We start from the raw sequence: 56,895 nt of genomic DNA on the forward strand, positions 1-56,895 counted from the left end.
CTCAGCGCAGTCTACGAGGCAGTGGGCCTTCACATGCTTCGAATCCTGGTGCGACGGAGGCACCTTGGGGGCAGGAGCCTCGGACGCCCTGAAGCGCTGGGGGTACCTAACTCAACGAGGGTGCCGGCGACGTACCACAACTGTGCAGCCTGACCGCCGCCAGGACTACACCACGTCGAGGTCCGGCAGTGTCGGCGCCCGCGACGGCCGCACTCGATCATCAGAGAGTCCAGGCGTCCAACCAGCACGTCGTACCGACCCATGCGAGGTCCGTTAGCATCAGCGTCTTCCTGGCCCATGGACCATCCGTGGACAGATCCGATGCCACTTGACTGAGTAGGCCCCCTGACCAGCAGGTTGCCTATGAGCCGACAGGCCCTCCGGAGCCGTGTGCTACTTGACGCCTGGCACACGCCCTCGGACGGCGCCGCCCACGCCACCGGCGGGCTGGGCCGTCTGTGGGCCGTCCGAGGGCGGCCAACGACGACAGATGACGACAGTCGACGACAGCCCTCCCCCTGCTCAGCGACGGTGTCTCGGGTGCCAGTGCAGGTGCCCATCAGTGAAGCAGAGTTGAGGAAGTCCAGAGGTTCGACGGAGGACGGGCGCCGGTCGAATGCGGCTTTCGTCTGGGCGCGGGTGGTGGGGAGCATGGCCCCCTGGGCCCTGGCCAAGGCCGGAACCCCGGGCTTCCGGGCATCGTGGGGTGCGGTTCGGCACCGGGGAGGACCCCCTCTTTTTTCGCTTGACCTCATAGTTGCGCCAGATCAAGCGTTTTTTTTGGGGGGGGGTACCTCCCCGGGCGCCGCGCCCCGCCGAGCACCGTGCACGGCGCCTGAGTGCGGTCAGCGGGCTGTGAGCAGTTGCTCCACAGCCGTGCGGATCGACTCCTCCCGCTTGCAGAAGGAGAACCGGACGAGCCACGCCGGGGCGTCAGCGCTCTGGTAGAAGGCCGACGTGGGGATGGCCACCACGCCCGCGCGCTCCGGCAGTTCACGGCAGAACGTGACACCGTCCGCGTAGCCCCACGGCCGTACGTCCGCCTGGAGGAAGTACCCGGCATCCGCGCCGTACGGGCGCAGGCCGGCCCGCGTCAGGCCGTCGCTCAACAGGTTCCGGTTGTGGCACAAGGTCTCGCGCAGGTCCGCGGCCCACTCCTCCACCGAGCCGAGGGCGCGCGCCAGCGCCTCCTGATACGGCGTCCCCGACGCGTAGGTGAGGAACTGCTTCGCGGCGGCGACCGCGGCGACGAGCGGAGCCGGGCCGCAGACCCAGCCGATCTTCCAGCCCGTGACGCTGAATGTCTTGCCCGCGGAGGAGATCGTCAGCGTCCGTTCCCGCATGCCGGGCAGCGCGGCGATCGGGAGGTGGTGAACGCCGTTGTAGACCAGGTGCTCGTAGACCTCATCGGTGACCACGGTCAGCGAGTGCTCACGGGCGATGTCGGCGATCACGGCCAGCTCGTCAGGCGTGAACACCTTCCCGGTCGGGTTGTGCGGAGTGTTCAGCACCAGCACCCGCGTCCGTGGCGACACGGCAAGGCGCAGCGCGCCGGCGTCCAGAGCGAAGCCGTCGCCGTCGCTCACCAGCGGCACGGCCACCAGCCGGGCGCCGGCCAGCCGGGCGTCCGCCGCGTACGCGTCGTAGCAGGGGTCGAAGGCCACGACCTCGTCGCCGGGGTCGCAGAGCGCCAGCAGGGCCGAGGCGAGCGCTTCCGTGGCGCCCGTCGTGATCAGTACCTCTCCCTGCGGGCTGTAGTCGAGGCCGTACCGCCGTAGCTGATGCTCGGCGACGGCCTCACGCAGCGCGGGGAAGCCGACAGCGGGCGGGTACTGGTTGTTGCCCGAGAGCACCGCTTCCGCCACGTCCTTGAGCAGGGCGTCGGGGCCGGCCAGCTCCGGCACGCCCTGGCCGAGGTTCACGGCCCCCGTACGGCGCGCCAGCTCCGTCATCTCCGTGAAGATCGACGTACCCATGTCCCGCACCCGCGCCGCAGGGCCCCAGCCCGCCGTACCCACGACGCCGCGCGCGTCAGCCGTCCCGCTCGTCCCCATGCGATCCTGCTTTCCGACGTCCGTCCAGGTCGGCCTTCACGATAGGCGCACGCGGCGGAGGACCGGGCCAGTCGTGACCAAGGCCAGGAAATCCCCCGCCGTACGCACGGTGTCCCCGGATACCCCCGAGTGGACGCCTCCGGTCGCGCCCGGCGGCGGCGTCCCGCATCGTCTTGGTGTGTCGCGCCGAGCCCCGTCTTCCCCGCGGGGCTCGGCGCACGACCGCCGCGTGCCCGGCCCCGGAGGCGCCCCGTGTCCGCCGACACCTCCCTGTCCATACGAACCCCGGAACCGCCCGAGAAGCCTCCGGCGTATCGCCGAGCGGCGATTCGCGCCCGCGCCTCGCTGCGCCGGGCCGGGCCGGCGCTCGCGCTGTACGCCACGGTGCGGATCGCCGGGATGGGGTGCGTGGCGCTCTGGGCCTGGCGGATCGGCAAGCATCCACGTACCCTGATCGGCCACTCCTGGGACGCCATCTGGTACACGGGCATCGCCCAGCACGGCTACGGCACCACCCGCACGGCCGTCGACTTCCCCGACCGCCTCTTCAGCGACCTGGCCTTCTTCCCGCTCTACCCGGCCCTGATCCGGGCCGTCACCAGCGTCGTGCCACTTACCGCGGTGACCGCCGGGCTGCTGATCGCCTGGGCGGCGGCCGGTCTGGCGGCCTGGGGGATCTTCGCGGTCGGCGACCGGCTGCACGGGCGGCGGGTGGCCACCGTGCTGGTGGTGCTGTGGGGGCTGCTGCCGCACGCGATCGTGCAATCCATGGCGTACACCGAGCCGCTGCTGACCGCTCTGGCCGCCTGGTCGCTGTACGCCGTACTGACCCACCGCTGGCTGTGCGCCGGAACGCTGGCCCTGCTCGCCGGGGTCTCCCGGCCCAATGGCATCGCGGTCGCCGCGGCCGTGTGCTGCTGCGCCGCCGTCGAGGTCTGGCGCCACCGGACCCGTGCGTCCTGGCGGGTCTGGGCGGCCGCCGCGCTCTCACCGGTCGGCTGGTGCGGCTTCCTGGGCTGGGTGGGCAGCCGGCGCGGCACCTGGCACGGCTATTTCGGCGTCCAGGACGACTGGGGCTCGCACTTCGACCTCGGCGTGGGCAGCCTCCACTTCATCCGCCACCTGATCACCGGCCGTGACGCGCTGGCGCACTACATGGTGCTCGCGGTCCTCGGCGCCATGCTGGTCTTCCTCGTCGCGTTCGCGCTGCGGCCGCCGCCGCTCGCGCTGGTCGTCTACACCCTCGCCCTGGTCGTCCTCGCGCTCGGCGGCACCAACTACTTCGCCTCCAAGCCGCGCTTTCTGCTGCCCGCCTTTCCGCTGCTGCTCCCGGCGGCCCTGACCATGGCAAGAGCCCGGCCACGCATCGCCGTCCTGGTGGGCGGTGCGCTGGCCGGGCTCTCCTGTCTTTACGGGACGTATCTGCTGGCCGTGGCCCGCGTCCCCATCTGAGCGGGGGCCGGGCCCTGCGGCTCAGGCCTCGTCGTCGCCCGGCTTCTCGTCGTCGCCGGACTCTATGTCGGCCTCCAGACCGAGCTGTTCGACAAGCCACTTGTCGAACTCGATGGAGGCCCGCACCCAGCTGACCGTGCTGGACACGAAGTGCTCCAGGCTGACGCCGGTGCCGATCAGCATCTGCGCCTCGCCGATCAACCGGACCGTGCCGTCGTCATTGGTGTGGGTGTAGACCTTGGGCCACAGCGTACGGCGGTTCCAGTCGTCAATCGCCTCGAGCAGCCGCGGCTTCTCATCGATGACGTGCGGACGGTCGTAGAACGTGCGGACGGAGAAGACCTGCTGCTCCTCCTCACCGCGGAACATGAAGTAGGTGCGGAACTGCTCCCACGGCGCGGCGAGGTCTCCCTCCTCGTCGACGACGTACTTCAGCTCCATCTGCTCCAGCAGCTGCTTGACCAGGTCCTGGTCGGGCAGCACGGGGCCACTCGGACCCGCCGGTTCGGGCTCGGGCTGGCCCCCGAAATTCGGAATCGAGGACGGGTCGATGCTCACCGTGGATTTCCCTTCGTATGGATACTGCCATCCTCCCTCACACCCGCCCCCGCCGTGCAACCCAGGCCGGACTTTGCCCGGTCCGACCACCGGCCGGGATGCCGCTACCGGGCCGGTCCCACCATCAGCTCGCCATCGATCCGGTCGACCCGGATCGTGTCGCCCTCCCGGACCTCACCGGAGAGGATCTCCTTGGCCAGCCGGTCGCCGATCGCGGTCTGCACCAGCCGGCGCAGCGGCCGCGCCCCGTACGCCGGGTCGTTGCCCTCCTCGGCGAGCCAGGCCAGCGCTGCCGGGGTGACGTCGAGGGTGAGCCGCCGCTCGGCGAGGCGCCGGGCCAGCCGGCCGATCTGGAGCTCGGCGATGCGGGCCAGTTCGTCCTGGCTGAGCGCGGAGAAGACCACGAGATCGTCCAGCCGGTTCAGGAACTCCGGCTTGAAGGAGGTCCGCACGGTCTCCAGCACGCTCTGCGTCTTCTCCTCGTCGCCGAGCAGCGGGTCCATCAGGTACTGGCTGCCCAGATTGGAGGTGAGGACGAGGATGGTGTTGCGGAAGTCCACCGTCCGGCCCTGGCCGTCGGTGAGCCGGCCATCGTCGAGAACCTGCAGCAGGATGTCGAAGACCTCGGGATGGGCCTTCTCCACCTCGTCCAGCAGCACCACGCTGTACGGGCGGCGGCGCACGGCCTCGGTGAGCTGACCGCCCTCCTCGTAGCCGACGTAGCCGGGCGGGGCGCCGACCAGCCGGGCCACGCTGTGCTTCTCGCCGTACTCGCTCATGTCGATGCGGACCATGGCCCGCTCGTCGTCGAAGAGGAAGTCGGCGAGCGCCTTGGCCAGCTCGGTCTTGCCGACGCCGGTCGGGCCCAGGAAGAGGAACGATCCGGTGGGCCGGTCCGGGTCGGCGATTCCGGCCCGGGTCCTGCGCACGGCGTCCGAGACGGCCCGTACGGCCTCGGTCTGGCCGATCAGCCGCTTGCCCAGCTCGTCCTCCATGCGCAGCAGCTTCTGGGTCTCGCCCTCCAGCAGGCGGCCGGCGGGGATGCCGGTCCAGGAGGCGACCACATCGGCCACATCGTCCGGGCCGACCTCCTCCTTGACCATCGTGTCGCGGTCCCCCTGCACCTCGGCCTCGGCCTCGGACGCCGCCGTGAGCTCGCGCTCGACGGCCGGGATCTCCCCGTACAGCAGCTTGGAGGCGGTGTCGAAGTCCCCGTCGCGCTGGGCGCGCTCGGCCTGGCCGCGCAGCTCGTCGAGCTTCTCCTTGAGCTCACCGACGCGGTTGAGGCCCTGCTTCTCCTTCTCCCAGCGGGCGGTCAGGCCCCGCAGCTCCTCCTCCGTGTCGGCGAGGTGGCGGCGGAGCTTCTCCAGGCGCTGCTTGCTGGCCTCGTCCGTCTCCCTGGCGAGCGCCATCTCCTCCATCCTCATCCGGTCGACGGAGCGCTGGAGCTCGTCGATCTCGACCGGGGAGGAGTCGATCTCCATACGGAGCCGGGAGGCCGCCTCGTCGACGAGGTCGATGGCCTTGTCGGGGAGGAAGCGGGAGGTGATGTACCGGTCGGAGAGGGTCGCGGCGGCGACCAGCGCGCCGTCCGCGATCTGCACCTTGTGGTGGGCCTCGTAGCGGCCCTTGAGTCCGCGCAGAATGGCGACGGTGTCCTCGACAGTCGGCTCGGAGACCAGGACCTGCTGGAAGCGGCGCTCCAGCGCGGCGTCCTTCTCGATCCGCTCGCGGTACTCGTCCAGGGTGGTGGCGCCGACCATGCGCAGCTCACCGCGGGCGAGCATCGGCTTGAGCATATTGCCCGCGTCCATCGAGGAGTCGCCGCCGGCGCCCGCGCCGACCACGGTGTGCAGCTCGTCGATGAAGGTGATGATCTGGCCCTCGCTGGACTTGATCTCGGCCAGGACGGTCTTCAGCCGCTCCTCGAACTCGCCGCGGTACTTCGCGCCCGCGACCATCGCGGCGAGGTCGAGGGCGACCAGGCGCTTGTCGCGCAGGCTCTCGGGCACATCGCCCTTCACGATCCGCTGGGCGAGCCCCTCCACGACGGCGGTCTTGCCGACGCCCGGGTCGCCGATCAGCACCGGGTTGTTCTTGGTACGGCGCGAGAGCACCTGCACCACGCGCCGGATCTCCTGGTCCCGGCCGATGACCGGGTCGAGCTTGCCGTCGCGCGCGGCGGCGGTGAAGTCGGTGCCGAACTTCTCGAGAGCCTTGTACGTGCCCTCCGGATCGGGCGTCGTCACCCGCTGTCCACCCCTGACGTCTTCGAACGCGGCGAGCAGCTTCTTGGCGCTCGCCCCTTGCCGGTCGAGCAGCTCCCCGGCCTGGCCGCCCTTGGCGGCGATGCCGATGAGGAGGTGCTCGGTGGAGACATAGTCGTCCCCGAGCTCCTTGGCGCGCTGGGCGGCGTCCGCGACGACCGCCAGCAGCTCGCGACTGGCCTGTGGCGGGGCCACGGTGGAGCCCTGCACGCTGGGCAGGGCGGCGAGCAGCCGCTCGGCCCCGTTCCGCACGAAGGCCGCGTCGGTCTCGACGGCGGCCAGCAGGTCCATCACGTTTTCGTTGTCCTGGCCCTGCAACAGGGCGAGCAGCACATGCGCGGGCGTCATGTCCGCGTGTCCGGCGGACACCGCCCGCTCATTGGCGGCGCTCAGCGCCGCCCGGCTCTTGTTGGTCAGCTCGGCATCCACGTCGCTGTGCCCCTCCTCGCTCCGACTCCACTCTCGATCCTGCCCTACCCAACCTCCGTAAACTTGAGTCTAGTTCACTCAACCTCTGCGACGCCACTCTTCTGGCTTAGGTTCTGGACCATGGCCATCGATCCCCGCAACCCGGACCCCGGCTACCTCGACTTCTGGCGCGAGCGCCATCTGTGCACCCTGACCACCCCGCGCCCGGACGGCACCCCGCATGTCGTCCCGGTCGGCGTCACCTACGACCCCGAGGCGGGGCTCGCCCGCGTCATCGCCAACCGGCACAGCCGCAAGGTCGCCCATGTCCGGGCGGCGGGCGACGGCGGCGCACCCGTCGCCGTCTGCCAGCTGGCGGGAAAGCGGTGGGCGACCCTGGAGGGGCTCGCGGTGGTCCGTACGGAGCCGGAGCTCATCGCGGACGCGGTACGCCGCTATGCCGAGCGCTATCAGCGCACCCCGCGCCCCAACCCGGACCGGGTCCTCATTGAGATCACCCTCACCAGAGCGATGGGCCGGGGTTGAGGAGGTGAGGCCCCCGGGGTCACTCGTCCTCGTGGCGGTGGTGGTGGTGCGCCCAGGGGTGGCGCACCGCGAGCCACACATCGCGCGCCTTGCGCCCGGCCTCGGTCCGGCTCTCCGCCACCGCCGTACGGGCCTCCTCCTCGCTCTCCACCATGGGCCCCGAGCCGCGCAGCGGCTTACCGGCCGTCTCGTGCAGGAAGAAGGTGGAGACCAGGCCGATCGCACCGGCCACCATCAGGTAGAACCCGGGCACCAGGGTGTTGTGGGTGCTGGCCACCAGCCACGAGGCCAGCAGTGGTGTCGTACCGCCGAACAGCGACACGGAGATGTTGTACGAGATCGACAGCGCGCCGTAGCGCAGCCTCGTCGGGAACAGCGCCGGCAGCGTGGCGGCGCTGGTGCCCGCGAAGATGACCAGCAGCAGACCGAGGATCAGGCAGCCGATGGCGGGCATCAGAATGCCGCCTGCCCGGATGAGCAGGATCGCCGGCACCGCCAGCACGATCATCCCCACGCTTCCGGCCATGAACAGCGGTCTGCGCCCCCACCGGTCGGAGGAGCGGCCGACCACGGTGATGGTCAGCGCCACGACGATCATGGTGCCGAGGACCAGCACCTGGGCGACAGTCGCCTTCTGACCGAGCGTGGAGGTCATGTACGTCGGCAGATAGGACGTGACCATGTAGTTGGTGACGTTGTAGAGCAGGACCAGGCCCATGCAGATGAGCACCGCCTGCCAGTGCTTGGTGAAGATCTCCTTCAGCCGCCCCTTACCGGACTGGCGCGCCTCTTCGACCGGCTCGGTGTCGCCACGGGCAGCCGCCTCCTCCGCCGCTTCCGCCGCCCGCGCGGCCTCCTGCTGGAACGCCGGGGTCTCCTCCAGCCGCAGCCGCATATACAGGCCGATCAGCCCGAGCGGCCCCGCGACCAGGAACGGCACCCGCCAGCCCCAGTCCACCATCCCGTCCTCGCCGAGCGTGGCGGTCAGCACCGTGACAAGACCGGAGCCCAGCGCGTAACCGACGAAGGTGCCGAAGTCCAGCCAGCTGCCGAGGAATCCGCGGCGGTGGTCGGGGGCGAACTCGGCGATGTACGTGGTCGCCCCGGCGTACTCACCGCCGGTCGAGAAGCCCTGGACCACCCGGCAGGCCAGCAACAGCAGCGGGGCGGCGAAGCCGATGGAGTCGTAGCCGGGCAGAATGCCCACCGCGAAGGTGCCGATCGCCATCATGATCATGGTGGTGGACAGCACCCGACGCCGCCCGATCCGGTCGCCCAGCGGCCCGAAGACCAGCCCGCCGAGGGGACGCACCAAAAACGCGACCGCGAAGGTGGCGAAGGTGGAGACCACCTGGGTGGCGGGGTTGTCGGACGGGAAGAAGACCTTGCCGAGGGTGACCGCGACATACGCGTAGACGCCGAAGTCGAACCACTCCATCATGTTGCCGACCGCCGTCGCCGCCACCGCGCGGCGCATCCGCGGCCGGTCGACGACGGTGACGTCCTCGAGGGACAGCGGCTCCTTGCGGCGGCGCAACAGCGTCCGGAACAGCCGCTCGGTGTGCTCGCTCCTGCCGCCCCGCCCGCCGCCCCGCCTCAGGCGGCCGTGGCGGCGCGGTTCACGCGGTGGTGTAGAACCGGTACTCATCTCGTCCCTGCCGCGGCCCTCTCCACTCAGGCTTCGGCCTGGTTCGCCCTCTCGTACGTCTCGGCCATGCCGAAGTCCGGCCCCGTCAGATGCGGGGTGCCGAGGCCGGGAACTCATCCGGCTTCTCGATCGTCCTGACGTCCACCATGGCGGTACTCCTGCCGTACTTCCATGGTGCGCCTCGGGCGCGTCATCGGCGCGCCCGAGCCAAGGAGCCCGTTGGTCTCCTCTGCAAGGGCGCTCCGGATGTCGCGGATCATCGCGCCGGGGCGCCGATACACATCGCTCGCGGGGAACAGCAGAATCCGGCGCCGGCATGCGTAAGGCCCGGCGACCTGTGGAAGGTCGCCGGGCCAACCGATCGGTCGCGGGGAGGCTACTCCGCGCGCTTGGGGCGCCAGACGACCAGGGCGCTGGTCTGGTGGACGTCCTGGTAGGGGACCAGATCGCGGCGGTAGGAGGCGTGGACCTGGGCCTCGCGCTGCTGCATGGCCGCCGCGGCGCCCTCGACCGCGGACTGGAGTTCGGCAACACGGCTCTGCAGGGCCGCGACCTGGTTCTCCAGTTCGATGATGCGTTTGATCCCGGCGAGGTTGATGCCCTCGTCCTGGGACAGCTGCTGGACCTGGCGGAGCAGCTGGATGTCGCGGGCGGAGTAGCGCCGGCCGCGGCCGGCGGTGCGGTCGGGGGAGACCAGGCCGAGGCGGTCGTACTGACGAAGGGTCTGCGGGTGCAGGCCGGAGAGCTGAGCGGCGACCGAGATGACGTACACCGGCGACTCGTCGGTCAGCTCGTAGGGATTGCGGGGCCGGCCCGCGCCCCTGCCTCCGATTCCTCCTCGGCCGTCCATCTCATGCTCCCTTCGCGGCCTTGAACAGCTCCGCCCGCGGGTCCTCGCCCACGGTCGCCTCGCGATACGACTCCAGCGCGTCCCGCGCCGAGTCGCTGAGGTCCTTCGGCACCGTGACCTCGACGGTGACCAGCAGGTCCCCATGGGTGCCGTCCTTGCGCACCGCGCCCTTGCCGCGGGCGCGCATCGTCCGCCCGTTGGGCGTGCCGGCCGGCAGCTTCAGGGTGACCGGCGGCCCGCCCAGGGTCGGAACCTTGATCTCGCCGCCGAGCGCCGCCTCCGGGAGGGTGACGGGCACGGTGACGGTCAGGTTGTCGCCCTTGCGGCCGAAGACCGGATGCGCGTCCACATGGACGATGACGTAGAGGTCACCGGCCGGACCGCCGGTCTCGCCCGGGGCGCCCTTGCCGCGCAGCCGGATCCGCTGGCCGTCGCTGACGCCCGCGGGGATACGGACCTGCATGGTGCGGGCCGAGCGGGCCCGGCCGCTGCCCTTGCACACGTCGCACGGATTCTGCGCGATCAGCCCACGGCCCCGGCACTCCACGCACGGGTCGGTGAGCGAGAAGCCGCCCCCGCCGCCGCGGCTGACCTGCCCGGTGCCGACGCAGGTCGGGCACACACGCGGCGTGCCGTTCTTGTCGCCGGTGCCCGAGCACGGCTTGCACGGCGCCTGGCTGGACATCCGCAGCGGGACCGTGGCCCCCTCCACCGCCTCGGTGAAGCTGAGCGTCACCTCGGACTCGATGTCCTGGCCGCGGCGCGGCTGGGCGCGGGTGGCGCCGCCGCGGTTGAAGAGGCCGCCGAAGACGTCCCCGAGCCCGCCGCCGAAACCGCCCGCGCCGCCGGCGCCGGGCTGGGCGCCGCCGCCGAAGAGGTCGCCCAGATCGAAGTTGAAGCTGCCGGTGGAGCCCCCTCCGCCCGGCCCGGGGCGGAATCCCCCGTTGCCGAAGAGGGAGCGGGCCTCGTCGTACTCCTTGCGCCGCTTGGGGTCCCCGAGGATGTCGTTCGCCTCGGAGATCTCCTTGAAGCGCTCCTCCGCCTTGGCGTCCCCCTTGTTGGCGTCCGGATGGAACTCGCGGGCGAGCTTCCGGTACGCCTTCTTGATCTCGGCCTCAGTGGCGTCCTTGGGGACGCCGAGAACTTTGTAGTAGTCCTTCTCCACGAAGTCCTTGGTGCTCATCCTCGACGTCCCTCCTCTCCGGTTGTTCCCGCTGTCACCGTCGCGTCAGCCCTCTTCCGGGCCACCGCTCTCCTCGTCCTGCGCCGGGCCCTCGCCCTCGCCGCCCTTGGCGGGGGTGGCACCGGGCTGGGGCTCGGCGACCGCGACCCGCGCGGGGCGGATCGTCCGCTCGCCGATTCGATACCCCGGCTGCAGAATCTGCACGCACGTCGTCTCGGTGACATCCGGTGCGTACGCATGCATCAGCGCCTCGTGCACCAGCGGGTCGAAGGGCTCGCCCTCCTTACCGAACTGCTGCAGGCCCAGCTTCGCCACCAGCGTCTCCACCGACTCACCGACGGACTTGAAGCCGCCGACGAGCTCGCCGTGGTCACGGGCGCGGCCGATGTCGTCGAGCACGGGCAGCAGCTCGGACAGGAGGCTCGCCACGGCGATCTCCTTGACCGTGGCCCGGTCCCGCTCGACCCGGCGCCGGTAGTTCTGGTACTCCGCCTGGAGCCGCTGGAGGTCGGCCGTCCGCTCACCGAGCGCGGTACGGACCTGGTCCAGCTGTGCCTGAAGGGCTACCTGCTCGAAGTCCCCGGCCGGGGCTGCCGGGCCCGCCTTGTCGGCGGGCCCGACGCCCTTCGCCGCGTCATCAGGGGTCTGCGCGGCTTCGGAGGGGACGTCGGGCTGCTCCTCGAAGCCCGGGGTCTCCTCCGTCACGCGGCACCACCCTGGCCCTTGTCGGCCTTCTCGTCGTCGACGATCTCGGCGTCCACCACATCGTCGTCGGCCTTGGCCTGACCCTCGGCACCGGGCTCGCCGGCGGCGGCACCGGCCGCGCCCGCGCCGTCCGCCTGGGCGTTGGCGTACATGGCCTGGCCCAGCTTCTGGCTGACGGCCGAGACCTTCTCGGTCGCGGTGCGGATCTCGGCCGTGTCCTCGCCCTTGAGCTTCTCCTTCAGCTCGGTGAGCGCCTCCTCGACCTCGGTCTTGACGTCACCGGGGACCTTGTCCTCGTTGTCCTTGAGGAACTTGTCCGTCTGGTAGACGAGCTGCTCGGCCTGGTTGCGGGTCTCGGCGGCCTCGCGGCGCTTGTGGTCCTCCTCCGCGTACTGCTCGGCCTCGCGCATCATGCGGTCGATGTCGTCCTTCGGCAGCGCGGAGCCACCGGTGACGGTCATCTTCTGCTCCTTGCCGGTGCCCAGGTCCTTCGCGCCGACGTGCATGATGCCGTTGGCGTCGATGTCGAAGGTGACCTCGATCTGCGGCACGCCGCGCGGGGCCGGCGGCAGACCGGTCAGCTCGAACATCCCGAGCTTCTTGTTGTACGCGGCGATCTCGCGCTCGCCCTGGTAGACCTGGATCTGCACCGACGGCTGGTTGTCCTCGGCCGTGGTGAAGATCTCCGAGCGCTTGGTCGGAATGGTCGTGTTGCGCTCGATCAGCTTGGTCATGATGCCGCCCTTGGTCTCGATACCGAGGGACAGCGGGGTGACGTCCAGCAGCAGGACGTCCTTGACCTCACCCTTGAGGACACCGGCCTGGAGGGACGCGCCGATGGCGACGACCTCGTCCGGGTTGACGCCCTTGTTGGCCTCCTTGCCGCCGGTCAGCTCCTTGACGAGCTCGGCGACGGCGGGCATCCGGGTCGAGCCGCCGACCAGGACCACGTGGTCGATCTCGGACAGCGAGATGCCCGCGTCCTTGATGACGTTGTGGAACGGGGTCTTGCAGCGCTCCAGCAGGTCGGAGGTGAGCTGCTGGAACTGGGCGCGGGTGAGCTTCTCGTCCAGGTGCAGCGGGCCCTCGGCCGAGGCCGTGATGTAGGGCAGGTTGATGGTGGTCTCGGTCGAGCTGGAGAGCTCGATCTTCGCCTTCTCAGCGGCCTCGCGGAGGCGCTGCAGGGCCATCTTGTCCTTGGACAGGTCGACGCCGTGGCCGCTGTTGAACTGCTTGACCAGGTAGTCGACGACGCGCTGGTCCCAGTCGTCACCACCGAGGTGGTTGTCACCGTTGGTGGCCTTGACCTCCACCACGCCGTCGCCGATCTCCAGCAGGGAGACGTCGAAGGTGCCGCCGCCGAGGTCGAAGACCAGGATGGTCTGGTCGTCCTTCTCCAGCCCGTAGGCGAGCGCGGCGGCGGTAGGCTCGTTGACGATACGCAGGACGTTGAGGCCCGCGATCTCACCGGCTTCCTTGGTCGCCTGGCGCTCGGCGTCATTGAAGTACGCCGGGACGGTGATGACCGCGTCTGCGACCTTCTCACCGAGGTACGCCTCGGCGTCCCGCTTGAGCTTCTGCAGGATGAAGGCGCTCATCTGCTGCGGGTTGAAGCTCTTGCCGTCGAGGTCGATCTTCCAGCCGGTGCCCATGTGGCGCTTGACCGACCGGATGGTCCGGTCCACGTTGGTGACCGCCTGGCGCTTGGCGACCTCGCCGACCAGCACCTCGCCGTTCTTCGCGAAAGCGACGACGGACGGCGTGGTCCTGGCGCCCTCGGCGTTGGTGATGACGGTGGGCTCACCGCCCTCGAGAACACTGACGACGGAGTTCGTCGTACCCAGGTCGATGCCGACCGCACGTGCCATTTCGCAATCCTCCAGCTACAGCATTGAGTGGAACAGGCTCAAGCGTGCACGACCGACTTCTCGCTGTCAACAGACCTGAGTCAGCACGACTCAACTTTTATATGAGTCTTATGAACAAGGGGACGAGGCAGGGGCCTCTGAGCGACACAGATCACCGGCCGGTCGACTACATGGGTCAGCGCCCGGACGGGTAATCTCGGTCAAGACGAATTAAGTTACTGCTTAGTAATTCCCGCTCTCGCAGGTTCGAGGAGCCCGCTCATGCAACTCGCCGCGATCGTCGTGTCGCTGGTCCTCAGCGCGATCGGCGTTGCCCTGCTCGGCCGCGCCGTCGCGCAGTTCGTGCGCTTCTTCAAGCTCGGCGCGCCGGTACCGGCGGGCACCCGGACCGACAACCCCTGGCAGCGCAGCGTGACGCTGGTCCGGGAGTTCCTCGCGCACACCCGGATGAACAAGTGGGGTGTCGTCGGCATCGCCCACTGGTTCGTCGCGGTCGGCTTCCTGACCCTGCCGCCGACCATCATCAACGCCTATGGCCAGCTCTTCCAGGCGGACTGGACGCTGCCGCTCGTCGGCGACTTCCTCCCCTACGAGCTGTACATCGAGTTCATCGGCACGATGACCACGCTCGGCATCGTGACCCTGATGGTGATCCGGCTGCTGAACCTGCCCAGCCGGGCCGGCCGCAAGTCGCGGTTCGCCGGCTCCACGGCCTGGCAGGCGTACTTCGTCGAGTACGTCATCCTCATCATCGGCCTGGCCATCATGGCGCTGCGCGGCCTTGAGGGCGCCCTGCACCACGTCGACCACTACGAGCCGGCGTACTTCGCCTCGTACCCGCTGGTGCTGCTCTTCAAGAGCTTCAGCCTGGGCACGGCGCAGAACCTGACCTACCTGTTCGCGATGATCAAGCTCGGCACGACCATGATCTGGATGATCACGGTCAGCATGAACATCGACATGAGCATCGCCTGGCACCGCTTCCTCGCCTTCCCGAACATCTGGTTCAAGCGCAACGCGGACGGCGAGGTGGCGCTCGGCGCGCTGCAGCCGATGGTCTCCGAGGGCAAGCCGATCGACTTCGAGGACCCGGGCGAGGACGACCAGTTCGGCGTCTCGCAGATCGAGCACTTCTCCTGGAAGGGCCTGCTCGACTTCTCCACCTGCACCGAGTGCGGCCGCTGCCAGTCCCAGTGTCCCGCCTGGAACACCGGAAAGCCGCTCTCCCCCAAGTTGCTGATCATGGCGCTGCGCGACCACTCGCACGCCAAGGCCCCGTATCTGCTCGCGGGCGGCGGCAAGACGGCGGAGGGCGGGGAGAAGGCGAGCGAGGAGCAGCTGGCCGAGGTCCCCGCGAGCGCCCTCGCGGAGGCCGAACGGCCGCTCATCGGGACGCTCGAGGAGAACGGCGTCATCGACCCCGATGTGCTGTGGTCCTGCACCACCTGCGGTGCGTGCGTCGAGCAGTGCCCGGTCGACATCGAGCACGTCGACCACATCGTGGACATGCGCCGCTACCAGGTGATGATCGAGTCGTCCTTCCCGAGCGAGGCCGGGACGATGCTCAAGAACCTGGAGAAGAAGGGCAACCCCTGGGGGCTCGCCAAGAAGCAGCGCCTGGCGTGGACCAAGGAAGTCGACTTCGAGGTGCCGGTCGTCGGCAAGGACATCGAGGATCTGACCGAGGTCGACTATCTGTACTGGGTCGGCTGCGCGGGCGCCCTGGAGGACCGGGCGAAGAAGACCACCAAGGCCTTCGCGGAGCTTCTGCACATCGCCGGCGTCAAATTCGCGATCATGGGCGGCGACGAGGCGTGCACCGGTGACTCGGCCCGCCGCCTCGGCAATGAGTTCCTCTTCCAGCAGCTCGGCCAGCAGAACGTCGAGATGCTGAACATGGCCTTCGGCGAGGACGCTGACGAGGGTGTCGTCGTCGAGAAGTCCAAGAAGAAGATCGTCGCGACCTGCCCGCACTGCTTCAACACCATCGCGAACGAATACCCGCAGCTGGGCGGCGAGTTCGAGGTCATCCACCACACCCAGCTGCTGCAGCACCTCATCGACGAGGGCAAGCTGGTCCCGGTCACCCCGGTCGAGGGTCTGATCACCTACCACGACCCCTGCTACCTGGGCCGCCACAACAAGGTCTACACCCCGCCGCGCGAGATCATCGCCAAGGTGCCGGGGCTGCGCAACGAGGAGATGCACCGCCACAAGGAGCGCGGCTTCTGCTGTGGCGCGGGCGGCGCCCGGATGTGGATGGAAGAGCGGATCGGCAAGCGCATCAACAACGAGCGCGTGGACGAGGCGCTGTCGCTCAACCCCGACATCGTCTCGACGGCCTGCCCCTTCTGCCTCGTCATGCTGACGGACTCCGTCAACGGCAAGAAGAACGAGGGCAAGGCCAACGAGGCGCTCCAGGTCGTGGACGTGGCACAGCTGCTCCTCGACTCGGTCAGGACGCCCGCCGAGCCGGAGGGGGACGGCGAGAACGCCGAGGAGCCGGAGCCGACGCCGGTGAAGTAGCCGGGCGGCAGTGCTGCCGAAGCCCGCCCACGAGGTGCTCGTGGGCGGGCTTCGTCGTGCGGTACGGCTTTACTGCCGCGGCTTGCCGTTAACGCCGCGGCTTGCCGTTACTGCCGCGGCTTGCCGTTACTGCCGCAGCTTGCCGTTACTGCCGCGGCTTGCCGTTCTTCGGCGGGGGCAGCGCCTGCTCGGTCCAGATGACCTTGCCGTCCGAGGCATACCGGGTGCCCCAGCGGTCCGCGAACTGCGAGACCAGGAACAGCCCGCGGCCGCCCTCGTCCATCGTCGCCGCGTAGCGCAGATGCGGCGAGGTGCTGCTGGTGTCCGAGACCTCGCAGATCAAGGAGCGGTCGCACAGCAGCCGCACCCGGATCGGGCCGGTCGCGTAGCGGATCGCGTTGGTGATCAGCTCGCTGAGGATGAGCTCGGTCGTGAACGCCACCTCGCCCAGCTCCCACGCCATCAGCTGCCGGGCCACCGCGGCCCGCACCTCGGCGACATGCGAGGGGTCGGAGGGGACCTCCCAGTCGGCGATCCGGCCGGGCTCCAGCACCCGCGTACGGGCCACGATCAGCGCGATGTCATCGCTCGGGCGGTCGGGCAGCAGCGCGTCCAGCACGGCCGTACAGGTCTCGTCCGGCGTCCGCCCGGGCTGGGACAGCGCCTCGCCCAGCATCGCCAGACCCGTCTCGATGTCCCGGTCGCGCTTCTCGATCAACCCGTCCGTGTAGAGCACCAGATGGCTGCCCTCGGCCAGCTCCAGCTCGGCCGTCTCGAACGGCAGCCCGCCCAGGCCCAGCGGCGGCCCGGCCGGCAGATCGGGGAACTCCACGCTGCCGTCGGGGCTGACCACCGCGGGCGGCGGATGGCCGGCCCGGGCCATGGTGCAGCGGCGGGCCACCGGGTCGTAGATCGCGTACAGACAGGTGGCCCCGATGATCACCTCAACACCGCCGTCGGCGCCCTCCAGACCGCTGTGGCTCTCGTCCTGGTCGATCCGGGCGATCAGATCGTCGAGGTGCGAGAGGATCTCGTCGGGCGGCAGATCGAGCGTGGAGAAGTTGTGCACCGCCGTACGCAACCGCCCCATCGTCGCCGCCGCGTGCAACCCGTGCCCCACCACATCCCCCACCACCAGCGCCACCCGCGCCCCCGGCAGCGGAATGACATCGAACCAGTCGCCCCCCACCCCCGACTCGGCGGGCAGATAGCGGTACGCCACATCCAGCGCGTCCTGCTCGGGCAGCACCCGCGGCAGCAGGCTGCGCTGAAGCGTTACGGCCATGGTGTGCTCGCGCGTATAGCGGCGGGCGTTGTCGATGCTGACGGCGGCGCGGGTGACCAGCTCCTCGGCGAGGGAGATGTCGTCCTCCTCGAAGGGCTCGGGCTTCTCCGCGCGCATAAAACTCGCCACGCCCAGCACGACGCCCCGGGCCCGCAGCGGGACCGTGATCATCGAGTGGATGCCGTAGTCGACGATCCGCTGGGCAAGCTCGGGGTCCTGCTCCTGCCAGCCGCCGAAGTCGCTCAGCACCGGCTCGACCGTCACCGCGCCGGTGCGGAACCCCCGCGCCTGGGGCGAGCTCGGGCAGAACTGGATCAGCATGCCGAGGGGGTAGAGCGGGCCGTCGTCGCGGATGCCGCTCAGGGCCGTACGGCGCAGGGCGGTCCACCGGCCGTCGGGCCCGCCGTCCGCCGCCGGGCTCGCCGGGACGGTGCTCCCGCCGCCGGAGCCCGCCGCGCCCTCCGGCGGCTCCTCGCCGCGCAGCACCGAGTCCGCGAGGTCCACGGAGACGTAGTCGGCGAACCGGGCCACTGCGTACTCCGCCAGCTCCTGGGCGGTGCCCACCACATCCAGCGTGGTGCCGATGGACACCCCCGCGTCGTACAGCAGCTTCAGCCGGTTGCGCGCCAGGTCGACCTTGCCCGACAGCGCGCGCAGCTCGGTGGTGTCGCGCAGCGTGGCGACGCTGCCGGGCGGCCCGCCGTTGCGGTCCGTGGGGCGGTGGCTGACGGACAGCAGCCGCTCGCCCGCCGTGTGCACCTCGTCGGTCGCCGGGCGCCCGGAGGCCAGCAGCGCGGCCGTATGCGGATCGAAGCCGAGCTCGGAGACCAGGCGGCCCTCGGCGTCCGGGGGCAGGTCGAAGAGGCGGCGCGCCTCGTCGTTGGCGAGCACCAGCCGCCCGTCACCGCCGACGATCAGCACCCCCTCCCGTACGGCGTGCAGCACCGCGTCATGGTGCTCGTACATCCGGGTCATCTCGGCCGGGTCCAGGCCGTGGGTCTGACGCCGCAGCCGCCTGCTGACCAGCGCCGTACCGGCTGTGGCGAGCCCGAGCGCGGCCGCGGCCGCACCGAAGAGCAGCGGCAGCTGATGCTCGGCGGCGCCGCTCACCTTCTTGATCGTGATCCCGGCCGCGACCAGGCCGACGACCTTCCCCCCGCTGTCCTTGACGGGGACCACCGAGCGTACGGAGAGGCCAAGGGTGCCGGTGAACGTCTCCGTGACCGTACGGCCCTCCACGGCCGGCCGGATGCTGCCCATGAAGTGCTTCCCGATCCGGGCGGGGTTGGGGTGGGTGTAGCGGATCCCCTGCGGCGACATGGCCACGACGAAGTCGACACCGGACGCCTTGCGGGCCCGCTCGGCAAGCGGCTGCAGTACGGCGGTCGGATCGGGGCTGCGCAGCGCGCGCACCATGCCCGGGGCGCTCGCGAAGCTCTCGGCGACGGCCATCGAACGGTTACGGGCCTCTCGCTCGCTGTCGTACCGCGACTGCAGTACGAGCGCCACCACGGCGGCGACGACGAGCAGCAGCACGACCCCGACCTGCAGGACGAACACCTGGCCCGCGACCGTGCGCACACCGCGCCCGGGGCGCCGGCGGCGCTGGGCCTGCCGGCGCCTGGACCAGGCCCGCCGGTGCTCATGCGGATTCCGCGGATCCCGCTGGTCCCGCTGATCCCCCTGGTCATAGGGGTCAGCCTGATCCCACCGGTCCCGTTGGCCCTGCTGGTCTCGTTGGCCCTGCTGGTCTCGTTGGCCCTGGTCCCGCCGGTCCTGCGCATCTCCCGGATGCCGCCGATCCCGATGCTCGCGCCGACCGCGTGGGCGCCAGTCGGTCATCGTGCGGGCCAACGGAACCCGCGATCGACCGAACAATCCGGCCATGTCGTTATCTCTAGCACCCTCGTCCAGCGGCGGGCGAGCGGCATCCGCCGCCGGCCGGCCATTCCCGTCCGACATCGCGCCTACACCCCGTCCGCACCCTCCTCCACCGGTCTCGCCACCTCATCCGTCACCCGTGCACCGTGCGAAACGCACATGGCCGGCCCCCGCTCGCCCGCTTCGAACAACTACCGATCCTGGCCGTGAAGTATCCCTTCTCACACCAACGTTGCGAATCTCTACAGGATCATGCCCCAACCACCCATCCGTAAATGTCCTGGACAGACCTTGTGCTACAAAGGTCATCTTTACAGTCAACCGGACGGATCAGCCCCAGATCTTCCGGAAAGACCATCCCCGGGCGGTACGTAACGCAACGCATCACCCTGGTAACGAAGTACCCGGCCCCATGGCCTCACCCGCCCCCGATACGCTGAGGTGGCCCGATGACGCCCGCACCTCCCCCCACCGCACCACCCGGCCGCGTCCCGGGTCCACTCCAGCGCCGCACCGCCCGTACCGCGGCTCGTAACGTCACCCGCACCGCCACCGGTGCCGCCGCCCGTGCCGCGACCCGCACCGCCACCCGCACCGCCACCCGTTCCGCCGCCTGTGCCGCCGCCGTGGCGCTGCTGCTCACCGCCTGCGGCCCCGACGGCGACGGGCCGAAGGGATCCCACCACGGCGGCAAAACCGCCGCCGGAGCCGTCCGCACCCCCACCGCGACCGCGCCCGTCCCCCACGGCAAGGGCAGCCGGCTGCCCGACGACCTCAACGGCGACGGCTACCCCGACCTCCAACTCCCCGTCGCCTCCGGCAAGGTGGGCCTGCCCAGCCGGATCGCCTTCGTCCACGGCTCGGCCGACGGCCTCGATCCCGCCACCCGTACCGTGCTCGGCCACAAGGCCCTCGGTCTGCCCTCCGACGACGTCACCGTCGCGGGCGCGACCGAGGTGGCCACGGCCGACCTCGACGGCGACGGCTACGCCGATGTCACCACCACCGCGGGCGAACGGCTCGGCAAACGCGAGACCGCGCGCGTCCACGCCACCGTCCGGACCGTCCCCTACGTCTCCTGGGGCGGCCCCGGCGGCCCCCGGCAGACCCGGTCCGCCGCCCGCGTCCAGCTGACCGGCCCGGAGGACGGCGTGGACCCCCAGCGCCCGACCGTGGGCGACTTCAACGGCGACGGCCACCACGACCTGGCCCTGGTCCGCGCGGACCGCCACTCCCTGCTGCTGCTGTACGGACCGTTCAACCGGGCGGGCAAGGCCGCCAGGACCGTTCCGTACGACAGCCCGCTGCACGAGAAGCGCGGCGAGATCGGCGATCTCGTCGCCGACCGGATCGACGGCCACCGTGCCACCGATCTGGTGGTGCACACCCTGAACGACGACGAGCAGTCCAGCTCCACACTGCTGACCGCGACCCGCCATGGCCTCAGTAGTACGGGCCGCAGGCTGCGCGAGGGCAACGCGATCACCTTCGGCGACTTCGACGGGGACGGCCGGCGGGATGTCGCGGTCGGCGACAGCGGCACCCGCAACACCGAGCCTGGCGATGAGACGGAGAAGCCGGACATCGGCAAGACGGTGAGCGTCTACACCAAGGGCGCGGCGCACAGGACGGGTTCCTTCCCGTACCGCTTCAAGATCCCCAAAATGTCGGGCGCGCTGGCCGCCGCCGACACGGACGGCGACGGCACCGATGAGCTGGCCGTCTCGCTGGGCCGGGGCGGGGTCGAGCTCCTGACCCTGCGGTCGGGCCCCTCGCCCCGGTCGAAATCCTCCTCCACGTCCTCCTCCTCGTCCTCTGAGGGCCTGGACGGGATCGCCCGCCGCCACACCCTGACCCGCGCCGTCCCGGCCCGTGTGGACGGCAAGACGGTCCGTAAGGGCGGGCGCGCCGCCCGGCTGTACGGCGTCGCGGACTTCGACCACGACGGCAAGGACGAGGTGGTGCTCGCCTGGGGCCGCGGTCTGGCCTTCTCCCGGTACGGCGAACGGCCGGAGCGCTGGTGGATCACGGACGGTGCGGCGGACGAGACCGCCTTCACCAGCAAGCCCTTCGCGGCGGACGGCCACAGGCACGCCCAGGCGGCCGGCACGGCAGACGACAAGGCGACCGGCACGGCGGACGACTAGGGAGACCACCAGACATCCCACCAGGGGGAAAACCCGTCAGGGTCCCCCTAAGGGATGTCACAGCTCGGCCGCAAAGCCTGGCCTGTCACACAGCTCCCGCACCCCGCCCGCTACGACCGGGTACGTTCGAATGGTGGCTGGATTCAGGATCGGACGCGGACGGGACTCCCACTCCGCGCAACAGGGGCAGCAGCAGCGACCGCAGCAGCAGCCGTACGGGCAGCAGGCCCCGTACGGCCGGCAGCAGCCGCCGCAGTGGCAGCAGCCCGCCTCACAGGGAGAGCCGGAGTACTTCGGCGGCCAGGACCCGCACTACGGCCCCGGGCCCGGACAGGGCACCGGCCCTGGAGGCCAGGGCCAGGGGCAGAGACCGTACGGCCAGGGCCCCGGCGCGTACGCCGACAACGACGCGGGCCATACGCAGGCGTTCAGCATCGGCGAGGCGCCCGACGCGTACGACCCGTACGGCCAGGGCCAGGACCCCGGCCCGTACGACGACGGCTACGGCAACGCCTACCGCGGCGGCTCCTCCACCGCCCCGCCCGCCGGCCCCCGGCTGCACTGGAAGCAGCTGCTGAGCGGCATCGTGCTGCGCCCGTCGGCCACCTTCTGGCAGATGCGCGACTACACGATGTGGGGCCCGGCGCTCATCGTGACCTTCGTCTACGGTCTGCTGGCGGTCTTCGGCTTCGATGACGCCCGTAAGGACGTCCTCAACGCCCCTATGGCCAACAGCATCCCGTGGGTCCTCACCGCGGGCGTGGCCGTGGTGATCAGCGGTCTGATCCTGGGCGCGGTCACCCACACCCTCGCCCGCCAGCTGGGCGGCGACGGCACCTGGGCGCCGACCATCGGCCTGTCGATGCTGATCATGTCGATCACGGACGCGCCGCGGCTGGTGTTCGCACTCTTCCTCGGCGGCGACAGCTCGCTGGTGAAGGTGCTGGGGTGGGCGACCTGGCTGGCGGCGGGCGCGCTGTTCACCTCGATGGTGAACAAGTCGCACGATCTGCCGTGGCCGAAGGCGCTGGGGGCGTCGGCGATCCAGCTGATCGCGCTGCTGTCGCTGCTGAAGCTGGGAACGCTGTAGGGCTGTAAGAACGGGTGCACACAAACGGGGCCCGCACAGGCGGGCCCCTCAAGCCTCTCCATCCCCACCCCCTCGCGCCCCCTGGACGCCTGGACGCCTAGGCACGCCGCGCAGCAGCCATTCCCTCCCCCTAAGTCAAGCGGCTTACGGACGACGCCCCCCGGATGCCAGCGGGGACGGTTAGAGAGCCTCTCTCGAAGGCGTGATCGGCTCCCCCGACTTACGTACTACAGGCAAAACACTCCAGGGGAAGTTGATCCACTCGTCGGTGCGCTTCCAGACGTACTCGCACTTCACCAGCGACTGCGACTTCTCGTAGATCACCGCACTGCGCACCTCGGCGACCGCGTCGAGGCAGAAGTCGCGGACGAGCTTCAGCGTCTTGCCGGTGTCCGCGACGTCGTCGGCGATCAGCACCTTCTTGTCGGAGAAGTCGATCAGCTTCGGCACCGGCGCGAGCATGACGGGCATGTCCAAGGTGGTCCCCACGCCCGTATAGAACTCCACATTCACCAGGTGGATGTTCTTGCAGTCGAGCGCGTACGCCAGCCCACCCGCGACGAAGACGCCGCCGCGCGCTATGGACAGCACGATGTCGGGCTCGTATCCGTCGTCGGCGATCGTCTGCGCCAACTCGCGGACCGCGACGCCGAAGCGCTCGTACGTCAGGTTCTCCCGCTTCTCCTGCTGCTCGCCCATGCCGCTTACACCTTCGTCCGGTGGAAGCGCTGGAACGACCGCGAGGGTGTCGGCCCGCGCTGCCCCTGATAGCGGGAGCCGTAGCGCTCCGAGCCGTACGGATGCTCGGCGGGCGAGGTCAGCCGGAACATGCACAGCTGCCCGATCTTCATCCCCGGCCAGAGCTTGATCGGCAACGTCGCGACATTCGACAGCTCGAGCGTCACATGCCCGGAGAACCCGGGGTCGATGAATCCGGCCGTGGAGTGCGTCAGCAGCCCCAGCCGGCCGAGGCTCGACTTCCCCTCGAGCCGCGAGGCGATGTCGTCCGGCAGCGTGACCACCTCGTACGTCGAGGCCAGCACGAACTCGCCGGGGTGCAGGACGAACGCGTCATCGCCCTCGGGCTCCACCAGCCGCGTCAGATCGGGCTGCTCCACCGCCGGGTCGATATGGGGATAGCGGTGGTTCTCGAACACCCGGAAGAACCGGTCAAGCCGCACGTCGATACTCGACGGCTGCACCATAGACGGATCGTACGGATCAACCCGCACCCGCCCGGCGTCGATCTCGGCCCGGATGTCCTTGTCTGAGAGAAGCACAGCACGAGGATACGCAACCCAAACCCGCCCCCACGGCACAGGCCCGGTCCCACCGGACCGGGCCCTGCCCCTCTGACCTCATCGGCTGCCGCTTCTACCGCTTCTCAAGCCCCACCGGCACCGCATGCCGGAGCCTGGCGCAACGCGGACACCGCAGCAGCCGCCCGGGGCCAATCCGGTCGACGGTGAGGTGCTGCATCGGGAACGAGGCGGTGCTGAACACGTGCCCTTCAGCACAACGGACGACGGTGCGCTCCATGAGTCCCTTCCCCAAGAACGTGGACGGCGTGGACGACAAAAGCCACATTAGGGGATCAATCACCCACCGCTCCACGCGGCACTCCGCACCCCCACCGTACACCCCAACTCCCGCACCCCAACAGCCGCTTCTCCCCCTCCCCCACCCTCCCCGAATCCCCCGAACCACCCCCAAACAGCACGAAGACCCCACGATAAATGCGTCGGGGGGCAGCCATGGGGTACAGTGTGCGACGATGCGGCGCCAACGAAATCGGCGCCCTCGCGGGTGTAGTTTAATGGTAGAACATGAGCTTCCCAAGCTCAGAGCGCGGGTTCGATTCCCGTCACCCGCTCCAGCACAAAGCCCCAGGCCAGCGGCCCGGGGCTTCTTTGTTGTCCCAAGCCCCCTTTGCGCAGCCCACTGACGACTCGACATCGAGATCCAGGCACACGCGATCACACCTGGGCCAAAACGATCGAGGCGCGTCAGGTGTTGTGTGGCGGACGAGACGCGGGCGTAGGCTCAGCCCAGCGTCCGCAACAACGGCTAGAAGATCACGCAGACCGCCGCCCAGGAGACGCTTCGATGACCGAGCAGCCCTCTGCCGCCGACGGGCCCCTGATCCCTATGCCGGCGCTCACTCCGGCAGCGCTTCGCGCAGCGGTCGCCCAGATTGCCCCCGCCCAGCTGCCGTCCTTCGTCGAGCACCTCGACCGCGCGGTCGAACAAGCCGCCGCCCAGAGCACGATCGCTCCGTTGCGTACGTTCCTGCAGTGGTGGGGCGAATTCGTCGCCATCCAGCGCTACCCGGCCCGCGCCGCCCGCCTGCGCGAGTTGGAAGCCGTAGCGGAAGAGGCCACCGACCGAGACGCCCTTCGCTCTGCACTCGCCGAGATCCGACAGATCACGGACATGGCACACCACGAGATCTCCGCGTGAGCGACACCTTGCCGGAAGCGCGTACGACTCGTGGGCCACGGCGGTAAGACGCTGGGCGACCAGTACGCCGCGGACTCGGGAACCCGCTTGCTTCCGATCGCTGCGCGATCTCGCGCCCACCCGAGATCGGCTGCATCCGCTCGTAGTCGTTCAGGTCCACGTCCCTGCGGCCGTACGGCGTACTTCAGTCCGCGCTCTCGGAGATCATTTCCAAGAGCGCGGAGGCCTTTCCCATCACCTCGAGTGCGGCCTTGTTGCGGGCCAGGTCCTTCTGTAGCCGCTCCACCTGCCGGCGCAGCTTCTCGTTCTCCACCTCCGCGGCGGACTTCTTCGCACGGGCTGGGCTGGTCCGGCGATCGACCAGGTTCTCCAGGGCCCCGGCATCCTGGGCGGCCCGCCACTCCTTGACATGCGAGTGGTAGAGCCGTTCCCTGCGCAGGATCGCACCCTTCTCGTTCCTGGGCGCGGCGTCGTACTCGGCGACGATCCGCAGTTTGTACTCCGAGGTGAAGGTGCGGCGCTTCGGCCTCGGTGCCGGGCCGGACCCGACCGGCTCGGTGCTTGGCATAAGGGGCGATTCTCCTGTCGTGCCCTCTCAGGCTAACCCCGCAGAACGGGACGTCTCACCTAAGGCTGGCAGAGAAGGGAGTTGAACGCGGCCAAGACCACGCTGTACGCACACCTGGCGGCGTCAGTCCCACTCGGGGAGCACCGGATCCTCGAAAACGCCGGGCATGGCTGGCTTCACGAAGAGCGCCAGGACGCCGTGATTCAAGCGATCAATGACATCCTGCGCAAAGCGCGGTGACGCTTTGGCCGCGCCATCATCAGCAGGGCAGCCCCCAGTTTGGCCCAACATGATGCCGGCCAACGCTGGGGTCAGCGGTCAGGCCCCTCGCGCCCAAGCAGATTCGACCACCGCCTCGTCGGCGAGGGCCCAGCGCAACGAGGGGGAGGTCGGGGGCAGGTGCTTGAGACGAACTGTTCTTCACTGGCGCCCGTGGCTCTTCATCAGAGGATCACTTCGCGCAGGCAGCGCGTCGGAGGCCCCGCCGCTCATGCGCAGCCGCTCGACCAGGAGGGGCAGCCCGACGACGACTATCAACCACACCTGCACGTAGAGCCTGTCGCCCTCCATCGCTACCGGGTGGGCTGCGGACGTCAGCAGGCCCGTACCGCCCACGGCGATCAGGCAAAGCGCGATGGGCACCGAGCGGCTCATCGCGCCCCAGGCGCCCAACGCCAGGAGCAAGAGCAGAGAGGGAGCCAATGCCTCTCTCTGTAGCCACTGCCACCAGTAGTTGGCATCGAGCCGGACCAGCAGGCGCCATGGGCTGGCGACTTCGGAATACGTCCAGTGGAGGGAGAAGGTGTCCTGGAGCGAAGCCTCCAATCCGGGCAATCGGAGCACCCTGCTCATCGCAAAGGCGACCAGGGACTCGAAGAGCGAGACGATGAGCAGGCAGCGCGTGCCCTTGTGCCGGGCCTGTGGAACGAACATCAGCGCCATGGCACTCGCCGCCACCAGGCATGGCCCCATCAGGACGAAGCTTGAGTACTTGACCGCGAAACCCAGCGCGAAGGCCCCCACGGACAGCAGAGCCCCCGCCACCCACCGCCCCTGGCACAGCCACACCGCACCGAGCAGCATGGCCACCATGAGGGCAATCATCGGACCTTCCGTCATAGGCCGACTGCCCCACAGCCCTATGGGCGTGACGTAGTACAGGCACTGACCGAGCCATGCCACCGGAGGCGGTGCACGCAGCGCGCGCAAGAGCACCAGGACCAACAGCCCTCCGAGCGCCGTGAAACCCAGGGCAACGGCCGTCAGCCCCGCCTTGGCCCCCAAGAGCCAGACGAACGGTGCGGCCACCAGTGGATAGGCGGGGCGAGCCTGAAAGAGCGCCTCGTACCGCGGATGGCTGGGGTTGAGGCCATCCGCATGCCGAGCCAGGCAGTCCTGGAACTCATGGCGGCGCACCGGGGCCCGGAACTCGATCTGATGCAGCATGCGGTTTCGCTGAAGCATGGCCGCCGTGTCCGCGCAGTAGGCCCGCAGCGCTTTGTCCTGGGCTTTCCGGTAGGGGTCGCCCAAGAACTCGTACGCTGAGCGAGCGTAGCGGTATGAGTCATTGGCGAAGCGCGTGGCTGGATAGGCGAAGACGTGCAACAACACGAAGACGACGACCGTCAGTAACGGGATGATCTTGTGTATTCGACTCATGACACATACCTTAAATGCCGACAAACAGGGCAACATCTCGAATCGTCCACCAGGGTCTTCCTTTCGGATCATCGTGCGTCCCAGAGGAAGATGGCGGCGGTCTTGTCATAGCGGGCGGCCAGGCCACGCCATTGCTTGAGGCGGTTGATGCACCGTTCCCCGGTGTTGCACGGCCGTCGGCGGCCAGATGAATCTTCGTCGTCAGTCCACCCCCGGGACCGTCCGAGGGTATGGTCGCGCGGCTTGTCGGCCGGGGCCACTTTTACGGGACCACGGCCGCGGCGGTGGGCACGCACAGTGGCGGAGTCCACCGCGACCACCCGGCCCAGGACCTCATCGGCGCCATCCTGGGCAGCAGCGCAGTGAACACCCGCTACCAGGCGTCCGCTCCGGCAACGGCTCGGTCCGCGCCCACTCCGGCACCTGCGCGGGGCCCGCAGGGCCAGGCGACAAGACCAGCACACCGAGGCGGCACGGCGAGGACAGGTGGACTTGTCGCTGGTCAGCGTGGACTCCACCGTGGCCCGCGCCCACCACGACGCGGCCGGCACGGCCATGCGCGAAGAGGTGCTGGAAGCCCTGGAGAAGGCAGCTGAGGACGAAAAAGGGGCCGCACGCGGGGACAAGAGGCGCAGGTCACCGCAGCGGACAGCGAGCCCGGCGACCCCGGCGGGGAAGAACGGCGGCGCATCCGGCGCAGGCACCGGGCCCGCTTGAGGGCCGCCGGGCTGGGCCGCTCACGCGGCGGCCTGACCGGCAAAGTCCACCTCGCAGCCGAGCGGCGCTGCCGCCCGCTGTCCTTCGAACTGACCGAGGGGCAGGCCTCCGACAGCCCCCGCTTCATCCCGGTCCTGGACAAGGTCAAGATCCGCGGCCCGGTGGGCCGTCCGCGCACCCGGCCCGACGCCGTGGCCGTGGCCGTGGCCGTGCGACAAGGCGTACTCCTCCCGCGCCAACCGCGCCTACCTCCGCCATCGGAAGATCAAGGCGGTGATCCAGGAGAAGGCCGACCAGGCCGCCAACCGCAAGAAGAAGGGCCGCCGGGGCGGGCGGCCCGTCTCCCACGACGCCGAGCTCTACCGCGACCGCAACAGCGTGGAACGCTGCATAAACAAGATCAAGGCATGGCACGGCCTGGCCGCCCGCTACGACAAAACCCCCGAGAGCTACCTCGCCGGGCTCCACTTACGGGGCGCGGTCATCTGGCTCCGCAGCCTCCACCCAGCCACATGCTCCAGACTCAGAACAGGCCCTAGTGGACGAACTGCATCACCAGCTGATCCGCATCGGACTCGACGCGCTCGCCGAGGACTACGGCTACGCGCTTGCGGGCGGCTACGCCGTCCAGGCTCATCACATCGTCAACCGTGTCAGTGACGACGTGGATCTCTTCGCGCCCTTTGACAGGTCGAGTCATGAAATGAGTCATGCCGCGGAGCGGATCACCACCGCCTACGAAGCCGGCGAGCCCGTCGGGGCGGCGCAGATGGACATCGGGCAGGCTCCGATTCCACGCCCTTGAAGTCGTCGCTCACGACCCAGAGCGTTTCATGAGCGTGTTTCAGGCGTCCAACTGTTTGCAACGCCTCATGAAACATGATCGCCCGCAGGTGGACCATCGCGCGGCGCCGTGTTTCATAGGCGACCACCTATGGAACAGCACCCCGGGCAGCGTTGATGTCGGATGCCGCTACACGGGGTCAGGAGGTCCGGGCGTGGTGGTCCAGCAAGCGGGTGAGCAACTGCACGAACTGGTCGCGTTCGGCCGGACTCAGCGGCGCGAGCAGTTCGTCGTGGAGGTCGTCCAGGACCTTGTCGAGGAGGCGTAGGTGGCGGCGGCCTTGGGCGGAGATCGTGATGATGTTGCGGCGCCGGTCGTCGGGATCCGGCGCCCGCTCGACGAGGTCACGCTCGGCCAGTTCATTGAGCACGCCGACCATGTCGCTGCGGTAGATGCCGGTGCGCCGGCTCAGCGCCGCTTGGCTGCCCGGCCCGTATTCCTGCAGTGAGGCGAGCACGGCGTAGTGCCACTTGCGGGCGTCGGCCCGGGCCAGCCCCTCGTTCATCAGCCGGTCCGACCGCGCGGTCAGCTGCGACAACAGTCGGCTCGCCAGTCGACGCAGCCTGTCGGGCGTCTTGGGCGCGCCGCCGTCGGGCATGTCCGCGGCTTCGGCTCTGATCATGGCGCCAATCCTACCCATTGCGTTAGTTCGACTAACGATGTACGGTCACTCGCACCGAAAACGTTAGTGCAATAAACGTTTATCGAGTGAACTCCAAGGAAGGAAGAACTTGCCCACCAAGACACTGCAGATTCCCACCACGGACGGCCAGGCCGACGCTTTCGCCGCCTTCCCCGACCGTGCCGAGCGGCACCCGGGGGTGCTGCTGTACACGGACGTCTTCGGCGTGCGGCCCGAGCTGGAGGAGAAGGCCCGCGAACTGGCCGAGCACGGGTACTACGTGCTCGTCCCCAACCTCTACTACCGGCACGGCCCGGCACCGGTGATCGAACTTCCCGAGCACATCGGACACGAGATCCGGCCCGCGGTCGTCGCCCAGCTGATGCCCTTGGTCGAGGCGCACACCACCGAACGGGTCCTGCGCGACGCCGACGCCTACCTCAGGTTCCTCACCACCCAGCCCGAGGTCAGCGCCGGACCGGTCGCCGCGATCGGCTACTGCATGGGCGCCCCCTTGGCGGTGCGCACCGCAGCCGCCCACCCCGACCAGGTGGCCGCCGTCGCCGGATTCCACCCCGGCTTCCTGGTCACGGACGCGCCCGACAGCCCGCACCGCCTCGTCTCCGAGCTCACCGCGGAAGTCCATCTCGGCCTCTCCGAGAACGACATGTCGCCCGAGGCCCGCACCGAGCTCGAACAAGCCCTGGATGCCGCAGGTGTCACGTACACCACCGAGATCTACCCCGGCACCGTCCACGGCTTCACCATGTCCGACACCGACGCCTTCAACCCCGCCGGGCTGCAGCGCCACTGGGACCGCCTGCTCCCCCTCCTTGGCCGCACCCTGGCCAACAGCTGACCCTCCGGCCCGGAAAATAAACCCGAAGTGCACGGCTCCGCAGCCTGTAGCTCGCACGCCAGCCGCAACGCAGCGGCCCACCCGCTCCACGGCAAAGGCCCAGGTCAGAGACCGGGGCCTGTTTGTTGTCCAGGCCCTTCTCTCCAGCACGCCCCCAGCAGCCTCACCCCCTGCGGAATAATCGAGGCATGGCATCAACGCCCAGCGCCTCTGAGCTCCGCCGCGCCAAGTTCACCCGGCGGCTCCCCGCCGAGCTCTCGGAGCTCGCTGGCCCGGCCCATGGCATCGTCGGCCTGCCGCTGCACATGGCATGGTCCGGGCTGACCCGGTTCGATCTCGACCAGCCCCGGCTGAGGATGAGCTTCTACCGGATCGTCCTGGCCGAGGGGATGCACGACGATCTGGTGCAGTACCTCAACCAGGACCTGCTGATCAGCATGTGGCCCGTCCTCCGCACTTTGATCAGCCGCGATGCCCGCGACGCCTGGGAGAGCGCCTTCGCCGAGCTAGCTCATGCCCAGGCCGTCGCGTGAACCTCACGGAGCTGCACCGGCGACTGCTTTGTGACGTGCTCGCCGTGGGAGGCGCCTACCCACTCGTCCTCACCGGCGGCTACGCGGTCCAAGCGCATGGGTTGGTCGACCGGCTCAGCCAGGACCTGGACGTCGCTAAGAGAATCCGGAACGGATGGAGAACATCGCGAGGACCGTACGCGCGGGACTGGAAGAACGCGGTTGGCACGTTCGGGCGTTGGAAACCGATCTCCTGTCCGCGCGGCTGATCGTCACCGACGCCGGCAGCGGAGAAGAGTGCGAGGTCGACATCCTCAAGGAAGCACTCTGGCGCCCTCCGGTGGAGACCGAACACGGTCTGGTGCTCTCCCTCGAAGACGTGGTCGGCACCAAGGTGCGCGCATTGGCCGACCGCGGGCTCGCTCGCGACCTGATTGATGTCCGGGCTGCGGCGGACCGTTGGAGTCACACCGAACTGGAAACACTCGGCCGACGCCATGCCCGCGACACCTTCGACCTCGACGACCTCCAGACCCGGCTCACCGGCATCGACCGGATCGACGACGCCGAGTTCGCCGCGTACGGCCTCGACGAAGCAGCCACCGCCGAACTGCGCAGGTGGGCACAGTCGTGGGCCGACGACATCACGGAGCGGCTCCACGAGCTGGAAATCGATGACGAAATCTGAACCAGCCCCCAGCACTTCAGCGGCGCACCGTGCGGGCACGTTCAGGCTGTCTCGCCCAGCGACTTGCAGCACCGTCCCGCGCGTTTCGTGCCATGACCGTCCTCGTGCGGATGGGGGACTGAGGCGAGGCTCAGCGGACCGTTCCGTCGATGGTCCGAGACGAAGGGCGGCCCGCACCAGTCGTGCCCCGAACAAGGCGGTCAACAGCGGTCAATGACGGGTACCGCGACAGGTGGGACAGGTTGCTGTCAGCACCCGTTTGCGCTGGTCAAAGGCAGGGTCCGCCCTGACCACCCCGTGATTCCCAAGCTCGGAGCACGGGTTCGATTCCCGTCACCCGCTCCAGCACAAAGCCCCAGGCCAGCGGCCTGGGGCTTCTTTGTTGTCCAGACCATGCCAAGCGCCTTGCGCCAGATCCGCACCACCTCTGGAGCCTTCTCGAGGCCTCTGGATGGGGACTCGGGAATGAACTCCAAACGGCCCTGTCCGCGTGCGGGTGGACGGAGCAGCACGGAGGCTGCGCTCATGGAGAAGTACACCACCAACGAGAGCCCCATTGCTGCGTACGGCAGCCCGCCCCCCGCGGAAGCGTGGTTGGTCACCGCAGACAGGGGCAGCCTCCAGCAGGCTCTGTCAGCCATTGACGAGCAAGCCGCCGAGCGGAGCGCCGATGCGATCGTCGGTCTTCGCATTGCCGTAGCGCAGTCCGAGAGTGGGCAGGGCTCCGGACGGAGCTTCGTCGTCTACGGGACCGCGGTGAAGTACTTCTGACCCCGGGCTCGGTCACGGCTCCGGCCGCTGGGCGCAGTGATCATCTCGAGGTCCCCCAGACCTCTGCTGTGCGCCGATGCCTGGACGGAAGCGAAGGGGGGTGCAACGTGGCATGGCTTGTTCTGGTAGGGGCGCTTCCGGGGGCGCCGTGTGCGGGGCCGGACGTTCTTGAATCACCGCCGTGGCGGACGTGCACCAGAAATCGAACCTGTGTGGCAATTCGGTCATGGCGCGAACCACGTTTCCTCACGACCTGGTCCAGGCGCAGCACGACTGGAATCGCACGTACGCGGCGCTCGCCGCGCCCCGACCCCGCAAACGCCGACATTCCCGCCGGTGGTTCGGGACGAAGTGCGCCCCGTGATTCCCCATGCTCAGAGCGCGGGTTCGATTCCCGTCACCCGCTCCATGTCAAAGCCCCAGGCCAGTCGCCGGGGGCTTGTCGTCTGAGTGATACGCGCCCATAAGCAGGGGCACCTCGATCACAGCCGCGCACCGGTTGGTGGTCATCCGGATGCGCGATCTCGTCACCGTGGAAGCGTGACCAGCCCGGCTCGCTGACGGCTCCACGGTCAGGACAGTCAGGTCGACCGGCCACGCTATTGGCCGGTCTGTGGGTTCTCCGCGACGCTCGGGTATGCCGGGCTGATACCGGTGTCGATGAGGATCTGTCCGGCCTGGGTGGCGTTGTCGGCCTGGACGGCCTTGGCCATCGCGGCACGCGCCGCCTCGGGCGTTGCCTGCGGCGGCACCACCAGGAGGGAGAAGTAATCCTGATCGCCACGGGTGATGAGGACCGTGTCGTCGCCGACCGGGAAGGAGTCGATGTGTACGACTCGGTTGTCGATGATCAGGCGCGTCGGCAGCCCCTCCCAGGCACTCGCGTCCAGGCCCACGCACGTGATGGGGCCGAGGTGCTGGGTCAACGCGTGGACCAGGCTCGGCAGTTCGGCGCCGATGTCACGTGAAAGCGGCCACCACGCGCCGTCGAGAACTCCCTCGCGCGCATGCGTCGTCTCCAGCCTCAAGAGGGCTGTCCCGGGTTTCACGGCCTGGTGGATCGAGTCCGGCAGCAGCCTGCCGAGGTGCGGTGGGATCTTGGAATCGGAGTCGGCCATGGTGTGCTCGCCCGTCTGCGGGTTCGGTACGTCCGCTGATCGCCTGTGGCGCCTCGGCGTGGCTGCCGACCATGCGGACCCCCTCGGTAGCTTCACCGTACTCCGCGTGTCGGCGTAGGGCGCACGGGCCCGCGTGCTCGATAAAACGCCTGGTCACGCACAGGATCATCGGATCAATGACCGGAGTACAGTGAAGAGGCCGGGAGTACTTCGCGCACCGGCTCCAGGCTGGTGTCGTTTTCGGCGAGCGACAACGCCGGGCCGCTGAGAAGCTGCCCGGAGGTAGGTCCGCACCATGAGCGCCACCACCGACGCCCGCACGGCAACAATCCGTGAGCGCAGGCCCTCACCACCGGCCCGCTTGTCACTGACCCCCGCAGGCAGGATTCCAGGTCTGCTGAACGGCGCGTGGTGGCCTCACTCGCGCGACCTCTACCGCGAACTGCCCGCCCTGACAGAGGTGCTGGACGGACGGTGGGGACGGATCACCCGTGTCTCGGTGAACCCCGTCCACTGGCCCGTGGTCCCTCGCAAGGTTCCCGTCAGCGGGCATACGGTCCATGTGGGGCGGTTCACCGGTGAGCAGGATCCGCACACGCTGATACTGCTCTCCTACACCGTCGGTCGGTGGGACCTGCTGGTGATCCCGCCGGAAACCGATGCTCCTGCTGCCGCCCGGCTGATGTCCGCCGCGGCCGCCCCGGGGACCCTGCGCACCGCGAGTGACCTGATGGCGGACGAGGACACAATCCGGGAAGAGGCGGAGTCCCGGGCCCAGGAAGAGGAGTGGGAGACCGAGGGCGGGCCTGCACCCCCGGCCGGCGCGAGCCGCACCGGGCTTCCGCGCTCTGCCCAGGGAAGGTGAGGACCGTGGAGAACCTCAAACGACGTCGGCCTTTCCGTGACCGGGGGGCGACGGGCGTGACGCCTTGCCCTGGCGAGGAAGGTGGCCTGGCATGACACCCGCGGACACCCCGCCCGCCGCCGGGCGCGCCGAGGTTCGGATCGTCGCCGCGTCCCCCGAAGCCGCCCGCCAGGTCGCGGAAGTGCTCCGGCGCTGCTTCGCCGCCGGCGAACAGCGCAGCTACCCCGCCGGTCACGACGGAGGCACCCGGCTGCACCTCACCGTGGACACCACACACACCGCCGAGCCCACGCGGTCCTGGCTGGCGGCCACACGGGCCGGCGACCGAGCGCAGGCGGACGAGGCCTGAGAGCAGCGGAGCGGCTCAACCGTCGGCCCTGGCCGTTGCCGCTCCGCAGCGTAGGTCTCAGCGGCTGCCGGAGAGTTCGCCGCCGAGCTTGTCGTGGGTCCGGGCGCTGTGGTGGTTGAGCCTGATGATCTCAATGCTCTTGCCGCATGTGCTGGGATCCGGGGCCCCTCGGGCGGAGCCTGCCCTTCCCGCTTCGCCTCGCTGGTTTCGTACCGGCAGGCCAAGCACGGCCGCGCCAGTTCGACCTGCCGGGACGTGGCAGCGGGCGACGGCGGCGGCGACCGTCGTAGGGGAGCGCAAGCCATGAGAAGCAGTCCAGAGGGAGGATCGACGATGGCCGACACCGCAACGCTCGACCGCAAAGACTGGCGGACCGCGCTCGATCAGGTCACCGCCGACCACAGCGGGGAACTTGTCACCGTCGAAGTGCTGGACCCGTCGGTCGCGCATGGGTACGAGGCCGAGCGGCTGCCCTTCTCCTCCCTCACCTACGACCCGAAGGACGATGTGGTGGTCGTCGCGGTCGGCGGGCAGTCGCCGCGTTACCCGGTCGTGCTGCGGCACATGGTGTCGCACCCCAAGGAGATCGATGTCGCCACGCTGGACATCCCGGAGACGGCCGTCCGGGTCGTCGCCCCGGACGAGAGCGCCACCTTGATCACCTTCTACCCGGCGGAATCAGGGAAGGGGTCCTGAAACCGCCGCCTCGACTGACCTGGCTCGGTAACCTTCGCTCCCGCATCGTCGCCGCCCAGGCAGCGCTGGAGTTCATCGAGTGCGCCCCCGCCTGCGAGCACGACGACATCACCCAGCGCCTGTACCACCAGCAGAGGATCGCAGAGCCCATCGGCGCCGACGCTCCGGGGGCGCCGGGGGCTCCAGGAGGTGTTCGCCGGTGGGATCTTCCTGGCGAGGCCGGGAGGGCTCCGGAGGTCTGAGGCCGCATGACGCAGTGTGGGCGGCCGAAGGACCCAGGTACCGCGGGCTGTTGAAGGGGGGAGGGCCGTCCGGCCCTGTTTTCAGCCCCGGTGTCGGGCGACGAGGACGAGGCCTGGGCACCACGGGTAGGGTCCTTTTGCCCCGTCACGCTGAGTGGAGACGGGGCGGCGTCAGCGGGCGATAGCGCCGCGGGATGTGGCGTTCGTCGTAGCCGGAGGAGTGCGTTTCTGTGTCGAGCACGAGGACTTGGTTCATCCAACGCGCCACCGACCGCCGCCCGTTCGCCGTTGCGCACCGCCGAAGCGGGCCGTTCATCCGGCTGTCCTCGTCCTCCGGCTATGGCCCGCCGACCCTAATCTAGTGCTGCTGTACAGCCGCTCGGGAGATGGGAAAGGGGATCGGCGATGCCGCTGAGTACCGGGGATCCGGAATCGATAGGCGGCTACGTTCTGATCGACCGGCTCGGTTCGGGCGGCATGGGAGTCGTCTATCTCGGGCGCTCGGCCTCGGGGCGGCAGGTCGCGGTCAAGATCGTGCACGAGATGTTCGCGCAGGACGAGGAGTTCCGTACGCGCTTCCGGCAGGAGATCGCGGCGGCGCGCAGGGTGAGCGGGGCGTTCACCGCTCCCGTGGTGGACGCCGATCCGGACGCCGAGCGGCCGTGGATGGCCACGCTGTACGTGCCGGGGCACACCCTGTCCCAAGTCGTACGGAAGGAAGGCCCGTTCAGCGGGCGGGAGTTGCGAACGCTGGGGCTGGGGCTCGTGGAGGCGCTGCGTGACATCCACCAGGTCGGGGTGGTGCACCGGGACCTGAAACCGGCCAACATCCTGATGGCCGAGGACGGGCCGCGCGTCATCGACTTCGGCATCTCACGCGCCGCCGACAACCAGACCCTCACCCTCACCCTCGGGCGGCTGCTCGGTACGCCGCCCTTCATGTCGCCGGAGCAACTGCGCGCTCCCCGGGAGGTCACCGCGGCCTCGGATGTGTTCTCGCTGGGCTCGCTGCTGGTGTACGCGGCCAGGGGCACCGGACCGTTCGACGCCGACAGCCCCTACCTGTCGGGCTACCAGGTGATGAACGAGCCGCCGACGCTGGACGGAGTCCCGGAGCCGCTCCGGGGGATCGCCGAGCGCTGCCTGGACAAGGACCCGGCCGCGCGGCCGGGCCTGGACGAGCTGCATCGCATGCTCCGCGCGCTGCCGGATTTCGCCGCGACCGTTCCCCCGAGCTCCGAGGGGCCTCCGGAATCTGCGTCCCCTGGAGAGGACGGGATCCCCGGAGAGGACGGCCTCCCGGGAGGGGGCGGGACCGGAACCTCCTCCAGGCCCGGGACCGGCCGCGGACGTCGAGGACGGCTGATCCTCACCGGCGTCGGCGCCGCCCTGGCCGTCAGCGGGCTGAGCATCGCGGCCACGGTCCTCGCCCCGGGCTCGAGCGCGCCGCCGGACGCGTCCACCGCGTCCGCCACCGGCCGCTCGCGCCCCGTGTCACTGCCCGAGCGCTGGCGCCCGTGGCGGGCGGCCCTGCGGTACGACTCCCAGGATCCCCCGCTCGATTACGGGGAGTCCGGTTGTGTGTCGGACGGCAGCGCGCTGTACTGCGGCGGAAGCGGCTTCACGGTCGCCAAGGTCGACGCCGCCACCGGTCGCGTGCGGTGGCGGACGGGCACCAGGCCCCAGAGTGCGCGACCGATCGGGGTGAGGGACGGGGTCGTCTACGTCTACGAGGAGCCGACCGACGAGAGCCGCCGGGTGGTGGCTCTGGACGCCGACACCACGAAGCGGCGGTGGGCACGCGAGATCAGCGTGTCCGAGCCGGCGTACCTGTTCAACGGCGGCTTGCTGACGCTGTCGCCCCGGCACACGCGGATCTCCGCCTACGGGAGGTCGGGTCAGCTCCTGTGGCAGTCGCCGAAGCGGGACGGGGCGGTCTGCTATCTGAAGGTGCTGGGAGGCGCCCCGTACAGCATGTGCTCACCCCCCGAGGCGGACGGTGACCCGATGGCCGAGGGCCCGTACACCCTGCTGCGGCTCGACCCCTCCGACGGCACGCAACGCGAACTCGCGACCCTCCCCCGGAAGACGCTGAGCCTCGGCGTCATCGACGGGCAACCCCTGTTCCTCGCCCCCCAGACCGCGAAGGACGTGTACGAAGCGGGGTACGAGCGGCCGTACAACGCGCTGCTCCGGGTGGATCCGCGCACCGGCGAGATCAGGCGGACGCCGCTGAGACGTCCGGCGCACGGCTCGGCCACCCTCCTGGACGGTGTCGTCTACTTCGCCCGGGCCAACGGGACGGTCACCGCGATATCGGCGGACAGCGGCAAGCAGGTGTGGCAGCGGGCGACGGACACGGAGAGCCTGTCCGCGCCGGTGGAGTCGCGGAAGTACGGGCAGGTCTACTTCTCCAACCGCTTCGGCCGTCTGCTGGCGCTGGACCGCGACACCGGCGCGGAGAAGTGGCGCACCGCCGCGCTGAACGACGCCGGGTCCGCGGCGGAGGGCACAACGCCGAGCGTGCAGCTCGTCAAGGACGCGATCGTGGCGATGGCCGGGGACACGGCCTTCTCCGTACGCCCGGACCGGCCGACGGACCGGCCGACGGCCCTGCCGTCCGCGTCCCGAACGCGGGCCGTCAGCGGGAGCGGGGCGCCGTAGCCGTCCGGGAGCGGCGGGCGGGCGCGATACGGCTCTGTTCGGCGGGGCTCAGGCGGATGACGGCGTCGAGGCCGCGCTCCGGGGCGGGGCGCAGGGTGACGTCACCGCCGCCGGCGCGGGTGAGGCGCTGCACTATGGGCAGGCCGAGGCCGGTGCCGTCGTGGTCGGCGTCGGACGCCCGCCAGAAGCGGTCAAAGGCCCGGTTCCGCTCGGCTTCGGTCATGCCGGGGCCCTGGTCGATGACATGGAGCTCGGGCCCGTCCGGCCCGTGGGCGCGGGCGAGGGTGATGGAGGTGCCCGGTGGCGAGACGCGCAGTGCGTTGGAGAGGAGGTTGTCGACGATCTGCTCAAGGCCGCCCGGGACGGCCAGGACCGACCCGAGCCGCGGGCCGGTCACGGTGATGTCGACATAACTCTCGGCCGCGAAGGCCGTCCAGGTGGCGGCTCGGTCGGCGACGACGGCGTCGAGGTCGACGGCTTCCGGGGTGGTGCCCGAGTTCTCCAGCCGGGCGAGGGCGAGCAGTCCCTGGACCATGCGGCTGAGCCGTTCGACCTCCGCGACGGCCTCGTCGAGGCTGGGCTGGACGCGCGGATCCAGATGGGGCTCGAAGTTCTCCAGCCGCAGGCGTAGGGAGGTGAGTGGGGTCTTCAACTGGTGGGACGCCTCGGAGGCGAACGCCTCCTGGGCGCGGAGCAGATGCTGGAGCCGGGACGCCGTGCGGGTGAAGGCGCACGCGAGGCGGCGCAGCTCCGGCGGGCCGAAGTCGGTGGCGGGCGGATCGGTGAGGCTCCCGTCGGCGAGTTGCGCGGTGGCGTGCTCCAGGGCACGGACCGGGCGGGTGATCCAGCGGGCCAGCGCGGAGGCGATGAAGGTGACCGCGGCCAGCACCCCCAGGCCGACTCCTGCCAGCGCCAGCCAGGCGTCATGGATCTTCCCCTGGAGTGCGGCCAGGGAGGAGACCACCCGTACGGCGCATCGCACCTTGGGTCCCGAGGTGCCGGGCACCGTGGCGGAGAAGGCGTCGCCGTGCACAGCCGGGTCACGACCGGTTCCACTGGTCGGCCTGTGGCGCAGTGCGTGGGCGATGTCCGGTCGTGCGGACAGGTCCGTGCCGACCGCGGTGGCGCGTGCGGTGTCGGTGAGGACGAGGCCCTTCCGGTCGGTGACGAGTACCCGGCTGCCGGTACGCCGGGCGTAACGGCGTGCCAGGTCGGCGATATCGGCTGCCGCGCCGTCCTCGACCTTCTCCTCGAAGACCTCCGCGAGCATCGCGGCGCCCTGCTGGGCGGCGTTGGAGAAGCGGGACAGTTGCCCGCGGGCGTAGACATAGCCGAACGGCACCTCAAGAGCGAGCAGCACCAGCAGTATCAGGCTCAGATAGCTGAGGAGCAGACGGCGGGTCACCGCGCCGCCTGATCGGGGTATTCGGGCGCGGTCAGCCGGAATCCGATGCTGCGGATGTTTTCGATCCAGGCGGAGTCACCGAGTTTGCGGCGCAGTGCGGCGATGTGCACATCCAGGGTCTTGGTGGGGCCGAAATAGTTCGCCTCCCACACGGTGTCGAGGATCTGCCGCCGGGAGCACACGGCGCCGGGGTCCTCGGCGAGGCAGACCAGCAGATCGAATTCCTTGGGTGCCAGGGCGACGGGGGTTTGGTGCAGGCGCACCTGGCGGGTGCGGCGGTCGATCGTCAACGGGCCGATGGACTGGGCGCCGGGCGGCCCCGCGGGGGCGGGGCCGCCGGATGAGCCCGGTGCGGAGTGCGGTTCCGGCCGGCCGCCGTCGAGGGCGGCCGGGCTGGTGCGGCGGGCGACCGCGCGGATACGGGCCACCAACTCCCGCACGCCGAACGGCTTGGACAGATAGTCGTCCGCGCCCAGTTCCAGGCCCAGGACCCGGTCGACCTCGTCGTCACGTGCGGTGATCATGATGATGGGAACGGCGGAACGGCCGCGCAGGGCCCGGCAGACATCGATGCCGTCCATGTCGGGCAGTCCCAGGTCCAGGAGCACCATCTCCGATTCGGCGGCCGACAGGGCCTCCGCGCCGGTCCTGGCCCGTTCCACGGCGAACCCGAAGCGGTTCAGGCCCTCCGCCACCGGCCCGGCCACCCGGTCATCGTCCTCGATCAACAAGACACGCATGTCGACAGGGTCACAAACGCCGTGCTCCCCGTGCGGTGCGTTCAGCGCAATCTCCCAAGATTCAGTGACAGCACGGCCCCAGGTGGCGCTGTCCTCACCGCCGTCTCGTCCTGGGCGGCGCCCTTTCCACAACCCTAGGACACGGCCGTTCAGGGGAGTGCAAGCAAGTGATAAGGGTGGGGCAAGGAAACCGTTAAGAATTTCCGAAGCCGGAGGAGTCCCGGCCCCGCGCCAAAAATAGACCGGTCTTGTATGACCGCTGTATTTGCGCTGTCCGGCCGTTTACTCGCCGTCCCGTAACGTCGATTGCGGCAGCCGGCCGGCCGAGCCGGAACCTCCTCACAATGCCCGGCAATATGCCATGCGAAACCGCGCGGATATGACGCTGCGCAGTTCCGTTCCGGGCGGGACGGTTGATATGACAGAGACGACGAGGGCCGAGTTGTGCCGGGTACGTCCGGAGCTGGTCGAGCCGTTCACGGCCGCACTCCCTGGAGCGCGGGCCGCGGTGCTCGGCCGGCTGTGGGGGGCCTTCGCCCGCGAGCCCCTGCCCGGCATCGCCGAGCGCCACCACGAAGCGGACGATCTCGTGGTCACCGTGGAGGGCGGGGTCCGGCTGACCGGTCCCGCCGCCTGCGCACGACGGTTCGCCCAGGTGCCCGAGGACTTCACGGTGGCCGGTCCCCACGGCCCGATCGACGAACCGGCCATGCTGCTGGCCGCCCTCGGACAGCGCACCCCGGCGGCGCGGCGGCTGGCGGCCGAACTCGACAACAGCGTGGCCAACCTCGCCCTGGCTCGCGCCGCCAACACCGGGAGCACCCAGGTCAGCGACTCGGCCGACGCCGAACAGTCAGTGGTGGACGGCCATCCGCAGCACCCCTGCTGCCGCACCCGGACCGGTCTGTCGGTCGCCGAGGTCCTCGCGTACGCACCCGAACACCACCCGGTGGTCGACCTGGTCCTGCTCGCCGTCCCGGCGAGCCGCTGGCAGTCCACCGGCGACTGGCCGCGGGCACTGCGCGACGGCGACACCGTCCTGGTGCCCGTCCACCCCTGGCAGCGTGACCACGTCCTCACCCACCACCCCGAACTGACGGTCACCGCGCGGACCATCCCGGCCCGGCCGCTGCTGTCGCTGCGTACGCTGGCGCCACTGGACGTCCTGCCGGGCTGCCACATCAAGACCGCGCTGGACGTACAGGTCACCAACTACCGGCGCACCATCTCCCCGGCCGAGGTCTGCGACGGGCCGCCGCTGTCCGATCTGGTCTACGCCGTCCTCGACAAGACCGGGTACGGCGACCACCTGCGGGTCCTGCGCGAACTGGGCGGCGGCTCGGTGCGGGTGAACGGCGGCGAACCGTCGGCGAGCCTCGCCGCGATGATCCGGGAAGCCGGCGAACGGCACCTGGGCCCCGGCGAGATCGCCGTCCCTCTCACCGCCGTTCACGCCACCGGCGCCGCCCTGGTGACCGGCGACCCCGTGCGCTGGCTCACGGACTTCGCCGATCTGGTACTGCCGCCCGCGCTGACGCTGCTGTCCATGGGGATCGCGCTGGAGGCGCACGGCCAGAACACCCTGGCCGTGCTGTGCGAGGGACGGCCGGTGCGGGTGCTGTACCGGGACCTGGACGGAGTGCGGATCCACCCCGGCCGGCTGACCGCCCATGGCTTCACCCTGCCGCCGCTGGCCGGCAACCGGACGGGCGATGACACCGGGGCACTGCGCACCAAACTGTTCGGCGGCCTGCTCGGCGGAGTCTTCAGCGAGCTGGTCGACGTCCTCGCCCGCACCCGCGGTGCCGCACCGGAGGACTTGTGGGAGGCGGTGGGCACGGCCGGCCGCCGGGTGTACGACGGCCTGCCGGACACCGGGGACGCCGCGGTGTTCTTCGGCGACACCCTGCCGCTGAAGGCGACCATCGCCATGCGCCTGGCCGACGACCCGGCCAGGGCGCAGTGGATCCCCGTCCCCAACCCCCTGGCCCGGTACCGCTGACGACGCCCACCAGTCCTGTCCCCCACGCACGCACTGGAGCCGTTTCCCATGACCGTCCCGAGCACCACCACCCCCACCCTGCCGAGCCGGCCACCCGCCGATACCGCCGACGCCGTCACCGCCCACACCCTGCTCAACTGCCTGATCCGCGAGGTCTCCGCACCAGAGCACCAGGTCACCGTCGACCGCGACCGGCTGCTGCTGCGCCTGCCCCGGCGCGACATCCTGCTGCGCGCCCCCTTGCGCCGCGTCTCGCTGATCGGCGCCCATCGGTTCACCGGCCCCGTCCAGCGCTACGACGGTGCCGCCTGGGTCACCGTGGGCTGGCGTGAGCTGGCCGCGTACGTCCAGGACGAGCTGGAGCTGCGCACCGGCATCGCCAACGGCGAGTTCCTCCCCCAGGTCACCGACAGCCGCGAGACCGTCCGCACCATCCTGGAGCACCGCACCACCGATCCGGCGGCGGCCACGCCCGAGGACGCCTATCTGCAGTCGGAGCAGTCCCTGGTCTTCGGCCACCGCTACCACCCCGCCCCCAAGGCCCGCGCCGGCGCCCCGGAGGGCTGGCTGGCGTACGGCCCGGAGACGGGCACCCGCTTTCCGCTGCGCTACCTCGCCGTGCGCCGCGGTCTCGTACGGGAGGAGGGCGATCTGCGCGATCTGGACGCGCTGATGCCACGGGCCGACCCCGGGTTCGTCACCCTGCCGGTGCACCCGTGGCAGTACGAGCTGCTGCGCGGCCACCGCGCGCTGCGCGAGGCGATCGCCACCGGGGACATCACCGACACCGGCGTCGGCGGGCCGGACTTCGCGCCGACCGCATCGGTGCGCACGCTCTACCAGCCTGATGCCGACACCTTCCTGAAGTTCAGCCTGAACGTCCGGCTCACCAACTGCGTGCGCAAGAACGCCGCCTACGAGCTGTCCGGCGCCGTCGCCCTCAACTCCCTGCTCCAGCCGGTCTTCGCACGGCTCGGCGAACGGTTTCCGGACTGCGCGCTGCTGGCCGAGCCCGGCTACCGCAGCATCGCCCCGGGCGGGGACACCGACCTGCTGGAGGGCTTCGGTGTGATCGTCCGCTCCGGACTGCGACCCCACCTCAAGCCCGGTGTGACACCGCTGCTGTGCGCGGCGGTCGCCGACGAGCACCCCACCGGCCCGGCTCAGGTCTCCCGGCTGCTCGCGCGCGCCGGCACGGACGCTCTGGACTGGTGGGACACCTACCTGCGGCTGCTGCTCCCACCAGTACTGACCGCCTACTTCGAGCACGGCGTCGTCCTGGAGCCCCATCTGCAGAACGTCGTCGTCGGCGTGCACCCCGACGGCTCCCCGGCGCAGATGTTCTTCCGCGACCTGGAAGGCACCAAGCTCCTTCCCGGACACCACCGCGATGCCCTCGCCGCGCTGCCCGAGCACGTAGGCGGCCCGCTGATGTACGACGCCGAACGCGGCTGGAACCGGGTCGCGTACTGCCTGCTGGTCAACCACGCCGCCGAGCTGCTCGGTGCCCTGGCCGACACCGACCCGGCGCTGGAACCGGCCCTGTGGGGCCTGGTCCGCGACCACCTCGACGCCTGTGCCCGCACGGTCGGCGACCCGCCCCGGCTGCGCGCCCTGCTGTCCGGCGTACCGCTGCCCGCCAAGGCCAATCTGCTGCTGCGCTGGTCCCGCCGGGCCGACCGGCACGCCACGTATGTCCCCCTGCCCAGCCCGCTGGGCGAGGACTTCCCCCGGGAGGCGGCATGCTGAGGCCCGCACTCCTCGACCATGTGCGCGGCCTGGCCGCCGAGGACCTGCCGGCCTACGTCTACGACCTGCGGAGTCTGCGCGAGCACAGCCGCGCCATCCGGGCCGCCCTGCCCGAGCGGGTCGAGCTGCTGTACGCGGCCAAGGCCAACTCCGACCCCCGGCTGCTGCGGGTGCTCGCCGACCATGTCGACGGCTTCGAGGTGGCCTCCGGAGGCGAACTGCACCACGTCCGCGCCCTCTTTCCCGACACCCCGATCGCCTTCGGCGGCCCCGGGAAGACCACCGCCGAACTGGCCCAGGCGGTCCAGGCGGGCGTCCACCGCCTGCACATCGAGAGCGAACACGAACTGCGGGTCCTCACCACGGTGCTGGGCGACCGCGGCGCCGACATCCTGCTGCGGGTCAATCTGCCCTTGAGCCCGGGGCCGGTGGCGCTGGCCATGGGCGGGCAGGCCGGCCCGTTCGGCCTGGACCCGGAGCGGCTGGACGCCTGCCTGGCGGTGATCGCCGCCGACCGGCGCGTCCGGCTGCGCGGCCTGCACGTCCACCTCGCCAGCGGCCTGGACGCCCCCGCCCACCTCGACCTGGCCTCGGACGTCCTGGACTGGGCGCGCGGCTGGGCGACCGACCGGGACGCGGAGCTGACGGAGGTCAACATCGGCGGCGGCATGGGAGTCGACTACGCACGCCCCGACCAGCGGTACGACTGGAACGCCTTCGGAAGCGGCCTGCACCGCCTCCTGGCCCACCACCCCGGCCTGACGGTGCGGATCGAACCAGGCCGCTCGGTCACGGTCTACTGCGGCTGGTACGTCACCCAGGTCCTGGACCTCAAACGCAGCCACGGCCAGGCGTTCGCCGTGCTGCGCGGTGGCACCCACCATCTGCGCACCCCCGCCACCAAACAGCACGACCAGCCCTTCCGGATCATCCCCGCCGACGATTGGCCCTGGCCATGGGAGCGCCCGCGGGCACGGCAGGAGCCGGTGACGCTCGTCGGGCAGCTGTGCACTCCCAAGGACGTCCTCGCCCACCGCGTCCCCGTCGAGCTGCTGCGCACCGGCGACCGGATCGCGTTCGCCATGGCCGGCGCCTACGCCTGGAACATCTCCCACCACGACTTCCTCATGCACCCGGCCCCGGCCTTCCACCACCTGGACGAGGTCCCGTCCCTCCCCACGCCATGAGCAAACACCGCCGTATCCGCACCCGCGGCCGGCGGCGGGCCCCGAGCGCGGCACTCGTCCCGCTCGGGGCCCGCAACTTCCGCCGCTATCTGCTCGGGCAACTGGTCTCCAACGTCGGCACCTGGATGCAGCGCGCCGCCCAGGACCTGCTCGTGCTCCAGCTCACCGGCAACAGCGGCGGCGCCGTCGGCGTGCTGACCGCCCTGCAGTTCCTGCCCCAGACGCTGTTCGGCCTGACCGGCGGCGTCATCGCCGACCGCTTCCCCAAACGCCGGCTTCTGCTGATCACCCAGACCGCCATGGGCGTACAGTCGCTGCTCCTCGGGCTCCTGACCGTCACCGGCACCATCGCCCTGCCGTCCCTGTACGCGCTGGCCTTCGTGCTCGGCACCGCCACCGCCCTGGACCAGCCCGCCCGCAACGCGTTCATCTCGGAACTCGTCGAGCGGGCCCTGGTATCGGGCGCGGTGAGCCTGAACTCCGCCCAGTTCAACGTGGCCCGCGTCCTCGGCCCGGCCCTCGCGGGCCTGGCCGTCGCCGCAGCGGGAGCCGGCCCCGTCTTCCTGGTCAACGCCGCCTCGTACCTGGCCGTCCTGTACGGGCTGACCACCATCCGGACCGACGAACTCCACGCCCCGCGCGAGCCCGGACGACGGGACAGCCGCCTGGCCGACGCCTTCCGCCATGTCGCCGCCACTCCGGACCTGCTCCTGCCGATCACCGTCATCGGCTTCGTCGGCACCTTCGGGCTCAACTTCCAGATCACCATCTCCCTGGTCGCCATCACCGTCTTCCACTCCGGCGCCGCCGCCTTCGGCTACCTGTCGGCCGCCTACGCCGTGGGCAGCCTGATCGGCGCCCTGCGCGGCACCGGCCGCCGCCGGACGCCGACCGCCCGACGCCTGGTCGCCTCGGCCGTCGCGTTCGGCCTGCTGGAGGCCGCGGTCGGTCTCACGCCCGGTTACGCCACCTTCCTGATCCTGCTGATCCCCACCGGCCTCGCCTCGGTGACCGTGACCACCACCGCCAACTCGCTCACCCAGCTCAGCGCCGATCCCCGGATGCGCGGCCGCGTCATGTCCCTCTACTTCCTCGTCCTCCTCGGCGGCACCCCCATCGGCGCGCCCCTCGTCGGCCTGGTCTCCGATACGCTCGGCGCCCGCTTCAGCCTCATCCTCGGCGGCCTGATCTCCGCCGTCTCCGCGCTCACCCTCTCGGCCCTGATCAGGGCACGCGCCCGGCGCCCACGAGCGGCCGGACCAGCGAGGACTCCCCCGGCAGACCGCCACGCAGACACCGCGGTCACCAGTACGGAAGGATCAGCCCCGCCTCCGCTCGCGCCCGCACCATGAACGTCACCATCGACGACCGTACGGGCAACGCGCCCTGACCGCGTTCCCCCACCAACGGCCCTGCCGAGGCTGTGGCCGCCGCGGCTCTTGCCGCGGTGCCCGGCGACTGGTTGGGTACCGCGGACGAGCCCTCACCAGTCCGCTGCGAGGGCGGGAGGACGTTGAGGTGAGAGCGGTGGAATCCGTGACAGGGCAGGACGTACGGGGCACTCTGCCCCCAGGACTTGGTGACGCGATACGTGCCACCGCCGAGGACATCGCGGTACTGCTGCGCGGCGCGGCCGACACCGGGGTTCCGGTGCCCGGGTCGCAGTGGACGGTCGGGGAGGCGGCGGCGCATCTGGCGCAGGCCAACGAGCTGATGGCGGACATCGCGGCCGGGAAGGCGCGCACCCACGGGGACGGCACGCCGCACAGCCTGGCCGAGGCCAATGAGCTCGCGCTCGCCGCGTTCGCCGAGCGTGCGGCCGAGCCGCTGGCCAACATGATCGTGGAGCAGGCCGACGCCTACCTCGAGGCGGCGGGCCGGCCCGCGCCGGAGGGCCCGATGGTCACACCGCTGGGGCCGATGAGCCAAGCCGTGCTGGGCTCGTATCTGCTGACACACATGCTCGGCCACGGCTATGACCTCGCCCGCGCGCTGGGCCGTCCGCATATGATCAACCGCGCCCGGGTCGAGCTGACGCTGCCCTTCCTCATCACGGCCATGCCACGGGTCGTCAACCCCGCCGCCGGCGCCGGGCTCACCGCCCGCTACACCATCCGCCTCCGGGGCGGCGCCCGCTTCGGCGCCACCTTCACCGACGGCGCGCCGGCCGTCAGTCCGCAGCCGCCGAGCCACCCGGACTGCACCATCCTCACCGAGCCGGTGGCCTTCCTCCTCATGGCGCTGGGCCGCCTCGGCCCGTGGGGCGCCCTCGCCCGGGGCCACGTCCTCGCCTGGGGCCGCAAGCCCTGGCTCGCTCCCCGCTTTCCGACCCTCTTCTCACCGCCCTGACCCGGCCTGACCTGCTCGGGCCCGCGGCGGCGGTATCGCTCGACTCGCCTGTGCCACCCAGGATGCCGGTTCGGCGGGGAGCCTGATCGACCAGAGGCTGCTGGGCGGACCTCGTCGCGCATGCCCCGTCCTCATTCCTCATCAGCCGGTCGCCGACTAAAGTCGTGTCCTTACCGCTGGTCGTGGGGGTGCCGGCGGGCAGGTCTTGGGACGCTGTCCCAGGGGTAGGGGGGGTACCGCATGAGTCGTCGCTCAAGCGGGTTGATCGGCATCTGGGCCGAGGCGCAGCGTCAGCAGCAGCGGCAGCGGGAGGCGCAGCGGCGGGCGTGGGAGCGGTCGCGGCAGGAGCAGGAGCGGGAGCAGCGGGCGTACGAGCGCGATCTGGCGCGCAGCCGGCGGGAGCAGCAGGCGGTGTACCGGCAGCATCGGGAGGCGGACGCGCGGCGGCGGACCGAGGAGCTGGAGGCGCGGGTCGAGGCGCTGCGAGGGCTGTTGGCCACCGGGTGCCGGGCTCCCTCCTTCCGTACGGCGGCGCTCGGCCGTCCCGAGCGGATCGAGTCCTTCGCGCCCGGTCAGCTCGCCCACCCCGTACCGATGCCGGATCCGCGGCACTACCAGGCCCAGGGCGGCGGTTGGGGAATCGGGGAGCAGCGGCGGGCGCGGGCGGAGCAGGAGGCGCGGGCGCGGTACGAGCGGGATCTGCGGGCCGCGCAGGCCGCTGAGGCAGGGCGTCAGCAGCAGTTGGCGGCGTACCGGCAGCAGTACGACCAGTGGGCCGAGGCCCAGTTGGCGGAGGTCCGGCGGCACAACGCCGGGATAGCGGAGCTGGTCTCGGCGCTCCGCGCCGGGGACGCCGAGGCGGCGGTGGAGTACTTCTCGGCGGCGCTGTACGCCTCCACGGCATGGCCGGAGGGCTTTCCGCGCCAGGTGTCCGCCGCGTACGACCCGGCCGCCCGGCAGCTGGTGCTGAACTGGGAGCTGCCGCGCTACGACATCGTCCCGGAGACGAGGAGCGTGCGGTACCTGCCGTCCGTGGATCAGTTCAAGGAGACGGCCCGGCCCGTCGCGCAGCGCCGGGCGCTGTACCGGGACGTCCTCGCGCAGTGCGTGCTGCTGGCGCTGCGCGATCTGTACGCGGCGGATGAGTTCGGCGCGCTGGATTCGGTCGCGTTGAACGGCTTCGTGGACGACCACGATCCGGCGACCGGCCGCCGGGCCCAGATCGTGCTGGCCACGGTCATGGCCACGCGTACGGCCTTCGGCGAGCTGCATCTGGAGCAGGTGAGCCCGGTGGACTGCCTGGCCGACGGGCTCCGCGGCCAGCTCTCCGCCCGCCCCGACCAGCGCACCGCCGTACGGCCGGGCCGGACGCCGGACGAGGTCGGCGACGGCGTCATCACCCACGGCGGGGGCGGGGAGGGGGACGAGGAGCCGGATCTGTACGAGATGGACCCGATCGCCTTCGAGTCGCTGGTCGCCGATCTCTTCCGGGCCATGGGGATGCGGGCGGTGATGACCCAGCGCTCGAACGACGGCGGGGTGGACGTGGACGCCATGGATCCGACGCCGATCCGGGGCGGCAAGATCGTGGTGCAGGTGAAGCGCTACCGCAACACCGTGCCGCCGACGGCGGTCCGCGATCTGTACGGCACGGTCCAGGCCACCGGGGCCAATAAGGGGGTGCTGGTCACCACGTCGGGGTTCGGGCCGGGGTCGCATACGTTCGCGGGCGGCAAGCCATTGGAGTTGGTGTCCGGTGGCGAACTGGTCGATCTGCTGCACCGGCATGGGTTGCGCGGGCGGCTGGGCGGCGGCGGTGGCCGTGGCGGTAGCGGCGGTGGGCGCGGGGGTACGTCCCGGCAACCGGCGCCGGAAGCGGCGAACACGGCGGACACGGCGAACACGGCCGACGCGGCCGACGCGGCGGGTGACCACAACGTGCTGGGCCTGTTCTGGTCCGGCGAGGTCGCCTTGGACGTATGCGCCCTCGTATGCCACGGGAACCGCGTCCTGAGCGACGACCACTTCGTCTTCTTCAACAACCCCCGGACCCCCGACAGAGCGGTCCGCGCGGTGGCCGCCGCCGCACCGGACAAGGCCGCGATGCGGGTGGCGTTCGACGCGCTGCCGGAGCGGGCCGACCGGCTCGTCCTCGTCGCCGCCGTCGACCCCGCCGCCGATCCCCGGGCGGATCTGTCGGGGTTCACCGACGCACGTATCCGGCTGCTCGACGCGTCGGGTGCCGAGCAGGGCCAACTGGACGTCTCCGACGGCCGCGACGGCGAAACCGCGCTGGTGCTCGGCTCCTTCCGCCGTCGCGCGGGCGGCGACTGGGACTTCGTCCTCGGGGGCAAGGGGTATCGCGGCGGACTGGAGGCACTGGTCCAGGAGTACGGCATCAACGTCACATAACCTGCGGCTTCGGTCCGCGCGCAGGATTAGGCACGGGGTTGCCTGTCGCCGGCACAGGTTCATCGGCAATACTTCCCGCCGTGGAGCAGAGCACAGGACCGATCATCCCGCCCATGCACACAGCCGGGACGGATCCGGGGTACATCCCCGGTCTGACGTCCCCGCGCCCTGCCGACGCGGAGGAGGAAGCCCCGGAAGAGACGGTGGAGCGGCCGCCCCAGGAGGCCGACGCCGAGAAGGCCGACGCCGAGAAGGCCGACGCCGAGGAGGAGGTCGACGCGGCAGAGAACGCCGACGCGGAAGAGGACGCCGAGGCGGAGTCCGAGGAGGGGGACGACCCCGAGGAGGGGGACGACGCCGAGGACGCCGAGGACGAAGACGGCGGGGTCGCCTTCGACGTCTCCGACCGGCGCGGTGCGATCGCGGCAGGGCGCACGGGCATAGCCTTCCGGCTCGACGATCAGGAGGCCGAGTTCGGCTGGGACGAGATCGGCGCGGTCGAGATCGATACGCCGCGGTTCGGCAAGCGGTTCTCCGTCACCGTCTACACGACCAACCGACGCTGGTACGAGGCCGATGTCGAGGCGTCGGCCAGGAGCCTCCTCAAGGAGTGGACGGCGCAGCTCGACGCGGTGCTGGACGCCTATTTCGAGGGGAACGCGGACGACGCGTAGCGGCCCCGGACAGTGATCTTCCTGCTCGTCCGGTCCTCGTCGCGGTGATGTGCGTACGGGCCGTCCGGACGCTGATCGCGTGCGTCAGGGAGGGGCGTCGGCCGGATCTCGCGGGACCCGGGCCACTGCTCGTCCTCGCACTGCTGGCGTTGCTCGGCGCGGGGGGCTCTAAGCCGGCGCCTGGGTCCTGTACTACCCGGCTGGTCTGGCCCGCGTGGGGGTGCGGGGGTTCCCCGTCTCGCACCGGGCGTTCCCGCTCAGCACCGTATGCCCCGGCGGGTCGGCGGGAGAGGGGCAGGAGATCGTTCCGCCGTGGCTGAACCCCGTGGTGATCGCTCTCCTCGTGATCTCCGCCGCGGTCGCGGTAGCGGCGACGGCCGCGTACGTGACTCGTAGACTGGAAGGGGATGAACCGCCAGTTAGTCGCACATAAGGGAGTGTGTGATGCGGCCCGATCAGCCTTCCTCCCTGTACGACCGTCTCGGTGGGGTCTACAACATCGCCGTCGTGGTCGATGACCTCATCGACCGGGTCGTCACGGACCACCGCCTCAACAAGAATCCGGCCGTCCACGAAGCGCACCACCGGGTCTCCGCTCAAGGGTTCAAGTACCTCGTCACGGAGATGGTGTGCTGGGCCGCGGGCGGGCCCCAGCGGTATTCGGGGCGGTCGATGACCGATTCGCACCGGAATCTGGGGATCACGGCAGACGAATGGACGGCCTTCATGGACGACCTGGACCGGTCGCTCGCCAAGTACCACGTGCCGACGGCGGAGACGGCGGAGGTGGTCGCCATCGTCGAGGGCACGAGGGACGACATCGTCCTCGGCCCGCCCCGCCCCGACGGGCCGTAGGCCCTGTCAGCACAGCCGCCGTTACGGCCGGCGGGTCGGGCGGGTGCGGATGAGGGCGAAGGCTGCCGCCGCCAGGCCGAAGACGCCGGCGGTCGGGCCGGTGATGCCCAGGGTGCGGGCCGTCGAGTCGTCGGCGTTGGAGTCGTCGGCCGCCGCCGAGGTCTTGGCGGCGGCGGCCCGGGCGGGGGACTTGGCGTTCGCCGGCTTGGTGAGGCGCGGGGTCGGGGCCGGGTCCTCCGGTTCCTCGCTCGCTGTCGCCGACGGGGACGCGCAGCTCAGTCGTGGACGAGCTTCTCGGCCTGGAAGGAGCCCGCGCCCGGCATCCGCAGGGCGATGCGCAGCGGTACGAAGACCACGGCCGCGAGCGCGCGGCCGAGCCGGAACGCGGCGGCCTCACCTGCTCGACACCGACGACTGGCAGGAGGCCGCCGAACGGGCCCAGCCCACCGGCCTCCCCGGCTTCGACGAGGGCGTGGTACTCCTCGACCTGCTCACGGAACTCGCCCCGGCCCGCCGCGAGATGTTCCTGCTCACCCAGGTGCTCGGCCTCCCCTGCGCCGACGCCGCCGCGGCCGGATGCCCCATCGGCACCGTCCGCTTTCGCGTGGCCCGCGCCCGCGAGGACATGACGGCCCTCCTGGACGCGGCCGAGTACCCCGGCCCCCGGCCGCTCGCCCTGGCGGGCTGACGCCGCCGGCGTCCGCGCCCGGATCAACCCGTTACGTGACCGGGGCCGTACTGCGACACACGCCCGTATCCCGGGACGAACAGCGGGGCTACAGTCAGGACTTCAGCAGCAGAATGACGAGGGGGCGGCCGTCGTATGACGCCGGATGATGCTGTGATCGGTTGCACGGGGCTGCTGGTGATCGGCACTCGTGGGGACGCCGGTCCCGGCGAGGTCCTGGTGCGGGTCAGAGGCGGTTCGGAGACCTTCCTCGCGTGGTCCACCGAGCCCCTGCCACAAGGGGCGTCGGTGCTCGTGATCGACTGCCGTGGCACTCGCCAGGTCGACGTCATCGAGTGGGCCGATCCATTGAACGCGTCGTCCGGCGCCGCCGGCGACGCCGGTTGAGGAGACGAAGGATGTTCGGTTACCGCGTGCCCGCCCCCGACCAGGCGATGCTGATCTCGGGAGGCAGGCGTGGTCAGGGGGGTGCGCCGTTCCGCGTGGTGACCGGGCACGGCAAGTTCGTGATTCCGGTCTTCCGTAAGGTCCGCTTTCTGACGCTGGCGATGTGCGAGTCCGAGGTCGCCGAGACGTGTGTCAGCAGGCAGGGCATCGCGCTGACGGTGCGTGCCGTGATCGCGTTCAAGGTCGGCAACGACACCGAGAGCATCGTCAACGCGGGGCAGCGGTTCCTGTCCGACCAGGACCAGATGTCGGTCCTGACCGGACGCATCTTCGCGGGCCATCTGCGGTCCATCATCGGCTCGATGACGGTCGAGGAGCTCATCACCGAACGGCAGAAGCTCGCCACCGAGGTGCTGGACACCTCGAAGGCCGAGATGGCCAAGATCGGCCTGATCGTGGACTCGTTGCAGATCCAGTCCATCGACGACGGCGACACCGGCTATATCGACGCCATGTCCGCCCCGCACAAGGCCGCCATCCAGCGCCAGGCCCAGATCGCCCAGGCCCAGGCCACCCAGGCATCCGCCGAGGCCCAGCAGGAGGCGGCGCGCAACCAGGCCGAATACGCGCGCCAGACGGCGGTCGTACAGGCCCAGTACAACGCCGAGGTGGACCGCGCCCAGGCCCAGGCCGCCCAGGCCGGACCCCTCGCGCAGGCACACGCCCAGCAGGAAGTGCTCGCCGCCCAGACCGACTTGGCCCAGCGGGCGGCCGATCTGCGGCAGCAGCAGTTGGTGGCCGAGATCGTGAAGCCCGCGGAGGCCGAGGCCGAACGGATCCGGGTACTGGCGCTGGCCGAGGCCGAGCGTATGAAGATCCAGGCCGAGGCCGCGGCCTCACACGGCCGGGTGGCGCTCGACCGCATGCTGATCGACCAACTCCCGCAAATCGTCAAGGAAGCCTCGGCCGGGCTCGCCGGGGCCAACGTCAACGTCCTCAACGGGGCCGACGGGCTGGGCGAGATCGCGGCGGGGCTGGTGGGCCAGGGGCTGACCATCCTGGACGCCGTCAGGCGGAACCTGGGCGCGCCGGAGGGCGAGGGGAAGAAGGACGACGGGCGCGACGACCCGCGCCGACCGGACAGCGACGCGATCGAGATCCGCTAGCCGGAGCCGGAGCCGAAGGAGGCGGCGGGTGCGGTGACGGGGTCCCGGCCCGGCCCCGTCCGCACGTTGCTAACGTGAGGAACCCAGCCAGCCGAGAGGGCCGAGCAACGTGACCACTGACCGCCCGCACAGCGTCAGCGTCGCCGGAGTCGTCGTCGACGAGCGGGGCCGGGCGCTGCTCATCAAGCGGCGGGACAGCAGCACATGGGAACCGCCGGGTGGCGTGCTCGACCCCGGCGGGACCATCCCCGAAGCCCTCCAGCGCGAAATCCTCGAGGAAACGGGCGTCAAAATCGCCCTCCCGGCCGCCCTCACCGGCGTCTACAAGGACATGACCGACCTGGCCGTCTCCCTCGTCTTCCGCTGCGAGGCCGGCGACGGCACCCCCATCACAGGCGCCCGCACCCGCGCCTGGCGCTGGGCCACCCGCACGGAGGTCCCCGACCTCGCGGACGAGGCCTACGCCGTCCGCATCCTCGACGCCCTCGACACGGCCTCGCCCCCGGCGGTCCGGGCGCATGACGGGGTCAAGCTCGTATAGGTCGCAACCCCGGGTTACACCGCGTCCTTGCCATGGAGCCACGCGGCTGTGTCGAGGACGCGCAGGACGCTGATGTCCTCGCCGATGCCCGCCCGTTTCCGGACGTCTTCGAGGTGAGTGATGAGCTTGCGGTCATCCGCGCGAAGCCGACTTCCACGCCCGCGATCCGTTCCCGGTCGGCGGTGTCGTCGAGGACCCGGCCACCGGCGCCGCGGCGGCCGCCTTCGGGGGGGTATCTGCGGGATCTCGGCCTGGTCGCCGAGGTGACCCGGGTGCGTATCCGCCAGGGTGAGGACATGGGGGGCCAGCGATCTCGTGGTGGACGTACGCCCCGACGACCCCCGGGTCCGGGTCAGCGGCCGTGCCGTCCGGGTCCCCCTGGACTGACGAAGTGACTGAAGGAGAGGTCTCGTGAGGACGAAGGACCCGGCGGGCAACATCCTCTCCGTCCTCCAGGAGAAGTGACGGGTGCGACCGTCCTACGGACGGCCGTAGAGCTTGGCGATCAGGCGCCGCAGCAGGGAGACCCGGTCGCTGCCGCGCGGCTGCCCGGCAAGGCAGTCCTCCAGGCGCCGGACGACCCTCGGCGGCACCTGGTCGACGTCTACGGCGTCCGCGACCTTGTCGAGCGCGCGGATCCCCCAGTACTGGCTGAAGGGGAGCTTTTCGTCGACGACGGCGTCCGCCAGGGCGCTCAGTTCGGCCCCGTCCGGCACCGCGTACAGACGCGCGTACGCCGCCAGCCGCAGACCGCCGTCCGGTGAGGCGAGCCAGCCGCCGAGATCGGGGTCGGAGAGCCGCTGGGTCGCCCGCACCAGTCTCGCGAAGATGCTGTCCATGCGATGCGTGCGATCTGATCCGCCGCGCTTCGACTTGCGGACCGTCAGGTATTCGGCGGCCAGCCGGCGCACCTCGTCCCGCGCCGCGGGGTCGTCGGTCCTGGGCGTGGCGTCGCCGCCCCCGACTAGGGCGGCGTCGGCCGTGCGCTCGGCCGCCTCGATGCGCTGCTCGACCCCCTTGAACTCGACCTTGACCCCGCCCGGCAGCTCGATGCTGTTGAGCAGGTCGCGCAGCCAGGGCACGATGGCCACCACGAGAAGCGCCACGGTGATGTTGTCTATCCTCAGCTCCGGTGCGAGGACGTGGGTCACCGCCACCGCGACGGCCACGCAGCTCACCACCGCCGCGACGATGTGCCGACGCCGCGCGGAACCTCGCTCGCCCTCCCCGGGCTCCCCCTGACCCATGTCCCCCAGCATCGCAGAACCGGAGCTCCCTCAGGCCGGATACGCATGGGTCTGGGTCGCCTTGAGGGTGGCCCAGACGGTGCTGCCCGGGTGGAGGTCGAGGTCGGCCACGGCGAGGGTGGTGAGGTCTGCGAGGAGGGGGAGGTCGCCGGTGAGGGCCACGCGGATCTGGTCGCCGTGCGATTCGAGGCCGGTGACCGAGGCGCGCCACAGGTTGCGGGCGCTGGAGTCGGGGCGGTCGCGGTGGAGGGTGACGGCCGTGGGCGGGAAGGCGACGAAAACCGGGCCGGTGAGGTTCTCGGTGGTGGTGATGGTGGTGGTGCCGTCGAGCCGTACGGTGTGGCCGTCGGCGTGGCCCTGGTAGAGGTTGAGGCCGACGAGGCTGGCGATGTAGTCGGTGCGGGGGCGGCGGGAGATGTCGGCCGGGGTGCCCTCCTGGACGATACGGCCGTCCTCGATCACGACGAGCCGGTCCGCGAGGACCATCGCGTCCAGCGGGTCATGGGTGACCAGCACGGCCACCGCCTCGAAGTCGGCGAGGTGGCGGCGGAGACCGGCGCGGACGTCGAGGCGGGTACGGGCGTCCAGCGCGGCCAGTGGCTCGTCCAGCAGCAGCAGCCGGGGGCGGGTGGCCAGGGCGCGGGCGAGGGCGACGCGCTGGGCCTGGCCGCCGGACAGCCGGCGGGGCTTGGCGCCCGCGTGGCCGGCCAGGCCCATGCGGGCCAGCCAGTCGGCCGCATGGGCGCGGGCCTCCGCCTTCGGTACGCCGTGGCAGCGGGGGCCGAAGGCCACGTTGTCGAGGGCGGTGAGGTGGGGGAAGAGCAGATAGTCCTGGAAGACGACGCCGACCGGGCGGGCCTCGGGCGGGGTCCTCAGCCGCCGCTCCGGATCCTCCAGCTCCCGGCCGTCGAGCCGTAGCGCCCCGGCGGTGAGCGGGGTGAGCCCGGCGAGGGCGCGCAGCGCGGTGGTCTTGCCCGCGCCGTTGGGGCCGAGCAGGGCGAGGACCTCACCGGGTGCGGCGGCGAGCCGCAGATCCAGCCGGAAGCCGCCGCGGTCGACGACGAGCCGTGCGTCGAGACCGGCGGCCGGCCCGGTGGCCGGAGCGGCCGTGGGGGCCGTGACCTCGGTCGGTGGGGTGTCGCGCGTCGGCCGGGTGCTCATGAGGCTGCCATCCAGCGGTCGCGCAGCCCGGCCAGGACCGCGAGGGAGACGGCGAGCAGCACCAGGCTCAGGGCGATGGCGGCGGCCGGGTCGCTCTGCAGCGCGAGATAGACCGACAGCGGCATCGTCTGCGTACGGCCCGGGAAGTTGCCCGCGAAGGTGATCGTGGCGCCGAACTCCCCCAGCGCCCGCGCCCAGGCCAGCACGGCGCCCGCCGCCACGCCCGGGGC

The 56,895-nt window shown here is 70.5% G+C and carries 47 protein-coding genes, 1 tRNA gene and 4 pseudogenes (1 of these 52 cut by a window edge); 31 read left to right on the forward strand and 21 right to left on the reverse strand.

Going from position 1 to position 56,895, the window contains the following annotated elements:
• Positions 1-845: 845 nt before the first annotated feature.
• Positions 846-2,054, reverse strand: a complete 1,209-nt coding sequence (locus ABZS71_RS07790) for an aminotransferase class I/II-fold pyridoxal phosphate-dependent enzyme (protein ID WP_356208282.1) — start codon at positions 2,052-2,054, stop codon at positions 846-848.
• A 252-nt stretch (positions 2,055-2,306) separates the two neighbouring features.
• On the opposite strand from ABZS71_RS07790, the gene ABZS71_RS07795 reads away from it, so the two are divergent.
• Positions 2,307-3,506, forward strand: a complete 1,200-nt coding sequence (locus tag ABZS71_RS07795; RefSeq protein WP_356208284.1) for a hypothetical protein — start codon at positions 2,307-2,309, stop codon at positions 3,504-3,506.
• Positions 3,507-3,527: 21 nt separating this feature from the next.
• On the opposite strand, the gene ABZS71_RS07800 is transcribed toward ABZS71_RS07795, so the two are convergent.
• Positions 3,528-4,064, reverse strand: a complete 537-nt coding sequence (locus tag ABZS71_RS07800) for a YbjN domain-containing protein (RefSeq protein ID WP_355850007.1) — start codon at positions 4,062-4,064, stop codon at positions 3,528-3,530.
• Between the two features lie 104 nt (positions 4,065-4,168).
• Complete coding sequence (clpB, locus tag ABZS71_RS07805) at positions 4,169-6,760, reverse strand: ATP-dependent chaperone ClpB (RefSeq protein ID WP_356208286.1); 2,592 nt, start codon at positions 6,758-6,760, stop codon at positions 4,169-4,171.
• 120 nt (positions 6,761-6,880) lie between these two features.
• Here clpB and ABZS71_RS07810 point away from each other — a divergent pair, with 120 nt between their 5' ends.
• Entirely contained in the window at positions 6,881-7,285 is a 405-nt protein-coding gene (locus ABZS71_RS07810; RefSeq protein WP_355850013.1) for a TIGR03618 family F420-dependent PPOX class oxidoreductase, read from the forward strand.
• A 19-nt stretch (positions 7,286-7,304) separates the two neighbouring features.
• Here ABZS71_RS07810 and proP read toward each other — a convergent pair whose 3' ends face one another.
• The 5 genes from proP to dnaK all read right to left on the reverse strand — a co-directional run bounded on the left by proP (position 7,305) and on the right by dnaK (position 13,539).
• Positions 7,305-8,837 carry a glycine betaine/L-proline transporter ProP gene (gene proP / locus ABZS71_RS07815; protein ID WP_356208385.1) on the reverse strand — a complete coding sequence of 511 codons (1,533 nt, stop codon included), beginning with the start codon at positions 8,835-8,837 and terminating at the stop codon, positions 7,305-7,307.
• Positions 8,838-9,309: 472 nt separating this feature from the next.
• Positions 9,310-9,783, reverse strand: a complete 474-nt coding sequence (locus ABZS71_RS07820) for a helix-turn-helix domain-containing protein (RefSeq protein WP_355850019.1) — start codon at positions 9,781-9,783, stop codon at positions 9,310-9,312.
• A 1-nt stretch (position 9,784) separates the two neighbouring features.
• Positions 9,785-10,966, reverse strand: a complete 1,182-nt coding sequence (gene dnaJ, locus ABZS71_RS07825) for a molecular chaperone DnaJ (RefSeq protein WP_355850022.1) — start codon at positions 10,964-10,966, stop codon at positions 9,785-9,787.
• Positions 10,967-11,011: 45 nt separating this feature from the next.
• Positions 11,012-11,671: a nucleotide exchange factor GrpE gene (gene grpE, locus ABZS71_RS07830; protein ID WP_356208288.1), complete on the reverse strand. Its 660-nt coding sequence runs from the start codon at positions 11,669-11,671 to the stop codon at positions 11,012-11,014.
• On the reverse strand, positions 11,668-13,539 hold the full coding sequence (gene dnaK / locus ABZS71_RS07835) for a molecular chaperone DnaK (RefSeq protein ID WP_355850028.1): 1,872 nt from the start codon (positions 13,537-13,539) through the stop codon (positions 11,668-11,670). The genes grpE and dnaK overlap by 4 nt, the downstream gene beginning before the upstream one ends.
• A gap of 261 nt (positions 13,540-13,800) precedes the next feature.
• Here dnaK and ABZS71_RS07840 point away from each other — a divergent pair, with 261 nt between their 5' ends.
• Positions 13,801-16,065 (forward strand): (Fe-S)-binding protein, encoded by a 2,265-nt coding sequence (locus ABZS71_RS07840; RefSeq protein WP_356208290.1) that lies wholly within the window; start codon positions 13,801-13,803, stop codon positions 16,063-16,065.
• A gap of 145 nt (positions 16,066-16,210) precedes the next feature.
• Here the strand turns inward: ABZS71_RS07840 and ABZS71_RS07845 are convergent, their stop codons facing one another.
• Positions 16,211-19,237 (reverse strand): SpoIIE family protein phosphatase, encoded by a 3,027-nt coding sequence (locus ABZS71_RS07845; RefSeq protein ID WP_355850034.1) that lies wholly within the window; start codon positions 19,235-19,237, stop codon positions 16,211-16,213.
• A 443-nt stretch (positions 19,238-19,680) separates the two neighbouring features.
• On the opposite strand from ABZS71_RS07845, the gene ABZS71_RS07850 reads away from it, so the two are divergent.
• The gene (locus ABZS71_RS07850) at positions 19,681-21,378 is read left to right on the forward strand and encodes a VCBS repeat-containing protein (protein WP_356208291.1); all 1,698 of its coding nucleotides are present in this window, start codon (positions 19,681-19,683) and stop codon (positions 21,376-21,378) included.
• Between the two features lie 130 nt (positions 21,379-21,508).
• Positions 21,509-22,468, forward strand: a complete 960-nt coding sequence (locus ABZS71_RS07855) for a Yip1 family protein (RefSeq protein WP_356208292.1) — start codon at positions 21,509-21,511, stop codon at positions 22,466-22,468.
• Between the two features lie 180 nt (positions 22,469-22,648).
• On the opposite strand, the gene ABZS71_RS07860 is transcribed toward ABZS71_RS07855, so the two are convergent.
• Complete coding sequence (locus ABZS71_RS07860) at positions 22,649-23,167, reverse strand: phosphoribosyltransferase (RefSeq protein WP_355850043.1); 519 nt, start codon at positions 23,165-23,167, stop codon at positions 22,649-22,651.
• 5 nt (positions 23,168-23,172) lie between these two features.
• The gene (gene dcd, locus ABZS71_RS07865; protein ID WP_355850046.1) at positions 23,173-23,748 is read right to left on the reverse strand and encodes a dCTP deaminase; all 576 of its coding nucleotides are present in this window, start codon (positions 23,746-23,748) and stop codon (positions 23,173-23,175) included.
• 522 nt (positions 23,749-24,270) lie between these two features.
• Here dcd and ABZS71_RS07870 point away from each other — a divergent pair.
• Positions 24,271-24,344: transfer RNA gene (locus ABZS71_RS07870), tRNA-Gly, on the forward strand.
• 230 nt (positions 24,345-24,574) lie between these two features.
• Positions 24,575-24,928, forward strand: coding sequence for a DUF6247 family protein (locus tag ABZS71_RS07875; protein ID WP_356208294.1), 354 nt, complete (start codon positions 24,575-24,577; stop codon positions 24,926-24,928).
• A 184-nt stretch (positions 24,929-25,112) separates the two neighbouring features.
• Here ABZS71_RS07875 and ABZS71_RS07880 read toward each other — a convergent pair whose 3' ends face one another.
• The gene (locus tag ABZS71_RS07880) at positions 25,113-25,496 is read right to left on the reverse strand and encodes a hypothetical protein (protein ID WP_356208296.1); all 384 of its coding nucleotides are present in this window, start codon (positions 25,494-25,496) and stop codon (positions 25,113-25,115) included.
• Positions 25,497-25,577: 81 nt separating this feature from the next.
• Here ABZS71_RS07880 and ABZS71_RS07885 point away from each other — a divergent pair, with 81 nt between their 5' ends.
• Complete coding sequence (locus ABZS71_RS07885) at positions 25,578-25,736, forward strand: hypothetical protein (protein ID WP_356208298.1); 159 nt, start codon at positions 25,578-25,580, stop codon at positions 25,734-25,736.
• A 180-nt stretch (positions 25,737-25,916) separates the two neighbouring features.
• Here the strand turns inward: ABZS71_RS07885 and ABZS71_RS07890 are convergent, their stop codons facing one another.
• Positions 25,917-27,155 carry a hypothetical protein gene (locus tag ABZS71_RS07890; RefSeq protein WP_356208299.1) on the reverse strand — a complete coding sequence of 413 codons (1,239 nt, stop codon included), beginning with the start codon at positions 27,153-27,155 and terminating at the stop codon, positions 25,917-25,919.
• A 465-nt stretch (positions 27,156-27,620) separates the two neighbouring features.
• Between ABZS71_RS07890 and ABZS71_RS07895 the strand changes: the two are divergent.
• Positions 27,621-28,364: pseudogene (locus tag ABZS71_RS07895) on the forward strand (IS5 family transposase); the annotation flags it as partial.
• Between the two features lie 46 nt (positions 28,365-28,410).
• Positions 28,411-28,677: a hypothetical protein gene (locus ABZS71_RS07900; RefSeq protein WP_356208392.1), complete on the forward strand. Its 267-nt coding sequence runs from the start codon at positions 28,411-28,413 to the stop codon at positions 28,675-28,677.
• Between the two features lie 178 nt (positions 28,678-28,855).
• Here the strand turns inward: ABZS71_RS07900 and ABZS71_RS07905 are convergent, their stop codons facing one another.
• The gene (locus ABZS71_RS07905) at positions 28,856-29,338 is read right to left on the reverse strand and encodes a MarR family transcriptional regulator (RefSeq protein WP_356208301.1); all 483 of its coding nucleotides are present in this window, start codon (positions 29,336-29,338) and stop codon (positions 28,856-28,858) included.
• Positions 29,339-29,447: 109 nt separating this feature from the next.
• Here ABZS71_RS07905 and ABZS71_RS07910 point away from each other — a divergent pair, with 109 nt between their 5' ends.
• The 4 genes and pseudogenes from ABZS71_RS07910 (at position 29,448) to ABZS71_RS07925 (ending at position 32,168) form a co-directional block, all read left to right on the forward strand.
• Positions 29,448-30,197 carry a dienelactone hydrolase family protein gene (locus tag ABZS71_RS07910; RefSeq protein WP_356208302.1) on the forward strand — a complete coding sequence of 250 codons (750 nt, stop codon included), beginning with the start codon at positions 29,448-29,450 and terminating at the stop codon, positions 30,195-30,197.
• Positions 30,198-30,385: 188 nt separating this feature from the next.
• On the forward strand, positions 30,386-30,730 hold the full coding sequence (locus tag ABZS71_RS07915; RefSeq protein ID WP_356208303.1) for a transcriptional regulator: 345 nt from the start codon (positions 30,386-30,388) through the stop codon (positions 30,728-30,730).
• A pseudogene (locus ABZS71_RS07920) lies at positions 30,727-31,397 on the forward strand (nucleotidyl transferase AbiEii/AbiGii toxin family protein). The gene ABZS71_RS07915 and the pseudogene ABZS71_RS07920 overlap by 4 nt, the downstream one beginning before the upstream one ends.
• 525 nt (positions 31,398-31,922) lie before the next feature.
• Positions 31,923-32,168: a heavy metal-binding domain-containing protein gene (locus ABZS71_RS07925; protein WP_356208304.1), complete on the forward strand. Its 246-nt coding sequence runs from the start codon at positions 31,923-31,925 to the stop codon at positions 32,166-32,168.
• Between the two features lie 599 nt (positions 32,169-32,767).
• Here the strand turns inward: ABZS71_RS07925 and ABZS71_RS07930 are convergent.
• Positions 32,768-33,286, reverse strand: coding sequence for a DUF5994 family protein (locus tag ABZS71_RS07930; RefSeq protein WP_356208306.1), 519 nt, complete (start codon positions 33,284-33,286; stop codon positions 32,768-32,770).
• A gap of 295 nt (positions 33,287-33,581) precedes the next feature.
• Here ABZS71_RS07930 and ABZS71_RS07935 point away from each other — a divergent pair, with 295 nt between their 5' ends.
• From ABZS71_RS07935 to ABZS71_RS07950, 4 genes are all read left to right on the forward strand, one after another.
• Positions 33,582-34,151: a DUF5994 family protein gene (locus tag ABZS71_RS07935; protein WP_356208307.1), complete on the forward strand. Its 570-nt coding sequence runs from the start codon at positions 33,582-33,584 to the stop codon at positions 34,149-34,151.
• Positions 34,152-34,242: 91 nt separating this feature from the next.
• Complete coding sequence (locus ABZS71_RS07940) at positions 34,243-34,500, forward strand: hypothetical protein (RefSeq protein WP_356208308.1); 258 nt, start codon at positions 34,243-34,245, stop codon at positions 34,498-34,500.
• A 333-nt stretch (positions 34,501-34,833) separates the two neighbouring features.
• Positions 34,834-35,196 carry a DUF5335 family protein gene (locus ABZS71_RS07945; RefSeq protein ID WP_355850072.1) on the forward strand — a complete coding sequence of 121 codons (363 nt, stop codon included), beginning with the start codon at positions 34,834-34,836 and terminating at the stop codon, positions 35,194-35,196.
• 647 nt (positions 35,197-35,843) lie between these two features.
• Positions 35,844-38,102 (forward strand): PQQ-binding-like beta-propeller repeat protein, encoded by a 2,259-nt coding sequence (locus ABZS71_RS07950; protein ID WP_356208309.1) that lies wholly within the window; start codon positions 35,844-35,846, stop codon positions 38,100-38,102.
• On the opposite strand, the gene ABZS71_RS07955 is transcribed toward ABZS71_RS07950, so the two are convergent.
• Positions 38,080-39,507 (reverse strand): HAMP domain-containing sensor histidine kinase, encoded by a 1,428-nt coding sequence (locus ABZS71_RS07955; RefSeq protein WP_356208310.1) that lies wholly within the window; start codon positions 39,505-39,507, stop codon positions 38,080-38,082. The genes ABZS71_RS07950 and ABZS71_RS07955 overlap by 23 nt on opposite strands.
• Positions 39,504-40,247, reverse strand: coding sequence for a response regulator transcription factor (locus ABZS71_RS07960; protein ID WP_355850080.1), 744 nt, complete (start codon positions 40,245-40,247; stop codon positions 39,504-39,506). The genes ABZS71_RS07955 and ABZS71_RS07960 overlap by 4 nt, the downstream gene beginning before the upstream one ends.
• Positions 40,248-40,665: 418 nt before the next feature.
• Here ABZS71_RS07960 and ABZS71_RS07965 point away from each other — a divergent pair, with 418 nt between their 5' ends.
• From ABZS71_RS07965 to ABZS71_RS08020, 12 genes and pseudogenes are all read left to right on the forward strand, one after another.
• Entirely contained in the window at positions 40,666-42,249 is a 1,584-nt protein-coding gene (locus ABZS71_RS07965; RefSeq protein WP_356208311.1) for an IucA/IucC family protein, read from the forward strand.
• A 48-nt stretch (positions 42,250-42,297) separates the two neighbouring features.
• On the forward strand, positions 42,298-43,998 hold the full coding sequence (locus ABZS71_RS07970; protein WP_356208313.1) for an IucA/IucC family protein: 1,701 nt from the start codon (positions 42,298-42,300) through the stop codon (positions 43,996-43,998).
• Positions 43,992-45,185, forward strand: a complete 1,194-nt coding sequence (locus tag ABZS71_RS07975) for a type III PLP-dependent enzyme (protein ID WP_355850089.1) — start codon at positions 43,992-43,994, stop codon at positions 45,183-45,185. The genes ABZS71_RS07970 and ABZS71_RS07975 overlap by 7 nt, the downstream gene beginning before the upstream one ends.
• A complete protein-coding gene (locus ABZS71_RS07980) occupies positions 45,182-46,537 on the forward strand; it encodes an MFS transporter (protein WP_356208314.1) in 1,356 nt (451 codons plus the stop codon). The genes ABZS71_RS07975 and ABZS71_RS07980 overlap by 4 nt, the downstream gene beginning before the upstream one ends.
• Before the next feature lie 175 nt (positions 46,538-46,712).
• On the forward strand, positions 46,713-47,534 hold the full coding sequence (locus ABZS71_RS07985; protein ID WP_356208315.1) for a maleylpyruvate isomerase family mycothiol-dependent enzyme: 822 nt from the start codon (positions 46,713-46,715) through the stop codon (positions 47,532-47,534).
• 240 nt (positions 47,535-47,774) lie between these two features.
• A complete protein-coding gene (locus tag ABZS71_RS07990) occupies positions 47,775-49,946 on the forward strand; it encodes a restriction endonuclease (RefSeq protein WP_356208317.1) in 2,172 nt (723 codons plus the stop codon).
• A gap of 113 nt (positions 49,947-50,059) precedes the next feature.
• Positions 50,060-50,620 (forward strand): hypothetical protein, encoded by a 561-nt coding sequence (locus ABZS71_RS07995; RefSeq protein ID WP_356208318.1) that lies wholly within the window; start codon positions 50,060-50,062, stop codon positions 50,618-50,620.
• Between the two features lie 444 nt (positions 50,621-51,064).
• On the forward strand, positions 51,065-51,475 hold the full coding sequence (locus ABZS71_RS08000; protein ID WP_356208320.1) for a group 1 truncated hemoglobin: 411 nt from the start codon (positions 51,065-51,067) through the stop codon (positions 51,473-51,475).
• A gap of 388 nt (positions 51,476-51,863) precedes the next feature.
• Positions 51,864-52,163: pseudogene (locus ABZS71_RS08005) on the forward strand (sigma factor-like helix-turn-helix DNA-binding protein); the annotation flags it as partial.
• A 135-nt stretch (positions 52,164-52,298) separates the two neighbouring features.
• Positions 52,299-52,550: a hypothetical protein gene (locus tag ABZS71_RS08010; RefSeq protein ID WP_355850325.1), complete on the forward strand. Its 252-nt coding sequence runs from the start codon at positions 52,299-52,301 to the stop codon at positions 52,548-52,550.
• Positions 52,551-52,561: 11 nt separating this feature from the next.
• Positions 52,562-53,716 (forward strand): SPFH domain-containing protein, encoded by a 1,155-nt coding sequence (locus ABZS71_RS08015; protein WP_356208321.1) that lies wholly within the window; start codon positions 52,562-52,564, stop codon positions 53,714-53,716.
• A gap of 109 nt (positions 53,717-53,825) precedes the next feature.
• Entirely contained in the window at positions 53,826-54,257 is a 432-nt protein-coding gene (locus ABZS71_RS08020; protein ID WP_356208323.1) for an NUDIX hydrolase, read from the forward strand.
• Between the two features lie 14 nt (positions 54,258-54,271).
• Here ABZS71_RS08020 and ABZS71_RS08025 read toward each other — a convergent pair whose 3' ends face one another.
• Positions 54,272-54,379 carry a hypothetical protein gene (locus ABZS71_RS08025; protein ID WP_356208386.1) on the reverse strand — a complete coding sequence of 36 codons (108 nt, stop codon included), beginning with the start codon at positions 54,377-54,379 and terminating at the stop codon, positions 54,272-54,274.
• 29 nt (positions 54,380-54,408) lie between these two features.
• Between ABZS71_RS08025 and ABZS71_RS08030 the strand changes: the two are divergent.
• A pseudogene (locus ABZS71_RS08030) lies at positions 54,409-54,644 on the forward strand (PhzF family phenazine biosynthesis protein); the annotation flags it as partial.
• A gap of 92 nt (positions 54,645-54,736) precedes the next feature.
• On the opposite strand, the gene ABZS71_RS08035 reads toward ABZS71_RS08030, so the two are convergent.
• The 3 genes in view from ABZS71_RS08035 to ABZS71_RS08045 are tightly spaced (at most 30 nt apart) and all read right to left on the reverse strand, a layout consistent with a single transcriptional unit that may run on beyond the window.
• Entirely contained in the window at positions 54,737-55,504 is a 768-nt protein-coding gene (locus tag ABZS71_RS08035; RefSeq protein ID WP_356208324.1) for a hypothetical protein, read from the reverse strand.
• A gap of 30 nt (positions 55,505-55,534) precedes the next feature.
• Positions 55,535-56,665: an ABC transporter ATP-binding protein gene (locus ABZS71_RS08040; protein ID WP_356208325.1), complete on the reverse strand. Its 1,131-nt coding sequence runs from the start codon at positions 56,663-56,665 to the stop codon at positions 55,535-55,537.
• A protein-coding gene (locus ABZS71_RS08045; RefSeq protein WP_356208327.1) for an ABC transporter permease crosses the window boundary here: on the reverse strand, positions 56,662-56,895 show its 3' portion. It continues 654 nt past the right edge of the window; only the last 234 of its 888 coding nucleotides appear in the window; the start codon falls outside the window, past its right edge; it ends in the stop codon at positions 56,662-56,664. The genes ABZS71_RS08040 and ABZS71_RS08045 overlap by 4 nt, the downstream gene beginning before the upstream one ends.

This window comes from Streptomyces sp. NPDC005393, from assembly GCF_040606675.1.
In the GTDB taxonomy this organism is placed as follows: Bacteria; Actinomycetota; Actinomycetes; order Streptomycetales; family Streptomycetaceae; genus Streptomyces.

Bases quoted from the DNA above. Each gene is read 5' to 3' on its own strand.
- ABZS71_RS07790 (WP_356208282.1), bottom strand. From the start codon at position 2,054: ATGGGGACGAGCGGGACGGCTGACGCGCGCGGCGTCGTGGGTACGGCG.
- ABZS71_RS07810 (WP_355850013.1), top strand. From the start codon at position 6,881: ATGGCCATCGATCCCCGCAACCCGGACCCCGGCTACCTCGACTTCTGG.
- ABZS71_RS07820 (WP_355850019.1), bottom strand. From the start codon at position 9,783: ATGGACGGCCGAGGAGGAATCGGAGGCAGGGGCGCGGGCCGGCCCCGC.
- dnaJ (WP_355850022.1), bottom strand. From the start codon at position 10,966: ATGAGCACCAAGGACTTCGTGGAGAAGGACTACTACAAAGTTCTCGGC.
- dnaK (WP_355850028.1), bottom strand. From the start codon at position 13,539: ATGGCACGTGCGGTCGGCATCGACCTGGGTACGACGAACTCCGTCGTC.
- ABZS71_RS07840 (WP_356208290.1), top strand. From the start codon at position 13,801: ATGCAACTCGCCGCGATCGTCGTGTCGCTGGTCCTCAGCGCGATCGGC.
- ABZS71_RS07845 (WP_355850034.1), bottom strand. From the start codon at position 19,237: ATGGCCGGATTGTTCGGTCGATCGCGGGTTCCGTTGGCCCGCACGATG.
- ABZS71_RS07850 (WP_356208291.1), top strand. From the start codon at position 19,681: ATGACGCCCGCACCTCCCCCCACCGCACCACCCGGCCGCGTCCCGGGT.
- ABZS71_RS07855 (WP_356208292.1), top strand. From the start codon at position 21,509: ATGGTGGCTGGATTCAGGATCGGACGCGGACGGGACTCCCACTCCGCG.
- ABZS71_RS07860 (WP_355850043.1), bottom strand. From the start codon at position 23,167: ATGGGCGAGCAGCAGGAGAAGCGGGAGAACCTGACGTACGAGCGCTTC.
- ABZS71_RS07875 (WP_356208294.1), top strand. From the start codon at position 24,575: ATGACCGAGCAGCCCTCTGCCGCCGACGGGCCCCTGATCCCTATGCCG.
- ABZS71_RS07880 (WP_356208296.1), bottom strand. From the start codon at position 25,496: ATGCCAAGCACCGAGCCGGTCGGGTCCGGCCCGGCACCGAGGCCGAAG.
- ABZS71_RS07890 (WP_356208299.1), bottom strand. From the start codon at position 27,155: ATGAGTCGAATACACAAGATCATCCCGTTACTGACGGTCGTCGTCTTC.
- ABZS71_RS07905 (WP_356208301.1), bottom strand. From the start codon at position 29,338: ATGATCAGAGCCGAAGCCGCGGACATGCCCGACGGCGGCGCGCCCAAG.
- ABZS71_RS07915 (WP_356208303.1), top strand. From the start codon at position 30,386: ATGGCATCAACGCCCAGCGCCTCTGAGCTCCGCCGCGCCAAGTTCACC.
- ABZS71_RS07925 (WP_356208304.1), top strand. From the start codon at position 31,923: ATGGAGAAGTACACCACCAACGAGAGCCCCATTGCTGCGTACGGCAGC.
- ABZS71_RS07930 (WP_356208306.1), bottom strand. From the start codon at position 33,286: ATGGCCGACTCCGATTCCAAGATCCCACCGCACCTCGGCAGGCTGCTG.
- ABZS71_RS07935 (WP_356208307.1), top strand. From the start codon at position 33,582: ATGAGCGCCACCACCGACGCCCGCACGGCAACAATCCGTGAGCGCAGG.
- ABZS71_RS07940 (WP_356208308.1), top strand. From the start codon at position 34,243: ATGACACCCGCGGACACCCCGCCCGCCGCCGGGCGCGCCGAGGTTCGG.
- ABZS71_RS07945 (WP_355850072.1), top strand. From the start codon at position 34,834: ATGGCCGACACCGCAACGCTCGACCGCAAAGACTGGCGGACCGCGCTC.
- ABZS71_RS07950 (WP_356208309.1), top strand. From the start codon at position 35,844: ATGCCGCTGAGTACCGGGGATCCGGAATCGATAGGCGGCTACGTTCTG.
- ABZS71_RS07960 (WP_355850080.1), bottom strand. From the start codon at position 40,247: ATGCGTGTCTTGTTGATCGAGGACGATGACCGGGTGGCCGGGCCGGTG.
- ABZS71_RS07965 (WP_356208311.1), top strand. From the start codon at position 40,666: ATGACAGAGACGACGAGGGCCGAGTTGTGCCGGGTACGTCCGGAGCTG.
- ABZS71_RS07970 (WP_356208313.1), top strand. From the start codon at position 42,298: ATGACCGTCCCGAGCACCACCACCCCCACCCTGCCGAGCCGGCCACCC.
- ABZS71_RS07975 (WP_355850089.1), top strand. From the start codon at position 43,992: ATGCTGAGGCCCGCACTCCTCGACCATGTGCGCGGCCTGGCCGCCGAG.
- ABZS71_RS07980 (WP_356208314.1), top strand. From the start codon at position 45,182: ATGAGCAAACACCGCCGTATCCGCACCCGCGGCCGGCGGCGGGCCCCG.
- ABZS71_RS07990 (WP_356208317.1), top strand. From the start codon at position 47,775: ATGAGTCGTCGCTCAAGCGGGTTGATCGGCATCTGGGCCGAGGCGCAG.
- ABZS71_RS07995 (WP_356208318.1), top strand. From the start codon at position 50,060: ATGCACACAGCCGGGACGGATCCGGGGTACATCCCCGGTCTGACGTCC.
- ABZS71_RS08000 (WP_356208320.1), top strand. From the start codon at position 51,065: ATGCGGCCCGATCAGCCTTCCTCCCTGTACGACCGTCTCGGTGGGGTC.
- ABZS71_RS08010 (WP_355850325.1), top strand. From the start codon at position 52,299: ATGACGCCGGATGATGCTGTGATCGGTTGCACGGGGCTGCTGGTGATC.
- ABZS71_RS08015 (WP_356208321.1), top strand. From the start codon at position 52,562: ATGTTCGGTTACCGCGTGCCCGCCCCCGACCAGGCGATGCTGATCTCG.
- ABZS71_RS08035 (WP_356208324.1), bottom strand. From the start codon at position 55,504: ATGGGTCAGGGGGAGCCCGGGGAGGGCGAGCGAGGTTCCGCGCGGCGT.
- ABZS71_RS08040 (WP_356208325.1), bottom strand. From the start codon at position 56,665: ATGAGCACCCGGCCGACGCGCGACACCCCACCGACCGAGGTCACGGCC.